The following is a 57671-nucleotide window of genomic DNA, read 5'->3' as shown; positions in this document are numbered from 1 at the left end:
GTTCTTATCATAGGCGGCATCATCGCATTGCTGGTAATCCAGCCTGTTGGCGCAGCCCTGACAAAAGTAATTTTCGCAGTTCTGAGCTTCGCATATGAAAAGCTGGGCATTGTGGGAGGATACATCTTATCCGCAGGCTTTCTTCCTCTGGTAGCAGTAGGACTGCATCAGGCATTGACCCCGATTCACTCTTTATTAAATGATCCTGCCGGCGCAACAAAGGGCATTAACTACCTTCTTCCCATCCTTATGATGGCAGGCGGCGGCCAGGTTGGTGCAGGCATTGCATTATATGTAAAAACAAAGAATGTGAAGCTGAAAAGATATATCCGCGACTCCATTCCTGTAGGAATTCTTGGAATCGGAGAACCTATGATGTATGCAGTAACCCTGCCTCTTGGCCGGTCCTTTATCACTGCCTGCATCGGTGCAGGATTCGGAGGTGCCATTGCAGCCCTTATGCGTCTTGGTACCGTATCCCAGGGAGTTTCCGGCTTATTCGGTCTTCTGATCGTTCAGCCCGGACAGCAGATGGGCTACATAATTTCCATGCTGGTGGCTTATGCCGGCGGCTTCGTGGTAACGTATTTCTTCGGAGTGGATGAAGACCGAATCAATGAGGTGTATGGAAAATAAATGAATACTGGAATCTCACTATACTTTTCAAATGGAACGGATAAGAACCGTCAGTTAATTAAAAAAGCAGTGGAATGCGGAGTGAAGTATGCCTTTACTTCACTCCACATTCCTGAAGAAACCGGTGTGGATTACTCTGGGGATATTCAGAAACTGCTGGGAGCCTGTAAGGAAGGCGGACTAAACCTGATGGTGGATGTGGGGCCGGAAACCTTTAAAAAGCTGGGAACAGAACATTTGGAGGACTTAAAAGAGCTTGGAATTACCCATGTCCGCCTGGATTACGGCTTTGATGCAAAAGAAACAGTATCCATTTCCCAAAACTTTTATGTGGTGTTCAACGCTTCTACCATTACAGAAGAAGAGATTTTGGTATGGAAACGGTATGGAGCCGACTTTACCAGATTTGCCGCATGCCACAACTTTTATCCAAAACAGTTCACGGGCCTTTCCCTTAAGCAGACAAAAGAGGTGAACCAAAGGCTGAAATATTTAGGCTTTACCACCATGGCTTTTGTTCCGGGGAATTCAGAACTGAGAGGCCCCTTATTTGAAGGTCTTCCCACTGTGGAAGAACACCGGAACCGAAAAGAAGATGTGCTTTTTAATATGCTGGAACTCTATTATGAAGGGCTCTGTGATGTGGTCTTAACCGGCGATGTGAATGTGAAAGACAAAGACTGGGCGGATATCAAGTGTCTGAGTCATGATTATGTAGAACTTCCATCGGATGTCCTCCCCCCCTATGAATTTGTGAGAGACATCATCCATCATGACAGGCCGGATTCCAGCCAGTATGTTTTCCGTTCCCAGGAGTCAAGGCAGTATAAACAGAACATCAGGCCGGAGGGAGAAAATCAGGCTCAGATCAGAAAACAGGGAAGCATCTGCATTTCCAATGAACATTATTTAAGGTATATGGGAGAACTTGAAATTTCCAGAACAGACCTTCCCGGGGAATCCAGGGTTAACATCATAGGTCAGGTTCATGATACCCATATAAAATATCTTCCTTATATTCAAAAAGGGCTGGGAGTAAAGCTGGTATAATCTTTGCCGCTGGCAGAGCTCTTTCCGGATAACCGTAAAAAATAGAGACTTAGGATATTGGGAAATTTTAAAACAAAAATCAGGGAGGAAATCCGGTTTATTGGATTTCCTCCCTTTCACATTCTTTTAACAGTACTCTCTCCGCCCTCCGGCATCAAGAATTCCCTCTTCCTCCCGGTATTTTGCAACCGTGCGCCGGGAAACAGAAATCCCCTGCTCCAAAAGCTTTTCGCTGAGAAGGCGGTCACTGTATGGCTTTTGCTTATCTTCCTGACTGATAATCCCCTGAAGAACCCGCTTGATATGGCTATTGGTCAAGGTCTCCTCCTGCTTTACCGCATTTCTGGGAAAAAAGAAGCTCATGGGATAGACTCCCCAGGAACACTGGAGGTATTTCTTGCTCACTGCCCGGCTGACTGTTGATTCATGAACTCCCATGGCCTCTGCCACCTCGGACATCTTTAAGGGCGACAAATAATTGGGCCCTCTGGAAAAAAAGCCTTCCTGATATTCCAGAATCCATTTTGACACCTGCATCATGGTTTTAGCCCGCTGGGCAATGCACTGTTTAATCCACTGAGCCTGACGGATCTTTTCATCCAGATATTCTTTTACTTCTTCCGACTCAGCATGGTGATTCATCTGACTGTAATATTGGTTAATCTCAATTCCCCCGTATGATGATTCATTCATCAAAATTTCAAAATGGTCTTTAAATTTTACAATGGTAACATCAGGAATGATATACCGCATCTGCTGACGGCTTCCAAAGGAGGTGCCTGGCTTGGGATTCAGCGATTTGATAATCTGGCAGTATCCTGCCGCCTCCGCAGAAGACAGCCTCAGCTTTCTCGTTATGGAAGGAATCTTATTTTTTGCCACCATTTCCAGGCACTCATCAATGAAACGGGAAAGGACCGGGGACAGCATTTGGCGGCTTTTTAACTGTAATTTCAGGCATTCCTCCAGACTGCGGGCACATACCCCCGCAGGCTCTAAGATCTGCAGCTTTTCCAGCAGCCTTTCCACCAAAGATTCTTCTGTCCTGAAATAAACGGAAATATCATAAACCGACTCCGTTAAATATCCTCTCTCATCCAGACTCTCCAGCATGAATGTAATGATTTTCTTTTCAAAAGAAGAGAAATCCTCCAGAACCAACTGGGACCACAAATAATTCTGAAGGGTTTCTCCTTCATCAACCGTATAATTCCATTTGTCTTTAAAAGAATCCTCATCTCCGCTCTGCCTGTGATAGAGGTAATGGTTTTCTTCCCCAGTTTCCGGCTCCGCCACATCAATAACCGGATTTTCCAAAGCCAGTTCATTGATGTACCGGTCAAGCTCCTGAGCAGTCATCTGGAGGATCTTTGCAGACTGTATCATCTGAGGTGATAAGGTTTGCGCTTGTTTTGTCTGCAAATCCAACTCCATGGGTTCCATTCCTCCCTTTCAACATATCATTCCTGTTTTTGTCCCTATCTAAATTTCCAGACCCTTTGTATACAATTTATATGCTTCTGCCTGTGATAAATCCACATCAGCAAGAGTAACCGGATCACCCTGTTTCACATCCCGGAGTAAAACCATGCCATTGAGCAGATAAAACGGCGCCAGATTTTCAACTGTCCCTCTCTCAATCAATTGAGGGACCAGACCCTCGATGGCATGGTGGTGTCCGTGAACAGAAAGAACCGTTCCTTTGGGCAGATCCTTTTCCGCCGCACCTGCCATAACCGTTACCTGACGGCATTCCGGATGGGTGCCGATTTCCATAAAATCTCCCAATAAAATGGATACCGGAGTTTCAAGGCCCATGTAGTGATAAGGATAATAAATACAAGCATATTTGCCATTTTTACTCATCACATGGCCCTTGCCTCTTAAAATATCCCACATTTTTTCATTTTCACATCTGACCACAATAAATTCGCCTCCGCAGAAGCTGGCCTCGTCCGTACCTCTCAGATTGTAGAACACATCCACGACTCCCGTCTTTTTCAGGATGCCTCCCTCTTCCTCCGGAATAAAAATATCCGCAAGCTCACTGATTTTAGCAATTGGATAATTTAAAAACGGGGCTGCGGGCACCAGTCCGGTGATGTTTGATACCAGATTCATCTCGCAAAGGTCTGCAGAAATGACTCCCGTATACTTTTCCAGCATCTTTCTCCGCTCTTCTAAGGTTTCCCTTCTCTCATACTTCCAGTGCTTCAAAAGCTCAGGCAGACTTTCACTTGCCCCGCTTCCATCGGTATAAGTGAACTCTCCTGTTTCCCTGTCCCATACAAAATCGTATTCACTGGATTTTCCGGCAGCCACTACCTCCAGGCCCAAAAGCTTTGCCCAGGAATAAAGATCTAATAAGTTACGGGGCTGGTCACCGTTTACCAGGGCATAAACCGCATTGTTTTCGACAGCCGCCTGGTTGAACACCGGGCCGCACACGCTGTCAGTCTCTTTGGAGACCATGTAAACATTAATGCCTTTTCCAAGGGCTAAAAGGGCCGCATCAGAGCTTACCGCAGTATTTCCGGTGCATTCCACAAGAGCCGTAATTCCGCATTCCATAACAAGGCGGTAATCGCTGACAATAAGAATGTCATCTTCCCCTGCGCCCTCAATCTGTTCCCTGTTTTCACAGAAAACAATCCTTCCTTCATCATATCCTATTTCCTTTAATACTTCCAGACATTCTTCCGGATGTCTGGAGCAGATAACCCGCAGCTCCATGAGCCTGACCTTGGGAATCTGAGCCAGAAGTGTATAGCCGTACCCTCTGGTGGCTCCGATGATTCCTACCTTTGATTTCTTACCTGTACTGTCATTTAATAAATTTGTATAATCCATGCTATGCATTTCTCCTTTACTGGTATTCGTTATGTACCTCAGTTTTTCAAAATAATGGCAAATGGAAATTAAGGACGGAATACAATCTTGATTGCAGCGTCATCTTTATCAGCCAGATCAAAGCCTTCCTTAATGTCTGCCAGCTTAAATTCGTTGGTAATCAACGGTCTGATCTTTACAGAGCCCTGGATAATAGGCCGGAGTGTGTCAGGAACCCAGACATAGCGCTGCTGCCATGTGTGGTGAACGAGACAGGTATTTACAAATTCCAGGCCGTCATCATGCCATCGGCTGATGTTTAAGGTTACGGGAGTTGTTACCCAGCTATAGAATACGAACTTTCCGTTGTGGCGGATCAGTGCGCTGGCCGTGTTAAAGGATTCTGCCGTACCGGCTGCCTCCACCACTACATCGGCTCCCCGTCCCCCTGTCATAGCCATTACCTTGGCAACCGGGTCCTCTTCCCTGGAATTGATCACAACATCGGCTCCCAGAGACTTTGCCAGATTCAGCTTCCCCTCTAACACATCCACTACAACCACCTGATAAGCCCCTTTCAGCTTGGAACATTGGGCTATAATCTGGCCCGCATAGCCTCCGCCCATAACCACCACCACATCGCCAAGCTGTACTCCCGTATTCAGACCGGAATACATGGCACATGCGGTCGGTTCTCCAAGGGCAGCAATATCCATATCCAGACCTTCAGGAACAGGTTGAAGCTGAAATGCCTTTGACTTAAAATAATCGGCAAAGTTATTATTCCAGCCAAATGCGATCACCTTATCACCGGGCCGGTAATCACTGACACGGCTTCCTACGGCAACCACAGTGCCTCCGCTTTCGTGTCCCAGGAGGAATGGAAATTCCGGTTTCTGGCGGAATTCTGCAGTCTGAGGCGGCATAAAGCCCCTGTAAAAGCTTTTATCAGACCCGCAAATGCCCATCAAATGGTTTTTGACAATAATGTCATCCTCTCCGCATTCTAATTCACGTTCAATTAATTCAATATCATAAGCTTTATTTAAGCGCGCTGCTCTTGTAACAAACTTTTCCATTTGTTTCTTTCCTTTCTGTCATTCCAGCTTGTTTTTATTTACCCATATCAGATTACATGCAGAGCCACCAGAATACAGGTGCACACCGCACCGATAAATCCGGCTACTGTCGAAGCACCTCCTACGGCGCGGATACCCTGGTTTACATCCATATTGGACATGGAAACCGTTACCCAGAAGCCGGAAGAATTAGCATGCTTAAACATCAGAGCTCCCGTACCGCAGGCCAGAAAGGCTGCCACAGGAGAGATTCCCAGAGTCACTAACATAGGCTCTACCAATGCGGCTGCCGTCATAACACCCAGGGCATTGGAACCGGTAACCATATGGATAATGGCTGCAATCATAATCGGAATCAAAATGGCCGGGAAGGAAGACCGTACCACGGCCTCTGCAATTTTCTCAGCAACGCCTGCATTCTTTACAAAAACCGCCAAAGCACCGCCCATACCGGTTACAATGATGGGCATGGCTGCTGCCGTAATTCCTTCGTTCACCCAGTCATTTAACACCTTTTTACTCTTCCATTCCTTACCGGCTAAAAGCAGGGAAAGAAGGCAGCCGGTAAATAATGCGGCCAGAGGGCTTCCGATAAATGCAAAGAGATTTGCAGCCGGTGTACCCGGAATAACGACCGACGCAACGGTGTTAGCCAGGATTAAAAACAGAGGAAACAGGATGGGAAGCAGGGATTTGGAAAGGGAGGGAAGCTTCATATCGTCAGTTTCCCTGGCCGATACTAAAAATTCTTCCTTGGGGGCAACAGGAGTCTTCAAAGTCATGCAATAGAAGGTTGCTCCGATTACGCTTGGAACGGCAACTATGGCTCCCCACAAAATTGCCTGACCTAAGGGTACATTCAGCAAAGCCGCTGCGGATACCGGTCCGGGAGTAGGAGGAACTAAAGAAGCAGTTACCAAAGCGCCCACATAAAGAGCCGTACCATAGCTCATCATGGATTTCTTGGTCTGGACTGCCAGAAGGGATACGATAGGAATTAACAAAATTACTACCGTATCAGCCCAAATCGGAATACCTAAAATGGCGGAGCTGAGGGCAATGGCCCAGATTATGTTTTTTTCACCCACCAGGCCAATGGCCCATTTGGTAATGCGGATTGCCGCACCGGTCTTTTCCAGCACCGTCCCCATGGTGCAGCCTAAGAAAATGACAATAGCCACACTTTTAATGGTTCCGGAAAAGCCTCCGTTGATGGTGTCTTCAATTTCCTTCCACGGAGTTCCCAAAGCCACTGCCAGGATTAAAGCAGAGATCAGGATGCCAAATGCTGCGTTGACTTTGCACTTGGAAATAAGTACAATCATCAGCACAATCACAAAGGCAAAAACAGTAAGTACATAGGATGTTGACATAGATGAACCCTCCATTCATAATTTTCTGACAGACATTTCCTTCTGCCAATTTTTGATACTGTATTAAAAAGCAATGTTCATGCCAACCTGATAACTATTTCTTGAAATAAAACAAAATATTTATAAACATTGTATAAAGTGTGGTATATTAGAGAATTTAAAATTTGTATGAAAGGAAGAATATGGTTGCAAATCAAAAAAGTGATGCAACAAATGCAGCACATTGCATCACTTTCACTTTACGAAATGGTCAGATTTGATATTTTTGCATCTTACGCCACAAGGTGGTGCGGTCCATGCCAAGAAGCCGGGCGGCGCGGGTTTTGTTGCCTTTGCATTGCTCCAGAGCAAAGCGCAGCTTTTCAGGTTCATCAAGTATGTCTTCACCCTGATGGAAGGCACTGGTTTGGGAAAAGGAGGAAATTTCAAGATCCTGTGGATAAAGAGCCTCCTGTAAGTTTTTTTTGGTGATAAAGTCCCCGCCTTTTAAGACACTGGCCCGTTCCGCTATATTTTTCAGCTCCCGGATATTTCCGGTAAAGGGATACTGGCGAAGAAGGGGAAAGGCATTGGGGTCCAGCTTTGGAACTTTGGTTCCGGTTTCCTGGCTCTGTACTTCCAAAAGATGAAGAAAGAGAACCTCCACATCATTTTCACGGCTGCGAAGGGGAGGGAGGAACAGGCGGAGCACATCCAGGCGGTACATCAAATCCCTGCGGAATTTCCCCTGTTCAGAAAGCTTCAGTATGCTCTTATTGGTTGCAGAAATAATGCGCACATTGACATCAATCACCTTATTATCTCCCAGCCGGCGAACCTGCCTCTCCTGCAAAACCCTCAGAAGCTTGCTCTGAGTGGACAAGGAAATTTCACCGATTTCATCCAGAAATAAAGTGCCCCCGTGAGCCTGCTCAAAAAGCCCCATTTTTCCGCCCTTGCTGGTTCCGGTAAAAGCACCTTCCACATAGCCGAACAGTTCGCTTTCCAGAAGGTTTTCCGGAAGTGCGGCACAGTTAATCGCTACAAACGGGCCGTTTTTCCGGCTGCTGCCGTTGTGGATGCTCTGGGCAAACAGTTCCTTGCCTGTACCTGTTTCACCTACAATAATTACATTGGAATCAGACTCAGCATAACGCCTGGCTGTCTCAATGGTCTGGTCTATGATGGCACTTTCGTGGATAATGTCCTGAAACGTATATTTAGCCTGATGTCCCCCTTCACTCAGCTTCCGCCGTATCCGGCTTTCCAGATCCTGAATCATGGTGATATCAGAAAGATTGATTACAACCCCGGAAATCTCCTTATTGGCAATGACCGGAGTGCAGCTTACGGACACCGTGGTTTTGGTTCCCGGAATGGTGAGGATTTTTCCTGTCTCCTGCTGCCCGCTGGCAATTACAGAGCAGAAAATTTTATAAAGATAAGGAAGAGCCTGCTTTAAGGGCTGGTTCATCAGGCTGGCATCTCCGTTCATCTGGCGGATGACCCGGTTGCGGACCTGAATAACGCCTCCCGCATCCACATACAGCAGACCATCCTTGGAGGAATAAATAATGGTCTTATACATCTGGGAATTAATCCGCTCATGGCGAATCCGATCCACCGTATTAATGGCTTCATCAATAGCCCGCAGAATGGTATCCTCTCCGGTTCTGATGATGACCGAAGGCAGGCCGTTGCGGCGGGCTAGAATATTGGCGGAATACCCGCCGATCAAAGCATCACATCCTGCATCCATGGCCTTTTTTAAGGTTTTTGGCAGCCCTTCATGATGGACAGGGGCATAAACCTCCGCGCTGATATGAAAAAGGCGGCAGATACTTTTCACTTCATACATCTGTCCGCTGAATCCAAAAACCGCAATTTTTTTCGGATGGTAAAGCTCGCAGCATTCAGAAATCGCCCGTACCATATCATATCCTGAGATGGACAGCCTTATGGTAGGAATCTGTGTATATTTAGATAAGGTCTTCCGGGCAGTATAGCCTCTGGCAATGATGGCATCGTACTCATCTGCCGGAACATCCGGTGTTTCCTCCACCGTCATCACCTGAATATGGGCATTGAGACGCTTTCTTTCCGTATGATTGGAAAGAACGTGCTCAACTTTTTCTTTTAGTTCAGGATAGGGAACAATAAATAAAAGGCGAATCATAAGCCACCTCCATATGGATTAGAAAAGCAATAAGTGCTGCAACAGGTGTTGCATTGTTTATTGTACCGTATTGCCGCACCCAGGGTCAAGAAAAGAAAATGATCATTTACAATTCATAAAATATCAATGGATGTCCATAGAAATTTAAAAATAATAAAAAGTGAATCTGATGGCAGGATGGCATAAAACTTGCTGTAATATAGATTAAACAAATTAAAAAGCAAAAGAAGGGAATGATGATTATGGCAGTATTGGGATGCATTGCCGATGATTTTACAGGTGCCAGTGATGCGGCTTCCTTTATTGTAAAAGGCGGAATGAGCGTTCAGTTTTATAACGGAATCCCCGGGAACCAAAGCCCCGGTTCTGAGCCGGATAAAGCCCAGGCAATTGTTATTGCATTAAAATCCAGAACCCAGGAAACCGGCAAAGCCGTAGAGGACAGCCTGAAAGCGGCCCGGTTTTTACTCTCTCAGGGAGTAAAACAGATTTACTTCAAGTATTGTTCCACATTTGATTCCACTCCTCAAGGTAATATAGGCCCAGTGGCAGATGCCCTCATGGACCTTTTAAAAGCTCCTTACACGCTTTTATGCCCTGCTCTTCCGATCAACGGGAGGACCGTAGAAAATGGGAATCTTATGGTAAACGGTGTTTTTCTCCATGAAAGCCATATGAAAAACCACCCTCTTACCCCTATGTGGGAATCCAGAATCCAGAAACTGATGGAACCCCAGAGCCGCTATCCATGCTATGATCTCCTGCCGGAAGAATTAGAGGACTTCTCACCGGAAAGCTCTTCTGCAAAGCCATTTTATCTTATTCCGGACTATAAAACCCAGGATGACGGCGAAAAAATTGCCGCTGTATTCGGGCACCTCCCTCTTTTAACCGGAGGAAGCGGACTTTTAGAGCCACTGGCACGAATATGGACAGGAAAGCTTTCTGAAAAAGGAAGTATCCCGGAAAGCGGAACAAAAGGCAAGGCCCTTCTTTTGGCAGGAAGCTGCTCCAAGGCCACCCTGGATCAGATTGCCTGGTATCAGGACCAGGGAAATCCATGCTATAAACTTGATCCCAGGGCCATGATGGAAGGCCGTCAGACAGAGGAGGAGGCCTGGAGTTTTGCAGAAGAACACGGCAGCCATATAAACGGTGTTCTCATATACAGCTCCGATACTCCTGAAAAGGTGAAGGAAATCCAGAGCCTTGGAAAGGAAAGAACCGCCGCCATGCTGGAAGGTGCCGCCGCCGCACTGGCAGTCCGTGCCGTAAATTCCGGATATACCAGGATTATTTCCGCCGGAGGAGAAACTTCAGGAGCCGTTACAAAAGCACTTGGATTCTCTTCCTATTGGATTGGGGAAAGTGTGGCTCCCGGAGTGCCGGTTATGGTTCCTGCGGAGCGTCCGGATATCCGTCTGATACTAAAAAGCGGGAACTTTGGGCAGGAAGATTTTTTTCAGCGGGCCTTGGACATAACATTAAAACAGGATTAAAAAGTGGAAATCACTTGAGATTTGGAGGAAAATATGGACTTAATTCTAGAAGAAAAATTAAAAACAGCCTTATGGGCGGCTCACAGCTTGTTTGACCGGGGGAAAACTTCCGGCTCTTCCGCCAACATAAGCTTTCGCCATCATGATCATATTTATATCAGCGCCGGCGGCTCCTGTTTTGGAACCATGGAGAAGGAGGACTTTGCAGTGTTGAATCTGGATGGGACCTCTGTATCCGAAAAAAAGCCCAGCAAGGAGTGGCCTCTTCATCTGGCTCTTTACGAAAAGTCACCGGAGACAGGGGCGGTCCTCCATACCCACAGTACATATTCTATCCTTTGGAGCTTTGTCCCCTCTGATTCCGAACAGGACTGCATCCCGGACCACACTCCCTACTTGAAAATGAAGCTTGGTTCCGTCGGCCTGATCCCTTATGAAAAGCCCGGCTCAGAAGCACTTTTTTCTGCATTCCGGGAGCGGGTCAAGGAAAGCGACGGCTTTCTGCTGAAAAACCACGGCCCCATCGTGCCGGGCAAGACCATGATGGATGCCTTCTGCAGCCTGGAAGAACTGGAGGAATCCGCCCGCATTGCCTGGGAACTGTATCGGGCTGAGTTGGAATAGAGTTCAATAAAAACCTTAGGACTGAGCGGGCATACGGTTTTAAAATCACCTTGCCTTTTAAACTCATCGGTTCATCGTAATTATTTAATACAAGAAATTGATACTCCTCATTTACTTCATATTCCATATATCACATGTTGCTGGAACAGGATGATTTAAGGAAGCTGGCTTCCGTCCTCATGGCAATGGATTTGGATTTATCCGTAAAAGACGTTATGATGGAATATATCACCATATCACAGTAATTTATAAACTTATTGGGGAGCCGTGGCCGGTCAGATTAACAAAAATTTAATCTGCCTGTCCATGACTCCCCAAAATTATCTTTTTCATCGAATCTAATTTGCCACCCACTCCGTTTTGATGCACCAAAGACCGGCCTGCATATCTTCAAATTCCACCGGGCCTCCATTCTTGACCTTCTGGTCAAAGCGAAACAGGTTGTTCCAGCTGGCAGTCAGCTCTCTCTTTAGCTGAGGATAAAAGGGAGTCTCACAGACCTCCCCTTCATACGTTATCCCGTATTTTTCAAGCTTTTCCGAATATGCATCTTCCTCTTCCTTTGTCTTTCCCACGTATCTCAAATTCAGCACCTTATTCCAATCAGACATCCGGAAAAACACGGCCTCTTCAACCGGAACCCGAAGTTTCATCACCTGATACCCCGGATGCTGCTCCGTATACTGTTTATTGACAAATGTCCATATACCGGATTCCGCCTGTTCCGGCCTTTCCACTATGGAGGACGCCTGTCGGACATACCAGTGATAAGCGTTTAAAAACACATCCTTTACATCTCCGTACTTATCTTCAATGTATTTCATTTTTGCATAATGGCAATGGCCTTTTCTGATGAAGTCTGCGATTTTCTCCGGCTGAACCGTATAAAGCTCTATGTATCGATCTTTACAATCCATTCCTGTTTCACCTCCCAGATAATTCCCACCTTGGCAGGGCTCAGTTCAATGCCCTCATCATACAGCCTATCCCAGCTTTTTATGATCTTACTTTTCACACTGGGATAAAAGGGAGACATGTATGCGGTGCTGTCATCAATGCCGTATCTCTTTAGAAGCTCCTCATGCTCTCTTTCATCCTCCTGATCCTTTGGAATATACATATAATTAACGATACGGCCCCACTTATCCAGGTCCATAACAAACATTTTATCTGCATCCACCAGAATTTCAAGAAGCACGTTTCCTTCACTGTTTTGTATTTTGGATTCCTCTGTAACAGATACCCATATGGGATATCTGGCATCCTCCGGTATTTCCATAAACCTGGAAGCAGAATGATACAGCCAGTTGTAAGTATCCAGATATATTCCGGAATGCTCTTCCATTTTATTGATGATGTACTCTTTTTTTACAAGGTATCTTCCACTTTGCTCCAGGTCCTGCAGTATGTTTTTATGCTGTTTTGTCCATATCTTTACCTTCTCAGCCACTTTAATTCCTCCTTCTGATCCGTTGATCTTTAAGAGTCCGGCCCTCACTTCCTGTTAAAGCTTTGTAACCACCTTTAAATAGGAATCCATATGGGCCTGAAATGCAGCCAGCACCTGATCAAGCTGTCCAGTGCGGCAGGCATCTATGATCCTTTTATGTTCCTCATACTTTTCCATAATTGTTCCTAATGTGGAAATATCCCTGTTCATTCCTATAAGAAGCTGGAAAAACTGATCTTCTAAAATCTGGGCTCTGCGGAAACTGCCTGACTTTTTCCAGAAAAACTCATGAAAAGCCAGATCGCTCGCATTGAAAATAAAAACCTTCTCCTTGTTTTCAGTAGTCTGCTCCCTGTCCGGTTTTATCATTTCATTATTTAATGCTTCCAGGTAATTAATATCCTCTTCCTTCAGCAGCTTTTTTTCAAAAATAATTGTGAGCACCTGCATTTCAAGGGGAATTCTGATAGAAAAGACTTCCCAAATATCCTCATAACTCATTTCAAGAATCTGACTTCCCTTTTTAGGTAAAAATGACAGAATTCCACGCATATGAAGTTCCCTTAAAGCCTCTCTGATGGGAGCTCTGCTTATCTGCAGTTCTTCCGACATCTCCGCCTCAACTAACCTGTCCCCGCTTTTTAACTCCCCAGTGAGAATTTTATTTTTCACATAGGAGACTACGATCTCGCTTAAATTTGCTTTTGAATATGTGATCATATGATTAAATTTATCGTATGAATTATCTAACATCGGCTTACCTCTCAATATATTCTGTACCTCTAACAGAACATTATACTATAGATAGATGGCAAGTCAAATTAAGATTTAACATTTTGATAACATTTTTTTGCATATCCAACAAAAAGTTCCTGTGCCGGTGTCAATATCATATCTTTTTTCTGAACATAGAAGATATCCCTGTTCAGCTGCTCCGATTCAATTTCCACTATATTAATCCGGTTCATGTTCTCGTACACCTTTGCTGCGACTCTGGATACAAATGAAATGCCAAGCCCCTGAGAAACAGCCTCCATAATTCCCTGGGTGCTGCTGAAATAAGCAATGACTCTCAGATCTTTTTCCAGAATCCCGTTTTTGCTGAGAAATCCTTTTAAAGCCTCCCTGGTGCCTGATCCCTGTTCTCTCATGATAAAGCTTTTATCTGTAATAAACCGGGAAGCCTCCTCAGCACTCTGCTTTCCTGTGTACTCCATATCTTTCGGCAATATTAAAACCAGCTGATCCTTGCACAGAGATGATAATTTGTAACGGTAGCTTTCAGTCTCAGTTCCCACAAAGCCTATATCATACTGATATTGGATCAGTTCTTCAAAAACTCCTCCGCTGTCTTTCTGGTACAAACGGAATATAATGTTTGGATACTCTTTATTAAAATCAGCAATCAATTGGGGCAGCATATATTGAGAAGGAACACTGGAGGCCAGAATATTGATTTCGCCTGCACATTCCTTTGAGTAGTTTCCCATTTCACACAACGATTGATCGCGCAGAGCAAGCATCTTCTGCGCATACCCATAAAAGTTTATTCCGGCTTTGGTGGGAAAAACTTTTTTCGTAGAACGGATAAACAGTTGGGTGCCAATTTCTTTTTCAAGTGCATTGATCTGGCTGCTTAATGCAGGCTGCGTTAAGAACAAGGCTTCTGAAGCTTTTGAAAAGCTCTGCAGCTTTGAAATCTGTACAAATGCTTCTAACTGTTTAAATTCCATAGGATTCCTTACTTTCTTAAAAATATAACCCGACAGCGCCTGCTGTCTAATAATAAACAGAATACAGGCGCCTCAGGTATGTAACATGAAACAGTTTTTATTTCTTTTTAGGCTTTTCCTTCGTCAGTTCCTTGACCAGGCATACACAGCATAAAAGCATGATAATAGCCAGCGGGAATGCTGCCACGATGGAACAGGTCTGGAGGGCTCCAAGTCCTCCTGTCATCAGCAGTACCAGTGCCAGCAATGCCTGGATCACACCCCAGAAAATCTTTTTGCTGTTGCCCGGATTCATATCTCCCTCAGAAGAAAACATGGCTAAAACAAAGATTCCTGAGTTTGCTGAAGTAATGAAGAATGTTCCCAAAAGGCAAATCGCTATAATGGAGAAAATACTGCCCAGAGGGTACTGCTGGAATACCACAAACAAAGCGGTTTCAGTTGCTTCAATTGCCTTCGAAATAATACCTGTATCCAGATTCAGTCCAAGGCTTCCGAAAACGGAAAACCATATAAAGGATACCAGGGAAGGTGCCAGGATTACCCCGAAAACAAATTCCCGAATGGTTCTTCCTTTGGAGATTCTGGCAATAAACGTTCCTACAAACGGACCCCATGCAATCCACCAGGCCCAGTAGAAAATGGTCCATGAGCCCAGCCAGGACTTATCCCCAAAGGGATTTATGGCAAAGCTGTCCTTTACAAAATCATTCACATAACTGCCAATGGAGCTTGTAAAAACATTTAAAGTAAGAAGCTTGGGACCAATGATAAATGAACCAAGTAAAATGGCGATAGCCAGCACAAGGTTAATATCAGAAAGCAGCTTGATTCCCTTGTCAATTCCGCTTACAGCCGTCCACGTATAGATAACCATTAAAACAATAATAATGACGATCTGAACCAACCGTGTGGTGGGAATCTGAAAGAGGAAATTCAGACCGGAATTAATCTGCAGGGTTCCCTGCCCCAAAGAAGTTGCAATTCCTGCTACTGTTGCAAATACTGCGCAAATATCAATTAATTTTCCAACAGGCCCTTTGATTCCCTTTTCACCAAGAATAGGAAGAAAGATACTGCTGATCAGACCGGGAGCATTCTTTCGGAACTGGAAGTATCCCAGTGCCATTCCGATAATAGCATATGCCGCCCAGGGATGAAACCCCCAATGCATAAAAGATTTTTTCATTGCAAAGTTTGCTGCCTCTTCCGTTGCCCCAAACGTCACAAAGTGGTTAAGCGGTTCTGCAACTCCCCAGAAAACCAACCCAATTCCCATTCCTGCGCCAAAGAGCATTGCAAACCATGACCGGTTACTGAACTCCGGAACAGAATCATCCGGCCCCAGTTTGATGTTTCCATATTTGCTGAACGCAATCGCCAAAGAAAAAGCAACAAAGATAAACATGGAAATCAGATAAAACCAGCCAAAGTAATCAACAAGGAAGTTATTTGCCGCTGTTGTAGCCTTTGCAAATGGCTGAGGTGCTACTAACCCAAATACAACTATTGCCATAGTAAAAAGAAACGATATGTAAAAAACCTGGTTTTTTTTCATTTATTCCTCTCCTCTTAAAAGATAGTGATTTGCTGTTTTTTTAACAATCCGGTTCTTATGGAGCAGGGGATCCTTTATCCGGATTCCCTGCCGCATAAAAACTTTCATTTCAGAATAACATATCAATCTTTGCCCGGCATCAACATGATAGCACAGCACAGGGGAAGGATTTGTCTGTACGTCTTCTGCCTGCCGTAGATTTACTATTATACGAAATTAAATCTTAACTTTAAAGAGTTGAGGTTCTTTTATATCAGTTATCAAAGCATCCAGAGCCACTCCTACTCTGTGATAACGAAGTTTAAACTGCTCTTCCTTCGGTGTGGACGGGTCCCCAAGGGGATATGGAATAGATATGGTTGGAACCAGTCTGTTCACTCCAACGGTTTTTGCCACTGGAATTAAGTTTGCCATCTGAACGATGGTGATTCCTTCTCTTTCAATTTCTCTTGTCATTGTTGCACCGCAACGTGTACAGGTCCCTCATGTGGAGGTCAGAATTGCAGCTCTGATCCCGTCCTTCTTTAATTCTCTTGCAATTTCTTTTCCCATTCTTGCAGCTTCGGCCTGAGTTGTACCTGTGCCTACAGTTGAGTAAAAGTATTTATATACTCCGCCGATCTTGCCCTCTCTCTGATACCGTCTCATGGCATCGAGAGGAACGATAACGTCAGAGTCACTATTGGCTGCCGCCGGGTCGAATCCGGCATGAATGGTCATATATTCACCCTTTACCAGGTCATCGGTCTGGGAGATATCATATTTGCCCCATTTGGTAGCTGATGCGGACTGAATGCGGTCCGGGTTGCCCACGGGAACGATTCCGCCGGAGGTGATGAGAGCGACTTCCATGTGGCTCAGTTCTTCCGGAGTGAGAGCCGGAGCAATATCCACTCTGTCTGATTTCGGAATGGGAAGCTCTGTCTCGTATGGCTCTCCGCTTATTTTCTTAAGAAGCATATCAATGACACGGTCTGTTGCGTTTACAGGCGGGTCAAGCCAGATCTGGTCTCTGATTCCTCTTCCATAGTAACCTTCCTCTACAGCAGGAAGCAGTTTCTCTCCCTTTAACAGCTTAAGAGCAAACTTTGCCATGGCTGCTACGTCTTTTTTCATGGAAGCGGCACTGGCTCCGCCCTTGAATACGTACATTTCCTTCCGGAACATTTCCACTCCAGGGTTTTCATCGTTCATGGAGGTGAGAACCGGCACGCCGAATTTCTTTTGCACTGCCTTGCAGATGTGTCCGCAGGCTGCTCCGTAACGTCCTGCACGGAAAGCAGGTCCTGCAAAAAATACATCAATCTCTTTTCCATCCATCAGGGAAAGAATGGATTCTATTGCTTCCTCTGTGTTGGAACCCATAAAGTTATCACCGCAGATAATGGTGTGGGTGATCTGAACATCATCGCCCAATGCCTGCTGCAAAGCCATAGCAGGACCTACAAGACCTTCTCTGATTTCCGGTTTGAAATCAGCCAGTTCTTCTCCGCCGATCTGGCCGAAAAACTGATTTAAGTATAAAATACCTTTCATATCGTCCCTCCTTCTAGAATTCTACCATCCTCTTGGTTGACCAGCCTACTACCTGATCTCCGCAGAACATGGCGTTGTTTTCCATAATAATTGAACCGTCTTCTTTTACAGACCCCCCAAGGATTTCATCATTGGACCAGCCGCCTGACATTCCGTCTCTTGCAAGTGCCTCCAGCTCTCCCAATACGGTATCCATTTTGGGAAGCCGGATCAGTGTGGATACGTTTCCGCAGGAAACAATGGCATCCTCTTTTTCATCCAGGGAAACCAGAGGCTGGCTTGCACCGTCTCTTCCCGTACACTCATTGGTGAGTCCTACGGTCTTAACGCCTGCATTTTCCAGAGCAACCAGGCATGCAGTAAAGTCTGCATCAGGATTGCCGTAACCCTCTTCCGCAACAATGGCGGAATCAGCGCCCAGGTTCTTTGCCATCTGTGCCACAAACAAAGCAGCTCTTTCCTTCTGTTCCAGAGCTACGTTTAAGTTGGACATGATAATCCCCAGGAAGTTAAGGGTCTTTCCATGCTCTTTATAAAGCCTTCTGATCATAGGGAAGTTCTGGAAATCATAGGTGGACCATTTGGAAGAACAGGGCATAAAGGATCCGCTGATCATGGCTCCGTCCAGCACCTCATTGGGGTGCATGAAGGTGGGAAGCATCCTGTTTGTATCCCAGCCATAATTCAAATCATTATAGCCGCCTTCTTCCATCTGGGACTGGGGCTGAAGCACCAGAACAACACTTGGAAGGTCATTGACTTCTTTGCTTCTTTTGGTAACCGGATCCAGTTCAAAGGTTTCCACCTCATCAGGTGTCAAATCCTTTGTGATCGTGCCTAAGTATTCAGCAAGACGCATGCCTGCCCATCTTAAAGCCCTGTTTTTCTTCTGCTGTTCCTTCTGCTCGAATACTTCATCCGTATCTGCAACCAGAACCAGATTTTTCAATTGGGAATAATAGGTGTATTTTGCACCTTCCCCGCCCATATCGATCAGTCCATCCTGGAAACCGCCGTAGTGCCTGCCAACTACCAGAACGCTCATATCCTTTAATGCATGGGTGGTTCCATTTCCGGCCTGCATCAGATCGCCGGTCACTCCCGGAAATACCGGGCCTCCGCCTACCCGGTAACGGGGCTCAATGGCTTCCTTTACAGGAACAAGCCTGACTGAATCCCCAGGTGATACAATATAAAGTTCTGCTTCTGTGATATGTTCATCTTCTTTCACCACAGCCAGAGCTTCTTCCTTATTGACAGTCAGAAGTCCGTCTTTTAAAGAAGTCTCGTCGCCAAAGCAAATATCTTTTACATAAAAATTGCCTAATTCCAGCTTCATTCCATATCTCCTTTCAAAATTAATTCTCAATGGCCAGGCCGTCTTAACCCCGCCCTGCCATATTTAAAAATTCCGCTGCTTCCGAAAGATCCTGATCGCTCATGGTTCTCACATCAAGCAACACTTTGTCTTTCCATATTCTTGCAATAATGGGAACCCTGTTTTTTCTCATCATGGATTCCAGTCCATCGGCTGATACATGTTCCATGGTGACACCCACCCCATAAGAGGAAAGGTCTACGCCCGGCATGGTTCCACCGCCGATCTGCCCCACCGTTTCCACCACCTCATACTGTACTCCAGGCTGCTCTGTCAGCATGCGGTAAAAACGGTCTGCTTTTTCTTTTAAGTTTTCCAGAGGCTCTGTGATCATCTTCAGAGTGGGAATCCGCTCTGCCGCTGTCTCCGGTGACAGATACTGTCTCAAGGTATATTCCAGGGCAGTTAAGGTCAGCTTATCAATTCTCAAGGCACGGAGCAGATGATTTTTCTTCATCTGTTTTATGTACTCGGCACTGCCTACGATAATGCCGGCCTGAGGCCCTCCAAGGAGCTTGTCGCCGCTGAAGCATACCAGATCCGCCCCCTGTTCCAGACAGCTTCTGACTGTAGGCTCATCGCCGATTCCATAAGCCTTTAAGTCCACCATCAGTCCGGATCCCAGGTCATAGATCAGGGGTAAGCCGTGCTTTTCTCCCACTGCCTTCATCTGATCCAGAGAAACCTCTTCCGTAAAACCGATGATCTTATAATTGCTGGTGTGAACCTTTAACAATGCTCCCGTATGTTCGGTGATATGTTCTTCATAATCCCTTTTATGGGTCTTATTGGTGGTTCCCACCTCTACCAGCGTACATCCGCTGGCCTTCATGATCTCAGGCACCCGGAAGGCTCCGCCGATTTCCACCAGCTCTCCTCTTGAAACAATGACCTCTTTTCCCTGGGCCAGAGTGCTTAGCACCAGGTACACGGCTGCCGCATTATTATTGACCACCAGGGCCGCCTCAGAACCGGTCAGAAAGGTGAGAAGCTGCTCCACATGTTCATATCTGGAGCCTCTTTCCCCTGTTTCCAGCTGATACTCCAGATTGGAATAAGAACTGCTGATTTCCTCCATAGTTTCTGATACCATCTGAGGGAGCCTGGCTCTGCCCAGATTGGTATGCAGCACGATTCCGGTGGCATTAATTACTTTTCTTAAATGCGGCTGATTCTGTTTTTCAACCTCAGCCTTGATCCGTTTAATCAAATCATCCTGGGAGAACTGATACGGTCCGCCAGATAAAATTCTTTGTCTTTCTGATTCAATTTCCTTTTGGCAGGCCAGCTTTATCAAAACTGCCGGAACATCGTCCATTCCTTCCAAAGCAATGCTTCGCATCATCTCATCTACCTTGGGAAGCTGCCTCATCAAACTGTTCTTATCTGTCATATGTCCAATCCTCACAAAATGTTTTCAGCCTCTAACCGATAAATTTCTTCTGGGTAAGAATTTCCCTGGCCTTTTCCAGATTATGTTCTCCGATCAGCACTACCGGCCCGGTACAGCCCATTCCGCTTTCTGCGTAAATGCCGGCTACCCATAAGCAGGAAACCGCTGCCTCTAAGTCCATGATCTCGATTCCAAGAATCTCCTCTGTCACCACCTCTTTAGGCGGTGCCTTTACTTCCTCTGCTGCTTCAGAGCCCTTGCTCTGTCTGCATTCACTTAAAATCTGTTCCAGTCCCGCCTTCTTTGCCTCTGCAAACTCATGGGCCATGACCTTCTGATAACCGCCCTCCAGCAGCTCCCTTGCAAATTCTATGGCTCCCGTAATCAGAGGTGCACCCGATGCTCTTGAAACAATAAGCACCAGCTTTTCAAACCCTTCTCCAATTCCCGGCCCATATCCAAAACCAAGAGATTCGTAACTTCCTCCGGAGGTATAAGCGGAAAATACTTTTGTCAGCACATTTCCGGTCAAAGAGTCCATGACCATCACATCAGCCGATGCAGTCAGTAAATCATTGCCTCTCATGACAATGCCGCCGTCCGCTCTCTGGGAAGAAGCAAACCGGATGTCATAGCCGTTCTTCTTCAGCTTTTGCAGCGCAATCTCCGCCTGTCTGGCTCCATCCACGTTAAGGATGCCCACTGTAGGGTCTTCCACTCCGCTGGCCTTTGCAGCAATGATTCCATATATTGCATTCTTCACCATGCTCTCCACCCGGTTTACCGATGAGGTTCCTGTAGTAGATGCAATATACATCTGCTTACCGGTTGCAGGCGTGATCACACGGCCAACCGTAGATACTCCGATAGGAAAAGGATAATGCATGGTCACTGCCCCATAAGCTTCTTTCTCACAGAGCATTTCATCCATCTTTTTATGTCCCTCTTCCTCTGAGGCGACGGGAATAACCTCCAGATTCTCCGCTTCCGGCCTGCTGCTTCCTATTACCTTTACAGAGATTCCTTTTTTTGCCGCTGCAAGAGCTGCCTGATAAACAGTCTCCTCCCCATGCTCGCTTCCCAGGGCTGTAATTGCTATTGGCATCTTTTTGCCGGATCTGCCTGTTTCAAGCATGTGTGCCATATCCAAAAAGGTCTCTGCGATGATACGTTTCGTCTTATCCTCTGACATATGATCACCCCTCGTCATCCTGAAGATGCTTTGCAAAATCCTTTAAAGATGCGGCAATCAGCTTTCTGATCCTTTCCTCAGATACAGTTTCTTCCTGTCCTGCACCGCTATTCTGCTGGAGAACAAAGGATACTCCATCAAATAAGTTGGTCATTCTTCCAAGGAATAAGCTGCCCTTTCCTATGAACATGGCTCTGCTGATCTTTTTCTCCATCAGTTCCTGTCTGGCAAATCCAAGATAAGGAACTCCCGAAGGAATATGTCCCTGAGTCGGTGCCCAGCCCACCATACCGTGCTTTGATACAAAATCCGCCAATTGGGATTTCTCTATCTCTTTTCGCATGGCAGCAAGAGCGCCTATCATCTTATAATTTGCTTCAGGCACATTTCCGGCCCCGGCCGGTTTTGTAATATCCGGATTCTGCATTTCCACCGAATACTTATCAATATCTGTCAGCTTTAACCCGGCTCTTTCCAGGGCTGCGGCTGTCAGGGAAGAAATAACATTCTGAGGAGAGGAACCGGTTCCCACCGTATGCCTTCCCACAATGTCTGTGTTAATCTCAGGGCTGACACCATCGTTGGCGCTGACCAGCACGGCAAAGCCGGCCACACAGTCTTCCAATATGGGTATGCCCTTGTTCACATGGTCTTTTCCGTTCATGCCAAGCTTTGCAGTAGAACCTCCTGCAGCAACAATCACATGCTTGAAGGTGCCTGCCTTTACCAAAGCTGCCGCATGGATCAGGGCATGGGCCGGTCCGGCACAGAATCCCCTTATATCAGAGCCTGTGGCATTGGTAAGCCCTGCGATTTCAGCCGCTGCTTTTGCGAAGTTTCCTCCGCCTCTCTGGTTCATATCACCGCACGCCTCTTCCGAACACTCCACCACATATTCAATTTCTTCCTTATTGATGCCATTCTTATGGATCAAATGCAATAAGGATAAAACGCAGGAAGCTTTTGAAACAAGATTTTCAAAGATGACGTGAGCGGAAAGGGATGGATCGATATCATGGGCTGCTTTGATGCATCCGACAACATTTCCCTCATAATACAAAGGCTCCGCATGTTCTTCTGAAACCAAGCGGTTTACCTCTGATGATTCAAGGCCTTTTTCAAAGACCTTTAAAAACGTTGGATCAATAAGACTGTGAACTTCCAGCTTTTTCTTTACCGAATCAGCAAAGGGAACCTCCAGCTTCACAAGGTCAAATACATCACAGATTGCAATCAGGCCTATAAATTCATCCTCAGGCATGATTTCTCCAAATCTGCCCTCTCTCTGATTGTAATCGGATTTCTGCTGATACCATGGCTGTTCATAACCGGCCAGCTCATCGGGTGTCACGTTTCCTATGTAAGTCTGATTGGGCAGATATGCCTTACAATCTTCATAGGAACGCAGACTCTTATCCAGATTCTTTAAATACTCGGAATTCGGATCAATGGCCCGCTGAGTCGTCTGTGTCGTACCATTATGAATTACCATATCCGGTGTATGAGCAAGTGTGTAGCTTGCTCCTTTTAAGACACTGTACATATTTTGCCTCCTGACACATTCATTTGACTCTCAAATCCAAGGTCGAAAATCAGCATATAATAAATCAATTCCTGCAAAATGTAGTGCCAATGTACCATTTTTATTCAAACGGAAAAACTGGTTTGCCATTTTACAGGAATTGATTTTTAAAGGGTTGAATTTTAATACTTACAATGCTCATCCCTTATTGCTGACATTTCTTTTCGGATATCATCAACATCCAACACCATTTCCATCATACTGATCTGCTCGTCGTAGACATCACTGTCCACCTCATCCTTTATTTCCGGCTCACAAGCATGGAATACTTTTAGTCCCAACTGGACTCCTGCCAATGGTCCTGCATAAGTGGGATCTCCTGCAGTAACAGTTTCAGCAGCAAGGCCTGCGGCCTCACCCTCTGCGGCTCCTAAAATAACAATAATGTTTTCAGGTCCGTACTGTTCTGCCAGAGCTTTTACCCTCTTCTGATTCTCCAGGTCCATAGCACCCGCAGCCGTTCAGACAAAGCATTCTGTTGAGGAGAATACTACATCTGCGCCGGCTGTCTTGATACACTCTTCGATTGCCGGGCCTGGGATGCCGTCTCTGTCACCGATGATGATTGCTTTTTTGTCTTTAAGCATCTAAACTTCCTCCTTTATTCATATATTTATAACGTGTATCAGGAAGCAAAGGAATCTGCTTCTATTTTCACGCTATATTCGCGGTAATCTGATCAAGCATACCGTTTGATCATTTCTTCAATCTTTTCCGGAGTTGCCTCGTCTTTTACAAGCTCCTCCACCTTTTCCCCGTTTTTGTAAATCGCCATAACAGGAAGACCGAGAATTTTCTGGGAAATGGCAAGCCTTCTGGCTTTTGTGGTATTTAACTTTGTGAATTTGATTTTGCTGCTGTACTCTTCCGCAAATTTTTCAACATAGGGAAGCAAAGCCTTACAGGGCTCGCACCCGTCTCCAAAAAAATCTACAAATACGACTCCCTCTGATTCCAGCACTTCCGGTCCAAACGTATCTTTGTCCACAATTAACATTCCGATTCCCTCCATTATTCTTCTATATATTTTTCAGCCATAACAGCTGCAATGGCTCCGTCTGCACATGCAGTGACAACCTGCCTTAATTCCTTGACCCTGATATCTCCGGCTGCAAAAACTCCCGGAACATTTGTTTCCATATTTTCATTTGTCTTAATGTAACCGTACTCCATATCCAAAATGCCCTCAAAGCATTTTGACTGAGGCAGATATCCGATAAATCCAAAGATTCCGAAGGTTCCGTCATCCTCATCAGCTTCGATTTCCCTTACCTCTCCGGTCTTTACGTTTTCTACAGACATGCTCTGAACCAGCCCGTCTCCGCTTATTTCCTTCACAACAGAATCCCACATAAAATCAATCTTCGGATTTTTAAAGGCCTTTTCCTGAATGGACTTTGCTGCTCTCAGCTCATCCCTTCTGTGGATAATGGTCACCTTCCGGCCAAATTTCGTTAGGTAAAGGGCTTCTTCCACTGCCGTGTCACCACCGCCCACTACGTAAATATCAAAATCCTCAAAGAAATTTCCGTCACAGGTAGCACAGTAAGACACACCTTTTCCGATCAGCTCCCGCTCTCCTGGACAGCCAATAGGCTTTGGAAAAGCTCCTGTGGCAATAATAACTGATTTTGCGTGGTATTCTTCTTTCTTTCCCTTTAATACCTTTATATCTCCGGAAAAATCCACGGACTCAATGCAGTCAGCCGCCCGTTCAATGCCGAATTTCTCCACTTGCTGGGTCATTCGCTGCACCAGGCTGCTGCCTGATTCCTCAGGAAGGCATCCCGGATAGTTTTCAATATCAGAAGTGATGACAATCTGTCCCCCATCTTTTTCCTTTTCAATCAGAAGCGCATTTAACCTGGCTCTTCCTGCATAAAGACCGGCGGATAAACCGGCAGGTCCTCCTCCCACGATTACAACATCATAAACTTTCACAGTGTACCTCCATTATATTTTTTAATATTTAATACTCTGTCTTCTCCCTGGCGTGAGGTGAATTTCTCCTGGTCAAATTTCTCCAGAAGCATTAAAGCAAACTTCCGGCTGGTGTCGATAGCATCCCTGAAATCAGGAAGCTTTAACACGCCCTTTTCCCCAAAAAGCCTTTCTGCTGTTTCCCTGGCTTTTAAGTACTGGTCTCCGGTGAGAACATATTGTCCCGGAAGCATAAGCAAATCGTCCTGCAGCAGAAATTCAAGAACCTGTTCTTTTTCCTTTTCATTCTCTGTAAGCTCTTTGGACGTCAGAAGGGTATACCCGCCTGACCTAATGGTCGTCATCAGCTCAGCCTTTATCTTCTTTTGTCTCTCTGAGAGTATGGGTTCAAAATCCCGGCAGGAAACCAGGCTTTGCTCCAGCTTTACCATGTCATTGGCTGCCAGATATTTCAGCAGTATTTCTGATTGCTTCTTATTTGGCAGATCCAGCTTTTCCAGAAGTTCTGCCTTTGGCATTCCTCTGCGCAGCATGTTCTTTTTGTGGTAATCCCTTAAAATCTCTTCTGCCGTATACCTGTAATGCATCAGGTATTCCGCATGTATGTACTGCTTTTCTATGGATAAAATAACCCCATTTTCCTCCAGCTCTTTCAGTCCGCCTTCTTCCACATCCTTATTTAAAAAGGCCGCTACCTGTTGAAATGTGGAAAATGGATTGTTTTTAATAAATTCTTCCATGATTTCCTCATCAGATGCAGAATCCTTCATCTGAAGGGAACGAATCCGCTCATCAGAATTAGTTTTATATCTTGCGGGCTTTGGATCTATGATCACCCCGCCTCCGATGGTCGTAACCGGGGAAATGGTTCTCAGTACAAAACGGTCCCCTTTTAAAACAGAGATCTCATGATCCAGAAGAATCTGAGCATAGCCTTCATCTCCTGCCTTTGCCTTCTTATGGCTGATGGGTACAAACCGGGCCACTTCCTCCGATGCTCCCACATACAGCTTCAGCTTATAAAACCTGCCTATTTCAAACTTCGTTTCCTGAACAATGGAAAACTTAACATCAATCATGTTTGTTACATATACGCTTTCCTTTGCTGCAACGGTGTTTCCTCTTCTTAAGTCATCCACTGCCACATTGGATAAGTTGATTGCAGTTCTCTGGCCTGCATATGCAGAATCCACATCCCGGTCATGAACCTGGAGATTACGGACCTTTACCGGAATTCCCCGGGGATAAACCATCAGTTCATCCTCTGTTTTCACCATGCCTTCCATCAATGTTCCGGTCACTACAGTTCCGTATCCTTTTACGGAAAAAACTCTGTCTATATTCATCCGGGGCTTTTTTGTAAAGCTGCGCTTCCTGATATCAGAAGTCAGATTTTCCAGTTCCCCTGTCAGCTCCTCAAATCCCTTTTTGCTGAGAGAATCCACCTCGACGATCTTTGTCCCCTCTAAAAAGCTTCCTTTTATAGAGGAACGGATGTCATCAATCACCAGCTCTTTGAAATCCTCGTCTACCATATCGATTTTGGTGAGCACGATCAGATATTTCTGTATTCCCAGATAGCTTAAAATGTCCATGTGCTCTCTGGTCTGAGGCATAATGCCTTCATTGGCCGCAATAATAATAAGAGCGGCATCAATTCCTGTGGCTCCTGCCAGCATATTTTTGATAAACCGCTCATGCCCCGGCACATCTACAATGCCCAGGATACGTCCGCTGGGAAGCTGAAAGCTGGTAAAGCCAAGATTAATTGAGATTCCTCTTTTCTTTTCTTCAGCCAGCGTGTCCGTATCATGACCGGTAAGAGCTTTTACCAATGCTGTCTTTCCATGATCAATATGTCCTGCTGTACCTACGATTATGCTTTCCATTTTCCTCACCCAGATTCAATATTATGATATTTTTTTAACAATGGGGATACAATTTATGTAAATGTGAATTGTTTTTGGCGGAAGCATATGGGAATCGAACCCACCCACGACGATTAGCCGCAACACGGTTTTGAAGACCGGTAGGCACACCAGTTACCTGTCTGCTTCCATTATGTATGAGACAAAAAACTACATATTGTAGATTGTAGACAATCTACTTTATATATTATACCACTTTTTTCCACTGTTACAATAAAGCCTTTTTTATATTTTGATCATGCTTTATTCCCTTTTTTTATAAAACCAAACTGTTTTTTAGGTAATGTGCATAAAACATAAGATTTCCAAATTATTTTTTAGAGTATTATCCCACATTAAAAAAACACAAGCATTCTATCACTTGTGTTTTTGCATATTGGATAATTCGACTTTTTTATCTGATCCTTCTTTGACTGTTCCTATCTTATATCCCTGTACCCCTGCATTCTCAAGCCTTCTTAATAAGATATCTGCCTCTTCCTCCGGCAAAGCGATGCATAAACCGCCTGAGGTCTGAGCATCAGAAGCAATATCAATCATTGCCTGACTCACATCCGGCATGATCCGGACAAAGGGTCTGATATAGTCAAAATTCCGGTAAGCTCCGGCAGGCACCAGTCCGGAAAGGGCCATTTCCTCAGCCAGAGGAAAAAGGGGGAGCTGATCCGCAAAGACAGATATGGTAACGTCACTGCCGGAAGCCATTTCATAGAGATGCCCCAAAAGTCCAAAGCCTGTGATATCCGTACATGCGTGAACAGACAGGCCCTTCATGGCTTTTGCCGCCTCCTTATTTAAGGAAGCCATTGCATCAAACATGTCCCTGCAATCCCCAGGCTCTATAAACTCCGCCTTTAAAGCAGTTAATACAATTCCGGAACCCAAAGGCTTTGTCAGAACCAGCACATCTCCGGGCAAGGCTCCTACATTTTTCAGCACCTGGTCCGGGTGTATAAACCCTGTAACGCTTAAACCGTATTTAGGTACCTCATCCTCAATGGTATGTCCTCCGGATATGATACACCCTGCCTCTATGGCCTGTTCGGAACCTCCCCTCAGGATTTCCCTTACCACCTCATTACCCAGGCAGGGGTTGACACAAAGCAGGTTTAAAGCCAGCTTCGGTTCACCTCCCATGGCATAAACATCGGAAAAAGCATTGGCTGCTGCAATTTTACCAAATAAATAAGGATCATCCACCATTGGCGGAAAAAAATCTGCTGTCTGTATAATGGCCATATCCTGGCTGATCTGATATACACAGGCATCATCTGCCGTATCAAAACCCACAAGCAAAGCTGGGTCCCATTGCTTCGGCAGACCATCAATAATACTGGAAAGGGCCCCCGGCCCTAATTTTGACGCTCAGCCTCCGCCTGAAACAAATTTCGTAAGCAGTCCTTTCTGCTCCATTTAAAACACCGCCCCTCTGAATATCCATACAACATCGGATATCCCATTGTCAATTTGTAAATTTTCCAATATAATATATAATTTCGGAGCAAAATGCAAGTCAATTTTTAAGCTGAGCTCTCCTTGCTTTCCTTTCAAAGCCATAATCTTCTATTATCAGTCCCTGTTTTTATGTTCATTCTGCATTGACAAACTCCCCTTCAAAACTTATACTTTCCTTAATTTCCTTAAGAGAATAAATCGGAGGTTTGGAATGAAAATAGATCTTTCCTTATTTTTCTTTGTAGAAGCAATCGGAACCATTGCCTTTGCCTCTTCCGGGGCCATGGTTGCCATAAAAAAACAGCTTGATCTTCTGGGGGTTGTGGTCTTAGGTGTCACAACTGCCGTTGGCGGCGGAATGCTGAGGGACATCATCATCGGAAATGTGCCTCCCGCACTTTTCAGAGACCCTGTCTATGTAATACTGGCCTTCACAACCGTCCTGCTTTTATTTTCCTTTGTAAGGGTAAACCGGAAGTTCATAAACAGAAGCTCCATAGAAACCTATGAAAAGGTCATGAACATCTTTGACGCCATAGGCCTTGGAGCCTTTACCGTGGTAGGAATTGATACAGCAGTTCTTTCCGGCTACGGGGACTATGATTTTCTCGTCATCTTTTTAGGGGTCATCACAGGAGTGGGCGGCGGAATCTTAAGGGACATTATGGCCGGACAGACTCCCTATGTGCTGAGAAAGCACATCTATGCCTGCGCCTCCATTGCCGGAGCCCTTCTCTATGCAGGGCTGATGGACATAATAAATGGGAATTTAGCCATGCTGACAGGGGCCTGCACAGTAATTCTCATCCGCCTTTTAGCCACCCATTTCTGCTGGAACCTGCCTACCGCAACCGGACATTAAGCCATAAAAGGAGAAGTCTTATGAAACGAATTCTGCAATACACCCTTGGAATCATTTTTTCAATCTGTCTTATGACTGTGCTTTTATTTACTTCCATTGAAGCCGCCGTTTACTGGGTTCCCGGATTTTTTGAAAAGGAATACGCCAAATACAATGTAACTCAGGATGTTTCCATGACAATGGATGACTTATTGGAAGTCACCGATGAGATGATGGCATACCTTAGAGGTGACAGGGAAGATCTTCATGTGGAAACTACCATGGGCGGGGTGAGACGGGAATTTTTTAATGAACGGGAAATCGCTCATATGGAGGATGTGAAGGAGCTGTTCTTAGGCGGAATTGCCATACGGAGAGGCTGCCTCATAGCCATGGCTCTATGCCTGGCCGGGCTCTTTCTTTTAAAAGCCCCTGTCAGAAAAGTCCTTCCCCGGGCCGTATTGACCGGAACAGGCCTGTTCTTTGCCGCTTCCGCTGCTGTGGCAGGGATTATTTCCACTGACTTTACCAGATACTTTATTCTGTTTCACCACATGTTTTTCAACAATGATTTATGGATTTTAGACCCGGCAACGGACATGCTGATTAACATTGTACCGGAAGGCTTTTTCCGGGATACGGTATTTCTCATTGGGGCGATCTACTTTTTCTGTGTTCTTCTCATCCTGGTTCTCTGTCTGTTTTTTATACGTAAATACAGGAAAAATCGCAAATAATCTTTACTTGTAAGAGTAAATAACCTATACTGTAAGTTGGACAATTATCGGAAACCGAATCTATTTTATGGAGAGATTATTCAATATGACTCAATTTACAAAAAGGATTTTTTTATATTTCCTGTGCTTCATCTTCTCTGTATCCTCCTTTACGTCTGTCTGGGCAGCTCCTGAGTGGCCCTCCGGCGCCTCCGCCCAGGCCGAAGGAGCCATACTGATGGATGCGGATACAGGAACTGTGCTCTGGGGCCAGAACATTCACCAGCAGTATTTTCCGGCCAGTATTACAAAGATTCTGACAGCGCTGATTGTAATTGAAAACTGTGATCTGGATGAAATCGTGACTTTTTCCCACAATGCTGTATATAATGTGGAAGCCAACAGCAGCAGCGCCGGAATCGATGTGGGGGACAAGCTGACCGTGAAGGACTGTCTCTATGCCCTTCTGCTTAAGTCTGCCAACGAATCGGCCAATGCCCTGGCAGAGCATGTTGCAGGAACCACAGAAGATTTTGCAGATATGATGAACGCCCGGGCAAAGGAGCTTGGCTGTACCAACTCCCATTTCGCCAATCCAAGCGGTCTGAATAACCCGGAGCATTATACCTCTGCCTACGATATGGCTCTTATTTCCAGAGCCGCCTTCAGCAACCCTATTTTTGAAGAAATTGACTCTACAACCTATTATAAGCTTCCCCCTAATTCCAACAATCCAGAAGGATTTTCCATCTCTCCCGGCCATAGAATGATGAAAAAAAATGATTCTTTTTATTACCCGGGTGTCATTGGAGGAAAGACAGGATACACTACCCTGGCAGGCAATACCTTGGTGACCTGTGCAGAAAAAAACGACTTAAAACTGATCACTGTCATTTTAAAAGGCTCCACTCCCCAATACTGGGCAGATACCAAAGGGCTTTTGAACTTTGGCTTTGAAAATTTTGTTTCTTTAAGAGCTGCGGAATATGAAAAAACCTACAACGCCGTTACCTCTGACTTAAATTTCAGCAGTTTGTCCATGAACAAGCCCGAAGCCCTGATTCTAGACCCTGAAAGTCGGATCATCCTGCCTAAAACAGCAGTCTTTTCCGATGCCGTGCCGGAGCTGAGTTATGATATCTCATCAGGAGACCCGGAGGGCGCCATTGCAAAGATCAACTACCGATATAATGACCGGGTGGTGGGCTGTACCTTCTTAGAGGTGAATCAGGCTCTGCTTCAGACGAGCGTGGAAGAACCGGCACCCCAAACCCCTTTGTCCTTTGAGGAACCGGCAAGCCCTTCCGCATCAGACGACTACCGGGAAAGAGCTTTGCGCCCCTTTGAAATCCCGCTGGCTGCCTGGCTGGTTTTAGGAAGTGTGGCCCTGGTCGCAGCATTGGGCGGTATCATATCCTTTCTGATCTACCGCAGGCACAGGGAGGAGCAGGAACTTTTAATCCGCAGGGAGCAGCGCATGAGGCGGCTCCAGGATTCCGGTATTTCTGCCGATGATTTCAATTCCATTATGGAACGAAGGCGCAGATCCTCTTCTACCAAACGCAGAGGCCGCAAAGGCGGTAAAATCAAGTTCTGAAAAACAAAGGGAATTTTATGAAAAGCTACTGGAAAACCTCAAGAAAAGAATTGCTGCGTAATATCCTGATTACGCTTATCTGCCTGCTGTTTGCAACCGTCATGTCTTATATGATGCTGCTGTTAGGAGGCTTTACCAACAATGTAGGAATTGTCTACGTAATGGCGGTGGTTCTCATCTCCCGCTATTCCAACGGCTATATACCGGGAGTTATTGCCTCCTTTATCAGCGTGCTCTGTGTAAACTTTGCATTTACCTACCCTTTCATGGCCTTTAACTTCACCCTGGAAGGGTATCCCATTACCTTTATTGCCATGCTGGCAATTTCCATCATCACAAGCACCGCCACCACCCATTTAAAGGAAAAAAGCCACATTTTAAGTGAGCAGGAAAAGCTTCTGATGGAGGCAGAAAAAGAGACCATGAGAGCCAACCTATTAAGGGCTGTTTCCCATGATCTGCGCACTCCTTTAACCGGCATCATCGGCGCCAGCAGCACTTACCTGGAGAACTCCCGGGGATTATCAGATGAAGAAAAGACAAACCTGGTGGCAAACATACAGGAAGATGCAAACTGGCTTTTAAATATGGTGGAAAATCTGCTCAGCGTCACCAGAATCCGCAATACAGGGGCCCAGGTGTCCAAATGCTCGGAGCCCCTGGAGGAAGTGGTAGCAGAGGCTCTCCAGCGCTTCCACAAGCGGCTTCCTCAGTCCGCCGTCCAGGTAAGCGTACCGGAGGAATTCATCATGGTTCCCATGGATGCCACCTTGATCGAGCAGGTCATTATCAATCTTCTGGAAAATGCCGCCTATCACTCCAATTCCTCCAAACCCATCAATCTGTCTGTTGACGTGCATGATGGATACGCCTGGTTTCATGTGCGTGATTACGGCGTAGGAATTGTTCCGGAGCGGCTGGATACCCTGTTTGACGGCTACAGTATGTCGCAAAACAGCAGCGGGGATTCCCGGAAAGGCATGGGCATCGGCCTGTCCATCTGTAAGACCATTGTTACGGCTCACGACGGAAGTATTTCAGCTGCCAATGAAGATGAGGGGGCAGTTTTTACGTTTACATTACCACTGGAGGAAAAGAGTTATGAGTAAAATTACAGCCGTAATCGTAGAAGATGAAAAGAACATATGCAATTTTATTGAAAGTGCATTGGAAAGACATGATTATAAGGTGATGACAGCCTGTACCGGACGGGATGGCCTGGCCCTCATCAATTCTATCTGCCCGGATGTGATCCTTCTGGATTTAGGCCTTCCTGACCTGGATGGTATTGATATTATAAAAGGAGTGAGAAGCTGGACCTCCACTCCCATCATCGTCATTTCAGCCAGAACCCAGGAGCAGGAAAAGGTGGCTGCCCTCGATTACGGTGCTGACGATTATATTACAAAACCCTTTGGAACCAGTGAGCTTTTAGCGAGAATCCGTACCGCCCTGCGCCACGGAAAGCCTATCACCAGCACTGCCGGGGGTTCTCTGGTGCAGATCCCCTACAAAAGCGAAGGCTTATGCATTGATTTTAGCAAGCGACTGGTCACATTAAACGATGAAAAGATCCACCTGACCCAGATTGAATACAAGCTGGTATGCCTTCTGGCAGAAAGCTCGGGAAAGGTTCTCACCTATGACCACATCATCAACCACATATGGGGGCCTTATGCCGACAACAACAACCAGACCCTCAGGGTCAACATGGCCCACATACGCAGAAAAATAGAAGCCAATCCCGCAGAACCAAAATATATTTTTACAGAAATCGGGGTAGGCTACCGGATGAGGGAAAGTGAAGTCTAAGAAAGGGGGAGTTCCCCCTTCTTTTTTTTATTCCGGATCCTGGTTTTTTCCACCCGTTTTTTTCTGGCCTCTTCCTTTTTCTCGTAAATTCCTTTGATATCTTCTTCTCCTATGAGCCTCATGGTCTTTACCACATAGACCTTTCCATCCTCACTCCGCCTCATGCGGATCTTTCCCTTCACATTTCCATGAACAGGACAGCAGCCCAGGGCTGTATAAAACTTCTGGTTTGCAGAAAACCATTTGATTTTCTTTCTCAGCATCCGTCCGCATTTACAGCAGATTATATCTGTTACGGTTTTATCCTCAATGGCCTCCTGCTTTGACTCAAAGGGCCTTGAGATGTATTTGGAATAATCGGGAAAGATCAAATACACCTCATCCTCTTTCTTCTCAGGCAGGCGGTAATAATCGGTAGACCAGTATGGCTTCACCTTCTCAAAATCCATTTCCTGCATAATGCGCCCTGTATAGTGGGCATCATCAAGGGCCCGGTGAAATGGTCTTGATTCCATCAGATTTCGCTCTGTCACGGCAATGTCAAGGGACTGGCGTTCCTTTCCGTCACTATAAAGAAGGCTGTAAAGCTTCTGGATATCATAGTACAAAAAAGGCTTGGGAAATGGAATCTGGATTCCATAAAAGGCCATATTCCTCTGCAGCTCCGTCAAATCCATGGAACCCCAGGTACAGAACAGGCCATCCTGCCCGCACCATAAGAGAAACTCCCTGATGGCATCCTTAAAATCCACACCCTCATCCACGAGAGTTCTCTCATCCATATGGGTCACTTCCAGTATCTTTTCATGAAGCCGGGTATAAACCCTGGGCCTGATGAGCCGTCTGAACTCCCCAATTTCCTCCATGGCCTCATTGAGCTTAACAGCTCCGATCTCTATGATCTCAAAGGGGAAATGCTCGATTGTCTCTTCTGTTCCTCCGGCGCTCTGGTTCCATTCCAGGTCCAGTACAATATAATTTTTCATCAATTTAAATCCTTCATTCTATCAGACTTTCCAGCTTCTTTCTCACACTCTCCCTGCGCCTTTCAGTTTCTTCCCGGTCCACCTTCCAGCCTTCCGGTTCCCACTTAAGGACATCCCCCTCTCTGGCTCCCATGGGAAGCTCTGCGGCCCTCAGCTTTATCATACCTCTGTCTTCAGTCTCACAGACAGCAATTTCCGGTCCAATCCGGTCAATGATATAGTTCATAAACAATTCCCCCTCCTTATTTTTTATCAGCTTAAGGATTGCATATCTGGCACGGCTCATATCCCATCTTTATCACATCTTCCCTGGTTCCTGTATAAGTCTTTCGGTTTTCCTTTTTCATGGAAGTAGCTGACTTGCAGTCCGGGAAATGGAACTTCTTCGTGTTGGTATTGAATACATAATCCTGGCTTTCCGCCTCACTTGGGGCTGAATCTCCTGTCTCCTGCCCGGGAAAGGTGACGCTTTTTCCGTCACTGGCCGCTACAATGGTTCCCAGTTCATCCGTCCGGAAGCTTTTGATATTCCGCTCCTTCAGCATGGCCCGGATTTCCTTATGAGGATGGCCGTAATCATTATTCTTCCCGCAGGAAATGACTCCGTAATCCGGGTCCACCAGATCCATAAACTTGCTGGAGGAGGAAGTGCTGCTTCCATGGTGGGAAATCTTCAGCACATCTGCCTTTAAAGTCAGGCCGCTGCTTACAATATCCCCTTCCGCTTCTTTTTCGGCATCCCCACAAAAGACGAATCCTGTTTCCCCGTAAGTCAGCCGGATTCCAACAGACCAGTTATTTAAATTATCCCCATAATCCCGAACCGGAGCTATGATCTGGAAAGAAGAATCTCCCAGCTCATAAGTATCTCCCACCTTGGGAAGGGTAATTTTTAAGTTTTGGGCGGCAATCTCATCCAAAAGTTTTTCATAAGTTCTGATCGTATGCTCCTTTTCAGGCATGATCACCCGTCCAATGTCAAAAGCCCTTAAAACCTCTGCCATCCCTCCGATGTGGTCGGAATGAGGATGGGTGCCGATCACATAATCCAGCTTTTTAACCCCTTGCTTTTTCAAGTAGGAAACCACCACTTCTCCCTGATCCCGCTCCCCGGCATCTATAAGCATAAAATGCCCGTCCTGCTCAATCAGAGTGCTGTCTCCCTGTCCCACATCAATGAAATGAACCTTTAAATTTCCCCCGGCTTCCCCTCCCCTTGATGGAGTAGAAACCTGGATTTCAACACCGCAGCCTGCCAGCAACAGGGCCAGAAAAACAACCGCCCCTGCCAGCAGGCGCTTATAAAATTTTCCCGCCATTTTTACCGCTCTTTTCTGCTTTTATCATCTTAAGGAAGCCTGGCTCCGTCAGGCCCTACTGCTGCCCCATCAGGAGTCTGTGTATTTGCAAGCATGTGTCCTCCCGTGGTATCGCAGTAATACTGCTTTCCGTTCCAGTCAATCCAGCCTGTAGCCATATAACCTGATTCGTTGAAATAATACCACTGGCCGTTAATATTCTGCCAGTTGCTCACCGTATAGCTTCCGTCTCCATTCTTATACCACCAGCCTATATGATCCTGCTTCCAGCCCATGTCGGAAGCTGTGCTGCGGTTTTTAGCTGCTTGCGCCTCATCAACGGATTTGGGAGCAGATTCCGTCCAGTCTCCCTTGTTCTCTGCCTTTACCTTATTAATAGGGCGCACCCGGACAGTGTAGGTTCCAGGTCTTGTCAGGGAAGTGCCAAAATCCATGGTTGTCAGTCCCGTGGTCTTAACCGTTCCCACGGTTTTTCCATCCCGGTACAACTTCACCTCATAAGTCCCGGCCCCTATGGCCTCGCTCCAGCCGGCCTCTGTAGAAGAAATCCACTCCACTTTCTCCACGTTCTGAATGGATTCGCCGGCTCTTGGAAGATCTATGGTCAGAATCAAATTGGAATCTTCCGTTTTCCGGCCCACAAGGGTTCCGCCCTGGATTTTGATGCCGGAGCTGGCTACAGAAAAAGCATAGTCATTTTCCGGGTACAGGGTCACTTCTATTCTGGGTATATCCTGTTCAGACCACTGAAACCCCTTGTTGGTAAATTCATACCCGCCCACTGTAATATTGTTGTTTTTTACTATAATTTCCACTTGCTGCTCAAAAACAGAGCCTCCCGGTATTACTTCTGCCTCCACGGTTAAATTTACCGTTGTGATCCTCTTTTTCGCTGCTGCCATGGCAGTGGTTGTGCAGGCGCCTGCAGCAAGTACCACAGCAATCATCAGTGACAATACCTTTTTACCGCTCATGATTGATTCCTCCCCTCTGAATTTTCATAAATTTATTATAACCCATTTCCAGCCATTTGTGAATGTTTATTACTTTTCAAGGTGAGAAAATATATTGCGTATTCTTATGATCAGAGAATTTTTTCCGATATATTATATATTGCTTATGGCCGCTGATCTCACAAGATTCCAGACGCCATAAATCACCCGAAAGGAAAACATAATGATGAAACAGAAGGAACGCTCTCCATTTGTTAAGAACTTATCCATTAGCAAAAAGCTGATTCTCAGCTTTGGACTCATGCTGCTGATCCTCCTTGTAGTCTCCAGCTTGTCAGCCCTCAACGCAAAGAATATCGGATTTCAAGTGGAGCGCTATTACCGCTATACCGTTCCAAACACCGGCAGTACCTGGACCATGAAATCCAGCCTCATTTCCACCCAGAGATACTTACTCCAGGCAATCCTTGACAGCGACGCCCAGGATATCCAGGACAATTTAACACAAGCACAGACAGAATCCGAAAATATTATAAGTGCACTGGATGCCTTTGCAGGAAACCAGTCCTCAAATGCCAGGGATAATGATATTGCCCAGTTGCGGGACCTGCTGTCCCAGGCAAAGAACAGCCGGGAAGAAATCGGAAGCCTGCTGGCAAATGCCTCAAAAGACAGTGTAAAAAAAGCCTACGACTTATATAACACGCAGTACAGGCCAATCGCGGAACAGGCAGAAAGCATTCTTACCAGCTTTTCCGGCATACAGAACAACTTTGCAGCAGCCCAGAAACAGGAGGCCCAGGCCCTTATGGCCAGATCATGGTTGATACTGCTTCTGTCCGCACTGATTTCCGCACTGCTGACCTTCCTCATTGCCAGAATCATCTGCAAGTCCATTCTGGCACCTGTAAGTGAAATCGACCAGGTTTACAGGGAAATGGCAAAAGGAAACTTAAGTATCCCGGTCACCTATGAAAGTAAGGATGAAATGGGTATCTTAGCGGAGAACATCAGAAAGACCAATGCCTCCATCAACACCTACATTCAAGATATGATCCAGAAACTCAATCTCATAGCAGACGGAGATTTAAGCTTTTCCATGGATTTGGATTATATCGGAGACTTTGCAACCATTAAGACGGCTCTTACAAAGACTACCGCTTCCTTAAGCCATACTCTCTCCATGATCGAAAATGCTGCCGAGCAGGTAAACACGGGAACAGAACAGGTTTCCTCCGGTGCACAGGCGCTGGCTGCCGGGTCCACGGAACAGGCATCTTCTGTAGAAGAATTGTCCGCTTCCATTACCACTATTTCCGTACAGGCTGCGGAAAATTCAGAAAATGCCAAAAAGGCCGCTCAGTATGTGGAAGAGACCAGCCTGAATGTGAAAAACGGCGGCGACCACATGCATCAGCTTACCAGTGCCATGGACAACATCGGCTCTGCCTCCAACCAGATTACCAACATCACCAAGGTCATCGAAGACATCGCCTTCCAGACCAATATCCTCTCTCTCAATGCGGCTATCGAAGCAGCCAGAGCCGGTACTGCAGGAAAAGGCTTTTCCGTAGTAGCCGATGAGGTACGAAACCTGGCGGCCAAGTCAGCAGAAGCGGCCAAGAAAACCGCAGACTTAATCCAGCATTCTGTAAATGCAGTCCATGACGGCACACAAATCACCCGGAAAACCGCTGAGATTCTGGAGGAAATCAGCCAGACCACAGATTTAATCCACGATATCGTCGATAAAATCAACTTCTCCACTTCAGATCAGGCCTCCTCTATCGAGCAGATCCGTTTAGGACTGGAGCAGGTATCAGCCGTTGTTCAGACCAACGCTGCCACTGCCGAGGAAAACTCGGCTGCCAGCGAAGAGATGAGCGCCCAGGCCAACATGCTGCGTGATGAGGTCGGAAAGTTCCGGCTGAATGCAGGCTCAGAGAAGAAACATTTCCAAAGCATTCCGGAAATTTCTTCCTACCCAGAAGAAGCGGAAGACGTTTTCTTTTCCACGAAATACTGATCCAGGAAACCGGAGGCTTCCTGAAAGCGAGGGTGCCCTCCAACAGCAATTTCCTGGCTGTTGAAGGGCATCCTTTTTCTATATATTGGGGGGAACTATTAAAACAACACACGAATTGGAGGGGTTTATCATGAAATCAATGAAAACAAAACTGATACTGGTTTTTACCGCAATTATACTGGTTCTTGCTGGCACACTGGGCTATATATCCGTCAGCTTAATGACCCGGAAACTGATGGATGGCGCTCACGATGACCTGATTCAGATTGCAAAGGAAGAGGCAAAGTACATTCACGCAAGAACTCTGGTAGAAAAGCGATACGTGGATTCTCTGGCACAGCTTCCTATGCTTTCAGACGACAAGGTTTCTCTGGATGAAAAGATCCGTTTTTACGAAAATGAAGCCAAGCGGACCGGATATCTGGCCTTCGCTTTTGCGGATAAAAATGGGGACAGCACTGTTTTTAATTCACAAAGAGAGACCACCAATATCGCCAGCCGGGCCTATTTTCAGGAGGCCCTGAACGGGGAGCCTGCGGTTTCAGACGTTTTAATCAGCAGCGTTACGGGAACTCCCGTAGTCTTATATGCAGCTCCGGTCTATAAGAACGGTCAGATCATCGGTGTGCTTTACGGCAGAAAAGACGGCCAGACCATGAGTGACATCGTAAGTGAGGTCAGCTATAAAAAAACCGGCTTTGCCTATGCCGTCAACACGGAAGGAACAGCCGTAGGCGACAAGAACCGGGACCTGGTTACCAGCCAGACCAACTATTTAAAGTCAGCAGAAACAGACCCGGGCATGAAGGAAATGGCTAAGTTCATGGAAGACAAAATGCTTACCCAAACTGTGGGAAGCGGAGAATACCGGTATGAGGGAAAGGATTACATCACAGCCTTTTCTCCTGTGAAAGACACCTCCTGGATTATGGCGGTCAGTGTGGAAGCGGAAGAAATATCAGAAGAAGTCCAGGGCATGAGAAACCTTCTCATTGGAGCCTGTATCATTGCTGTTTTGTCGGGCACAGTTATTATTTACATTGTGAGCCACAGGATGACAAAGCCCATCAAAGCCGTAACCTCAGCCGCAAAGGAAATTGCAGACGGCAGCTTCGATGTTCAGCTTTCTGTCGCTTCCAAAGATGAGGTAGGGCAACTTTCCCAGGCCTTTAACCTCACCATTGACAGGCTGGTGGATTACCAGGGATACATCGACGAAATATCGGATGCCTTAAACCTCGTTTCCAACGGCAATCTTCTGGTGGATTTAAAAAAGAATTACATAGGCCAGTTTAAAAAGCTCAAGGACAATATGACCGCCCTGGTGCAAAGCTTAAATTCCACCCTGCAACAGATCAGCCAGGCAGCCGACCAGGTATCTGACGGCTCCGACCAGGTTGCAAACAGCGCCCAGGCTCTTTCCCAGGGTGCCACCCAACAGGCCAGCTCTGTGGAAGAACTGTCGGCCTCCATTGCAGAAATAGCAGGCCAGATCAAACAGAATGCGGACAATGCGGAGCTGGTCAGCCAAAAAGCTGCATCAGCAGGACAGGAACTGAAAAACAGCGATGAACAGATGAGGGAAATGATCAGAGCCATGGAACGGATCACCCAGAAGTCCTCTGAAATCTCTAAAATCATCAAGGCAATCGATGACATCGCCTTCCAGACCAACATCCTGGCCTTAAACGCAGCCGTGGAAGCCGCAAGAGCAGGAGAATCCGGAAAAGGCTTTGCCGTTGTGGCAGACGAAGTCCGCAATCTGGCAGGCAAATCCGCAGAAGCAGCGAAAAATACAACCGTACTGATTGAAGAAACCCTGGCGGCTGTGGGAAAAGGCTCTGATATTGCAGGAAAGACAGCCAAAGCCCTGTCTGAAAGCGCAGGTACCACAAGCGAAGTGGTATTCTTAATTGATAAAATTGCAAAGGCCACCGGCGATCAGGCTATTGCCATTGAACAGGTTAACCAGGGCGTGGATCAGATTTCCGCCGTGGTTCAGAACAACGCTGCCACCGCCGAAGAAAGCGCCGCTGCCAGCGAAGAGCTTTCCGGCCAATCAAACCTGTTAAAGGAGCTGATCTCCAACTTCAAACTGAAAGAAGAAACCATGTCAGGTTCTGGCCCTGTTTTAAGTTCCCCAGAGCCTTATGAGATGCCTTTGAAATCCCCTGTCAGAGAGGAATGGGGAGATAAATATTAAGTCTCAAAGATAATATAAGTCAGGGATGAACCGCTTTACATTTTTATAATAAGCCGATATACTATCAAGGATAAGATGCACTCTAAATAAAGTGAAGACGGAAGGTATCGCCATGAGCCCAAAAAAGCACCGTATTTTGGAATTCTTCCTGTTAATATTAATTTTTTCCTCTGTCTTAAGTACACCGGCGCCGGCCTCAGGGGCTGGCAGGGATTCCCAGACGGCCCATATTTCATTAACTCCTGAGGAACAGCAGTATATAAAGGAGCATTCCGTTGTTGACATTGCCTTCATGCAGGGCTTTGCTCCGGTCATATACATGGAAAACGGAGAAGCAAAAGGAATTATGAGGAAGATACTGGATCAGGTCTCTCTCCAGACAGGCTTTGAGTTCCGCTACGAGGAAACCAAGGGCATTACCCGTATGGAAGGAACAGCAGACGGTCAGAATGCTGATCTGTTCGGAGGTATGACCATTCAGTATCTCCCTGAAGAATTTGAAAATAACCCTCGTTCCAAAGCCTTTTTAACCTCACAGACAGCAGTTTTCATGCACAATCGGATGGACGCCTCCAATTTATCCAATTATACCTTTGCAGCTGTAACAGACGGCCTGCTGCCGGAGGGAATCGATGAAAGCAAGGTGAAATTCTTCCCGGGCCGGGAAGCCACCATGAATGCAATAGAAAAAGGAGAAGCCGACTACTGTTATGGAAATGAATTTTCCATCGCCTACTATACAATTAAAAACGGATATAAGAATACAATCACCATTCCCCAAAAAATGGAGTCCAGAGAGTACTTCTTCCTTTATCTGAACACAGATGAACGGCTCATTTCCATTATCAACAAAGCTCTGGACAATATTTCAGAGTCAGAGCTTCAAAGCATTATTCTGCAAAGTGCTTCGGAAATTGACCGCAACATTTCCCTGCCTCTGGTAGTCAATACTTATGGAAAAGAAATTATACTGATTCTCTTCGCATCAATCCTTCTTTTTCTCCTGTTTTTACTGATTACCTACCGTTCCTACAGCCTGTATAAAGGGCAGGTCCGGCAGTACCATATCCTGTCAGACCTTTCCGGCGAATACATCTATAAATATGATGTGAAAAAGGACATGTTATCCTTATCAGGAGAATTGAGCAGACTTTTGGGGGTTCCTCCAAGAATAGAAAGCTTCCGGAAAAACGGGCGGGGAAAAGACTCTCAGCTTTACTTAGACGATCTTCTCCTTACAGATAAAGGCGGATATGAGATCGCTCTGCTTTTAGAAGACGGAGAAACAGGAATGTTCCGGGTTGTAAACTTTGTGATGCATGACAGAAAGCGCAGGGCTCAATTCATCATTGGAAAGATGATCAATATCCGGGAAGAAAAGGAAAAAATCAAAGCCCTTCGGATGAAAGCACAGACCGATGGCCTTACAGGACTTTATAACCCTGACACAACCCGCACACTGATCAAGGAAGCCTGCTCCATGTTTCACGATTCCAGCGCACTGTTTGTCATTGATGTGGACAACTTTAAAAATATCAACGACACCTACGGCCACCCTGCAGGAGACAAGGTCCTGGGAGAAATTGCAAGATCACTGAAACACTCTTTTCGCAATGCGGATATTGTGGGCAGAATAGGAGGCGATGAATTCTGCATATTTATGGTGGGAGACATTACCGAAGAACTCATCAGCTATAAGTGCAGCCAGATTGCCCGAGCTTATACCGCGCCCCACTTAAACAGCACTATTTCCGCCACCATCAGCATAGGAGTTGCATTTAACCCCCGCTTCAAGACCACCTTTGGGGATCTGTATAAGAGCGCTGATGAAGCATTGTATCATGTGAAACGCAGCGGAAGGAACAATTATCACATCATGGTTATGCAGGATAATAACTAAAAACAGCAAAATATTTTATTCACTTTTTGATGGGACTTTTGCATTTTGCAACAGTCCCATTATAATATTTTTTTCTTTTTTCACTTTATGATATCTGTTTTTCTAAAAACCCTTTTTTATCTTCCAAAACTCCCTATTTCCGGTTTAAATTGAGAAATACTCTCATTTAATCCTTTATAACCTCTTGCATTTTTTCACTTTTAGGCATATAATATAATTAAATTTAGGCATGCCTAAAACTATACTCAGGAGGAAGAAAGTTATGGATACATATACAAAACGATTGTTTTCCTGCAAAATACCTATTTTAACAGTGACCGCCATTGCCCTTCTGACAGGCTGGCTGGCAAAACTCTTCACAGTATAAAACAGCTATCAATGTGTAACACAATGAAGCAATGTTCATAAGTTAGTTTAAGGAAACTTTTAATACACCCGAATATCAGGAGGTTAATATCACATGACACCAAATAAAGAAGACTACTTAAAAGCCATCTACAAGCTTGGAGGTATGGAAATACTGGTCAACAATAAGCAGATTGCAGAAGAACTGCAAATCGCCCCTGCCTCTGTTACGGAAATGCTTGGAAAGCTGAAACGGGAAGATCTCATCCATTATGAACCTTATAAAGGCTCCTGTCTGACCCAGAAGGGAGTGGAGGTTGCCATCTCCCTGGTACGGGGCCACCGCCTTTGGGAAGTGTTTTTAATGCGTCATCTGGGCTATTCCTGGAGCGAGGCCCACGAAGATGCAGAGCTTTTAGAGCACATCACTCCTTCCCGGCTGGCTTCAAGGCTTGATAAGTTTCTGAATTACCCGGCTTACTGTCCCCATGGCAGCGCCATTCCCCAGCCTGACGGGCAAATCAGCCATGCTGCACTGCAGCCGCTGATTTTACTTCCCGTCAATACAGTTTCACACATTCGCCGTGTAGCAGAAGAAAAGGAACTTCTGGACTATCTCCAGGCATCCGGCATTTCCATCGGAAGCCAGGTACGGATTATAGAAGCAGGCACCTACGAGGGCCCCCTGACTCTCGACCTTGACGGCAAACAGGTGCAAATCAGTTACAAGGCCGCAGCCCAGATTTATGTAGATGAGATACAGCGGCCATAACAAGTCAAGTAATCTTATAGGAGGTTTTTTATGAAAAACAAAATAAAAGCAATTTTCGGTGCAGCTTTGAGTGCGGCCCTGCTGCTTTCAGCATGCTCCTCTCCTGCAGCCAATACCAATTCCCCGGATGATAAGCTGAACATCGTGGCTACAACCACCATGCTTGCCGATTTATCCAAAGCAATCGGCGGGCAGCGCGTCACCGTAAACGGTTTGATGGGCCCCGGCATTGATCCCCATCTCTATCAGGCCAGTGCCGGCGATGTTTCTCTGATTCAAAAAGCCGATGCTGTGGTCTATAACGGCCTGCATCTGGAGGGTAAGATGGGCGAAATCTTTGAACACCTGACAGGGCAGAGTCCTGCAGTGATCTGTATTGAAAACGGACTGGAAAAGTCCAGCCTCCTTACGGCCGAAGAAGACGGCTCCGCATACGATCCCCATATCTGGTTTGATGTTTCCCTTTGGAAGGCTGCCGCCAAAACCGTGGCAGAGGGCTTATCCCAGGCAGATCCTGACGGAAAAGCGGACTATGAAAAGAACCTGGCCGCCTATTTAAACGAACTGGAGGAAGCAGACCAATACATCCGCGGCCGTGCCGCCGAACTGGCTGAAGAACAGCGCGTCCTCATTACCGCCCATGATGCATTTCAATACTTTGGCAGGGCATACGGCTTTGAGGTACACGGTCTTCAGGGCATCAGCACCGATGCGGAAGCAGGCACAGCCGATGTGAGCAGCCTTGCAGATTTCATTGCAGAACGCCGGATTAAAGCCATATTTGTGGAATCTTCTGTCCCGCCCAAGACCATTGAAGCCTTACAGGCTGCAGTAAAATCCAGGAACTTTGATGTATCCATAGGAGGAGAGCTTTTCTCCGATTCTCTGGGTGATGAAAAGTCGGGAGCAGATACCTATATCCTTACAGTGAAAGCAAATATTGACACCATTGTAGACGCCTTAAAGGAAGGAGGCGGACAGTAATGGAAACAGCTCAAAAATATGCAGTAGAAATACAGGATCTCACCGTTGCCTATGACACCAAGCCCGTTCTTTGGGATATTGATTTAAAGATTCCAAAGGGCACCCTTATGGCAGTGGTGGGCCCCAACGGGGCCGGAAAAACAACATTAATCAAAGCCTTGCTGGGTCTCCTGAAACCAGTTACCGGCGCAGTCCATTTCATGGATGGAAATGACCGCCTAAAGACATTGAAGCAGCGAATCGGCTATGTACCTCAAAGCGGCAGCGTGGACTGGGATTTTCCGGCCACTGTCCAGGATGTGGTGCTCATGGGCTGTTACGGCAAGCTGGGCTGGATTCGCCGCCCCCGGAAAAAGGATATGGAGCTTGCAGGACAAATGCTGGCAAAGGTGGGCATGGCAGAATATGCTTCCCGTCAGATCAGCCAGCTTTCAGGCGGCCAGCAGCAAAGAGTATTTCTCGCCCGGGCCCTGGCTCAGGAGGCCGATGTTTACTTTATGGATGAACCGTTTAAAGGTGTAGATGCACAGACAGAACGGGCAATCGTAGCTCTGTTAAAGGAATTAAAGGACCAGGGCAAAACCGTTGTGGTGGTCCATCACGATCTTCAGACAGTTCCCGACTACTTTGACTGGGTAACTTTAATCAATCTGCGTGTGGTTGCCAGCGGGCCGGTGGAGGATGTGTTCCACGAAGAAAACTTAAAAAAGACCTACCACAGCTCCGGCGCCCTTTTAAGGAGTGTGGGGTAGCATGGATGGAATTTTTATCTTATTTCAGGATTACACCTTTCAGACGGTTGCTCTGGGTTCCGCACTTTTAGGAATGATCAGCGGGGTTTTAGGCAGCTTTGCAGTGCTTCGCAAGCAGAGCCTGCTGGGAGATGGAGTATCCCACTCCGCCCTGCCCGGGGTTGTCATAGCATTTATTCTCCTGGGCAGCAAGAACAGTGAAATTCTTCTCCTTGGGGCCCTTATTTCCGGCCTTTTGTCAACATTGTTCATCGTCACCATTGTAAGGCACAGCCGCATTAAATTTGACAGCGCCCTGGCGCTGGTCATGTCCGTATTTTTTGGATTTGGTCTGGTGCTTCTCACTTATGTGCAGAAGCTTCCAAACTCCAATCAGGCCGGGCTGAAACGCTTTATCTTCGGTCAGGCGTCTACCCTGCTGCAAAGAGACATTATCCTTATGGGAATCTGCGGAACCCTTTTACTGGCCCTTGTTCTTTTGTTCTGGAAAGAATTTAAGCTGTTCACCTTTGACAGCGACTTCGCCCACAGCCTTGGGTTCTCTTCCAAAAGACTAAATCTCTTGCTGTCATTTATGATTGTTCTGGCCATCATCATCGGCCTCCAGACAGTGGGCGTTATTCTCATGAGTGCCATGCTGGCAACCCCTGCTGTGGCAGCTCGTCAGTGGACCAATAAGCTTTGGGTGATGGTGACCCTTTCCGCTTTTTTAGGAGCCATATCAGGTGCGGCTGGAACGGCCGCCAGCTCCCTTGTTCCCAAACTGCCTACAGGTCCGGCAATCGTTGTATGCATCAGTGCCATTTTAATCATCAGTGTGTTGTTTGCCCCGGGAAGGGGTATTCTGCACCGGTTATACCGCCGCAGAAAAAACAGAATTTTGTATAAACTGGAAGGAGGGATGCCCGATGACCCCGCAAATTGAAATCCAAATCATTGCCGTAATCGTTGCAGCCGCCTGTGCCCTTCCGGGAACCTTTCTGGTCCTGCGCAGAATGTCCATGATGTCCGACTCCATTACCCATACCATTCTCCTGGGCATTGTGCTGGCCTTCTTTGTCACCCATGACCTTTCCTCTCCTCTGCTGATTGTGGGGGCCGCCCTGATGGGGGTGGTGACTGTCTGGCTGACGGAAATGCTCAGCCGTACACGGCTGCTGGCCGAGGATGCTGCCATCGGAGTGGTGTTTCCCCTGCTGTTTTCCATTGCCATTATTCTGATCACCCGCTATGCAGGGTCCGTTCATCTGGATACGGATTCCGTGCTCCTGGGTGAACTGGCCTTCGCTCCCTTTGACCGGATGATCCTGTGGGGAACAGACATGGGAGCAAAAGCCATTTATACAACAGGAATCCTGCTGATTATCAACCTGGCGGGCATTGTTTTCTTATTTAAGGAATTGAAAATTGCTGCCTTTGATCCCATGCTGGCTGCAGTACTGGGCTTTTCTCCTGCTCTGGTCCATTATGGGCTGATGACCCTGGTATCTCTTACCGCAGTAGGCGCATTTCAGGCAGTGGGATCCGTACTTGTAGTGGCCTTTATGATCGGCCCCCCTGTAACCGCCTATCTGCTGACCGATGATCTTAAGCACATGCTGATTTTAAGCGGCGTGACAGGGGCGGTCAACGGCATTCTGGGATATCAGGCCGCAGCATTTTTTGATGTTTCCATTGCGGGCTCCATGGCTGTGGTAACGGGAATGGTGTTTCTGGGTGTATTCATTTTCGCCCCCAAAAGGGGATTGATCCGCTCTCTCTTAAAACGCAGAAATCAAAAGATTGAATTTGCCAAAGCGGTGATGTTCCTTCACCTGCTCAATCATGAAAACAGTCCGGAAGAACCATCGGAGGCAGGTGTTGACTCAGTTCACACCCATCTTCACTGGACCTGCAAATTTACCGGTAGAATCATTAAATCGCTAACACGCGACGGATATGTTGAAATTCTCGGCGGCCTGGTAAAGTTAACATCCCTTGGCCGTACTGATGGTATTGACCATTACAATGAACTTTTTTCTAAATGAGGATCTTAAGATCGTATTTTACAGGACTTTCTAAAAATAGACTTTCTGGGAAATAATACAAAAAAATGCGTCTTGACCGAGCTTTAAAAGCTGGTCAAGACGCATTTTCGTATTATTAACAGAATGACTTTGTATAATTTTACCTGTTCCCCTTCAGCGTAAACTGGCCTGCCAGATTACTCAGCATCTTTGCCTGGGCAGACAGCTCCTCACTTGCAGCCGCACTCTCCTGGGCAGTGGCGGAGTTGGACTGTATGACAGAAGAGATTTGGTCAACATTCACGGTAATACGTGAAATAGAAATGCTCTGCTCTTGGGAAGCGGTTTGAATCTCCCTGATTCCAAGGGCGATCTCCCGTGCATCCTTTAATACATCACTCATTGTCTGTGCCATAGAATCCGTTAATTCCTTGCCGGACTCCACCGAACGGACGGAAACATCGATGAGCTCTGATGTGCTGCTTGCTGCCAGCGCACTTTTAGCTGCCAGATTGCGGACCTCATCAGCAACCACCGCAAAGCCCTTTCCTGCTTCTCCGGCTCTGGCTGCCTCAACAGCCGCATTCAGCGCCAAAATATTGGTTTGGAACGCAATGTCTTCAATGGTTTTATTAATTTTAATAATTTCCTCAGAATTGCTGCGGATGTCTGCCATGGCCTTAAGCAAAAGCTCCATTTTCCTCTCGCTCTCATCAAGGCTGGCGCCCATCTCCTGTGCTTTGCCGTTAAAAATTCTGGCATTTTCTGTAGTATAGTCTATCTTTTCTTCGATTTCCCCTACTGCCTGGGAAAGCTGCTCAATGGCTGCACTCTGCTCAGCGGCTCCCTCAGCCAGCAGCTGTGAGCTTGACGCAACGTGATCGGAACCTGCAGATACCTGCTCAGACGTTATATTAAGCTGCATAAGAGTTTCGGAAATCTGTGTGGAAAACTTCTCCATGGAAAGTCCAATCTTGGTAAAGTCTCCGATATACTGCTGGAGCGGCAGGTCGAAGTTCCCCTGTTCCATCTGCTCCATAGCGCTTCCGATGCGGGAAACATACTCAGAAAGGGTTTGAATGGATGTTCTCATACTGTTGGCAAGCATTCCCAGCTCATTGGAAGAAGAGTATGCAATTTCAGTCTGAAGATCTCCCTGGGAAAGGTCCTCCATCCCCTTTTCCAGCACCTTGATGGGCAGAAGCACCTTCCGGCGGATGATTACGAAAATAAAAGCAATGAAAGCCAGGTTCACAACCAGGGTAATCACGGTCACCACCTTAAGCTTAATGATCCCTTGGGCGGAATACTTCTCAGCCTGGGAAACGGCGATGTTGCTTTTATTAAACAGTTCTTCACTGTTTTCCAGTAATTTCTGGTCCGGGTCCTCAGCCAGCAAAGGCAGTACCTGCTCCTTCCAGTATGTACGGATTTCCTGCATCTGGGCCACCAGCTTTTCATCTTTCGGCACCGGAAGTCCAAGCTCCTGGCTGCCGGAAATGAGCCCATCCATTGCCGCTTCTACTTTTGCGGCAGCATCGTCCACAGGCTGTCCCAGCAAATGAAGCTTCATAACACGCTGGCTGGCCCCTCTCACAACTCCGCAGTAATTCACAATCTTACCGTTGCTCTGGTTCTGGTCAAGAAGTGAAAACATCAGACCTGTGCTTATCACACTTAACAGTGCAAGGCAAACCATAGCGCTATAAATAATTTTTTTAATACTCAAATCTACACCTCCTTTAAGGATTTATAATAATTTTTCATTTCCAGATTTTTCATGAATAACATAATAATAGTAATAGTAACAATTCCTGACATATTTCGACATAAATTATTTTACAATTAAAGATATCAGAAGTCAATCAAAATACATAAAGCCTTCCAAAATATTTTAAATACAGAAACAGGCTTGTCTGTCCAAGAAAAAAAATCAGGAGTTAAATCTGAAAAATAAGATTTAACTCCTGATTTCATTCATTCTGTTTCTTTCAATTCCCGAAAATATATTTAATCAACAGTCCGTATACAAAAGCTCTACATCAATTTCACATCCGGCCTCCCACTTGCCCCTGCCAATGGGAGCGATAAACAATCCGTTCCACCGGTCCGCAGCCTGGGCAAAGCGGACCTCCATGGGCATAGGAGCGGCAGTAAAGCCCTTTTCCCCGTCCTCTTTCAGAACCATTCTCACGTACATCTCATGAGGCTCCGGTTTTTGAATGGACTGTTCCAATAGGGCCCTCACCGTCCGCCTTTTGGGCAGAGGCAGGCCGTACCAGTGATAAACCAATGCCCTGACGCACCAATCCAGAGCACAGAAAGCGGCATAGGGAGGGCCCGGCAGATTGATGACAGGCTTTCCATCTACTACTGCCACTGCCACCGGTATACCGGGAATGCATCGAACTCCATGCTGGAAATAACCGGCCCGTTTTTCCAGCAGAGTTGAGGTATAGTCCTCCGTTCCCATGGAGCTTCCTCCGTTTAAAAGCACAATATCAGCCGTTTCCAGCGCCTTATTAAGAGCTGTTTCCAACCAGGCTTTTTGGTCCGCCACAATGGGCATACACTCTGCTTCAGATCCCCATCTCCGGCAAAAAGCAGAAATCATCAGACTGTTGCTTTCCATGTTCTGTCCCCTGGCCGGTGTCTGTCCCGGAGGGATCAGCTCGCTTCCGGTAGGAATATAGGCGATCCTAGGCTGTCTGATCACCTCCACCTCTTCAATTCCTGCTGCAGCCAGAAGCCCCAGCCGGAATGGTGTAATCACATCTCCCTTTTTTAACACCTGTTCTTCCTTTTTAAGGGTTGCCCCCTGCTGCCTGACCAGCTGACCCTTTGTTACCGGCTCTTCCGGTTCTATGGCCAGGATTTTTCCGTTTTCATCAAAGGTGAACTCTTCTATCCAAAGCACCGTGTCAAAGGCATCATCAAAATCGTCTCCCATATCAGCCGGCGCATAGTCTATATTTTCCTTCCAGTTTGAAAAATCAGGCATTCCCTTTTCAAAGTCGGCAAAACGGACGGCCACCCCATCTCCCGCTGCCGCCCGGCAGACAGGAAGGGTGTTGCGGGAATATATATCCCCTGCACTGACTCTGCCCTCAGCCTGGTTTAAAGGCAGCAATTCCGTATCCGGTGCAAGATTCCACCGTTCAAATAATGCGTTCATGGTCTCCGCCCGTGTGGCGTATTGATCCCGCTGAAGATAGTGTCCAGGCTTTTGTGAAAGTCTTGCCATGATATCACCGTCCAATCATTTCATCTATTTGCTCATCATTTACATCATATAAGAAGAACTCGCTGTAGAAATACTTGATTTCCTTTTCCAGTTCCTCTCTTGGCATCAGTTCCGGATATAAGTGATGCATGGTCCAGAAAACAGTCAAAGGCTGCTCTACGGTACGGTTGCCCCATACATGGGCAACTGTGGGAATCACATGAAAAGCGTCATTTTTTACAGCAGTGATGCCGCTGTAGTTGCTGTTGGCCTTTATCTCATCAATAAGCCCTGCATTAGAGACAATCATCACATCAGGATTCCACTTAAGTAAGTCTTCCATGGTGTATTCCAGGCTGTTATCGCTGCGGCCGTCATTGGTAACGCTCATGCCGCCTGCCTGTGTGATCCACCATTCAGCGATGACGTGAGGCTGGGAAAAGGTCACCGGATTTCCGTACAGTACGGTCACCTTGTCTTCATCTTTCAAATCCTTGGTCAATTCCTGGGCCTGTGCCATTTTCTCATCAAAGTAAGCGATATACTTTTCAGCCATATCCTTTTTGTTCAACACCTCTCCCATCAAAGATACGGCAGTCTTTACGTCTTCCACATCCTTCCACTCCAGATAAATGCATGGAATGTTGTTGTTCTGAAGCAGTTCAGCAGTGTCCTTGGTCATGGTAAAGCACACATCGGGAGCGGCCTGAATGATATTTTCAATAAGAACTTCCCGGTTGTCGCTTTCAAAAAGAGGTCCGTCTGCGATCTGAGGTGCAAACTCATACTGCATCTTCCAGCTGTCATTCTTGGTAAAGCTTGCAGGCATCTCGTTGTAGAGTTTGTCTCCTGAGCCCATCAATTCTACAAATGCATTGAGCACGCCTACGGAGCCAAGGGTTCCGATCCTGTTAATTTCTCCGGACAGTTCCACCTTCCGTCCCGCCATGTCAGTCACTGTGCGGGTGCCGGTTTCTGAAGAGGCTTCGCTGGAAGCAGCTTCTGTCTGAGCCGGGGCTTCTGAGACAGCGGCAGTGGTTGCCGCAGTGGTTGGGGCTGGGGAAGCCTGTCCTCCGCAGCCTGACAGCATCGCCATTGTCAGGGCGAGGGGCATCAATTTGATAAATGTCTTTTTCATGTTCTTTCCTCCAATATACACTTTTTAATTTATGCTGCTATTCCTCAATAATGGGAATGCATACTTTGGCATGTTTTCCGGCTGAAATCACGGAAGTTTGAAATACTGCAGCCTGTGTTTCATACAGCCGCGAAAGGTTTTCTCCGGTAATCACCTCATCCGGAGAACCGCAGCGGAACACAGTCCCATCTCTCATCAAAGCCACCTGATTGGCCGTGAGAAATGCATGGTCAGGGAAATGAGAAGTCATTAAGACCGTAAATTCCTGATTGGAAAGTTCCCGGATCATCTGAAGGGCCCTTACCTGATTGGAAAAATCCAGGCTGGCAGTGGGCTCATCAAGGACCAGAAGCTGTGCCTGCTGGGCCAGCGCCCTGGCCATAAGGACCATCTGCTTTTCGCCTCCCGACAAATACTGGAACAGCTGATGAGCCAGATGGGAGATGTGCATCCTTTCCATGGCTCCCCAAGCCAGGTCCCGGTCTTTTTTTCCGGGAGGACTGCCTGCCTTCAGATGGGCAATGCGGCCCATAAGCACCACTTCCTGAACTTCATAGGGGAAGGTAAGGGCCGAGGCCTGAGGGACATAGGCCATGAGTCTGGCCCGTTTGCGTACGGATAAAGGTGCCATGTCTTCCCCATTCCAGAAAAAATTGCCCCCGCCCGGTTTTGTCAGCCCAAGAAGGCACCGTAAAAGGGTGGTTTTTCCAGTTCCGTTCGGGCCCAGAAGGCAGAGGACGTCTCCCTGCTTCAGTTCAAAGGACACATCCTGAAGCACCGGCTTGCCGGTTTTATACTGAAAACGAATATTCTGCGCCTTTAACATCACATCCACCCCTTTCGCACGCGGGAAAGCAGTATCACAAAGATAGGAGTGCCCACCAGGGCCGTAAGAACGCCCAGAGGAAGTTCCACCCCCGGAACTCCCCGCACGATGTTGTCAATGATAAGCAAAAACAGCGCTCCCACTCCAAATGACGTGGAAATGAGTTTGGGATAGTTGGCTCCCACCAGCATACGGGAAATATGAGGGACCACCATGCCCACCCAGCCAATGATGCCGCAGATGCTGACTGAGGTAACTGTCATAAGGGTGGAGGAAATCACCACCACCACTTTTACCACCATCACATTGACTCCAAGAGTGGTGGCTTCATCTTCACCGGCTGATAACGCATTGATCTGGTAACGGAATAAAAACAGCAGAAGAAGAGACAGAAGCAAGGCGGGAAGCATGATCATCACATCCCGGTTAGAGCCGCGGCCAAGGCTTCCCATAAGCCAGAAGGTTATGGAAGGCAGGGCATTTTCCGTATCTGCCAGAGTTTTTACAATGGACAGCAGGGCCTGAAACAGGCTGGATACGACCACACCTCCCAAAACCATAACCGTCACCTCTTGCCGGGCAAAGACATAGCCGATAAGGCTGGCAGCCAGCACTGCTGCAAGGCCGAACACCAGAGCAGAAAGCTGTATCTGCCACCACATAGCATTGTGGATCATAGCCAAAGCCGCACCAAAACCGGCTCCTGCAGAGACCCCCAAAATATCGGGAGATACCATTGGATTTTTAAACAGGGTCTGATAGGATGCTCCTGACACGGATAATGCACCACCTACCAGCATGGCAAGAAGGATTCGGGGCAATCGTACATTTAAGACTACGGTTTCCAGAGTCTCTTCCCAGTAAGGTGTTACCAGCCCCAGCCGGGACAGTAAAATATCAATAACAATCTTAGGGGAAAGAGCATACCGCCCCACCCAGAAGGAGAGAACAGCAAAGATCAGAAGCACTCCATATAAAATTCCCATTTTCATACCGAAGAAGGACCCGTTGTTTTTACCTGCCAGATCGATCTTATGTTTACTCATTTTTAATAATCAGCCTTTCCGCACTTTTTCCAAAGAAATGATACCCCGAACCGCCCTCGCTGATTATGTCCAGCACTTCGTCGGGCTTTGTGACGAGAACTCCTCCCATAACCGTCACCTTTCTCTTAAAAAAAGCGTCCGGAAGCATGCTGGCCGTAGGGCCGGTGACGATGACCTGGGCACCGGGCTTTACCATTTCCAGCAGCTCCGGTAGTGTATCATTGAGCACAGTAACCCCTGTGATGACCAAAAGATCCGCATCCGGAATATACTTCCAGGCATCCTCAGGCGGGGCGTAATGCTCCAGTTCCTTTCCTTTTAAAGTCCGGTTGTCCATCTCCAGCACCTTAAAGTCGGCATCAGCGGCAATAAGCTTCTTCAAAATAGGAACCAATGCCCCTACTACCACACTTTTACCGCCTTGGGGAATCCTTACATGATCAAAAGCATCTTCTCCTGTCTGTATCTGATATCCCTTTGCCTCACCCCTTTGCCAACAGGTGGCAGATAGGGCATTTAAAGTGGCAATAGCCAGGGTCTTCCGAAGAATGTTATGATGTTCTAAATCAGCCAGATAGTCCGCCGCACTGCGCCCCTTCAGCCTGCCGGATAAGGGCATGGCTTTCGCCGAGCTGGGGCAGCATACTGCCTGGGGCATGTCCTTTACCGGCGTAAAGCACAGACCCCCCTGGCCGTCACTTAACTTTACCCCGGAAAAAATAGGCCGAACACGGCCCGTTCAATGGTTATGGTGTCAAGATCAGCCCCAAGGACCTCCCGCACCCGGACAGCAGTTTCCTGCAATAGAATATTTCCCATAAATTTACTGCACTCCTTACTCCCGATGTAATTTTAAAAATATATCGATAAATGAATTATAATGTCATCCTTGTGAAATGTCAACAAAAGGACAGAAAACATCTTCATAAAAATCCGTCTATATTATTGTTTTGACTTGGCATTGGGTTTATAATCTCTCATATATGTGCATGAATAGCGAGGACAGGCCCGCTTCCGGTCTGTATACTTATATCAGGAAAGGATGAGGCATATGGAATGGATTGAACGGCTTAACGCCGCAATAGAGTATATTGAGGAACACATCACGGAGGAACCGTCCTTTGAGCAGATAGCAAAAACAGCCTGCTGCTCGGTGTATCATTTTCAGAGAATGTTCGCTTACATGGCGGATACGCCGCTCTCTGAATACATCCGGCGCAGGCGTATGTCCCTTGCGGCGGCAGATTTACAAAGCGGCGAAAAAGTTATTGATGTGGCCCTCAAATACGGCTATGCATCTCCGACTGCCTTCAACCGGGCGTTTCAGAGCATCCATGGCATTGCACCGTCCCTTGCTCGGGAATCGGGCATCACCCTCAAAGCCTTTCCGGCAATCAGCTTTAAAATAACGATTAAAGGAGTGGAAGAAATGGATTACAGAATCGAGAAAAAAGAGGAGTTCCGCATTGTGGGCATTTCCATGCCAATGCACAGGGAGTTGGAAAAGAACTTTGAAGCCGTACCCCAGATGTGGGGCAAGGCTGCGATGGACGGAACCCTCTCCAGACTTGCCGCACTGATGGAGGGCCCGCCTATGGGGATGCTCGGTGTGAGCAATAGCTGTGACCCCGCAGGGCCGTGGAAATATTTCATCGCAGTGGCAAGCAGTAAGGAAATTGACAGTACCCTGGAGGAATTCCTGGTTCCCGCCGCAACATGGGCCGTCTTTTGCGGCAACGGTACAAACACCAGCATACAGGAGCTGGAAAAACGCATCCTTACAGAATGGCTGCCATCCTCTGGCTACGAATACGGCAACGCCCCTGATGTGGAAGTTTACTTAAACGCCGATCCGCAGAATGCAAAATATGAGGTATGGCTGCCGGTTATAAAAAAGCAGACTTAAAACATGTTCTCATAAAGTTCAGGCCACCCCGTCAGGCAGATGCCTCCCGGAAACAGATTGCACAGCAGGGAGGGGGAAACCGATACAGGTTTCCCCCTCCCTTTTCCAGGTCGTATTCTATTTTATATTAAATATCCTGCTGCGTCACGTTTCTGCTGCTTTAGCTGTCAGATTCCGGCGGATATTCCTTTTTCCCATTTCCATAATCCGCAAATCTACCTTCATGCTTATCATGAACAGGTGCATCACTGTCCCAGGGCCAGCCACCGAATCCGGTTGCCCGGTAATCTGAATAAGCCTGCATAACCTCCTCCTGGGTATTCATAACAAAAGGCCCATAGGCGGTCACAGGCTCATTGATCCGTTCTCCCTCCAGCAGTAAAAACTTGCTTTCGCCTTTTATGCTGTTGATCTCAATTTCCTCATCAGCCTTTAAATCAAAGTAATATCTCTCTTCCAGGGTCTGCCCCTCAACTTCAACGGAGTCCCCTTCATAATGATACAAGGTTCTGCTCATGGTAGACGTTCCTTTTGGGATGGTCAGCTTTGCCTTTCCTTCCATCTTTATAAGCCATATTCCCACATGATTTTCTTCAGCCGCAGCCCAGGATTGTGGCGTTGGGTCAAGAGCCTTCGTCCCATTATATTCCCCTGCAATCACCTTGATCTCAAGGCTTCCATTCTCCTGGCTTTCCCTGACCACCGGAATTTCCTCAGCCCACAGCATCTTATAATGAGGCGGCACAAACTTACTCTTTTTAGGAAGGTTCAACCAGACCTGGAACAATTCCAGGGTGTTTTCTTTGTCCTCATGAATCAGCGGGAACATTTCACTATGCTGGATTCCCTTTCCCGCCGTCATCCACTGGACATCCCCTTCTCCGTACCGCCCAAAAGCACCCTGGCTGTCCGAGTGGTCCGCAACTCCCTGGGTAACTATAGTCACAGTTTCAAAGCCTCTGTGAGGGTGAACAGGAAATCCGGGAATAATATCTCCATAGTACATACGCCACGGTGCTTTGAGATCAAAGTCGTTGCCGGCTTCTCTGCCCGGAATATAAGATACCGGCGCCATCTCTTCATTTCCCTTTGGAAAAAAGTCCTTGTGATGCATGGTGATAATAAAGGGATTTTGGGTTTTTAGCTGAAAATCACACCTATGCTTCTCCAATATTTTCATGAAAACACTCCTTTCGTTTAAAGATTAAATTTAAACTTATTTTGCATAAATCCTATAAAGTGAACAGAAAACGATTAACTCTAAAAATAATTATAGCAGAGTGCAGAAAATAATAAAAGAGAAATAACAAGGAGCAGACCTGCTTTTAGATTAACAAGTCTGCTCCTTTTATTTTTATACTTCCACACCAAAATGTTCAAAAAGAATCTGCTCGGCCTTTGCACACCAAAGTCCCCGGTTCTCCCGGCATACCTCATCCAGCTTCTTAAACAGAGGATTTGTTTTTCCCAATTCTCCAAAATCCTCAATGGCTGTCAAAGGCATATCAAACTGGGTATAAGTCAGCTTCTTACCTCCCGGAATATTGGGAAGGTTCAAGGTCGCCTCTGCAATGCTGTCAATGCCGCCTACATGGGTTACCATAACTGCCGGTTCGATCTTTCCCTTTGCCGCCAGCTCATTTGCTTCGATCAAATCGTCATTATTTCCTCCCGTTGTTCCCATAATATGGGCGCTGATATAATGGACGTTATAAAGATTGATCTCAGATTTAAACTGATTATCTGTGGGGCCGGCAAAAAAGTTTAAGCATCCGTCAAATGCCAGAAGCTGATCGCCCATTTCCGCCACCTGGCGGTTGGGGATATAAACAAACACATCGTCATAGCCCTTTCCTCCCGTGATGGCCCGAAGCTCTGCCACCGGATCAGCCATTTTCCCGGTATTGACGTATTGAAGCTCAACTCCGT

49 protein-coding genes, 1 tRNA gene and 1 pseudogene (2 of these 51 cut by a window edge) are annotated in these 57671 nt (G+C 46.6%); 18 read left to right on the top strand and 33 right to left on the bottom strand.

Features of this window, described 5'->3' with window-relative positions; all coding sequences use genetic code 11:
• Together V7M78_RS04415 and V7M78_RS04410 are read left to right on the top strand one after the other, a co-directional pair.
• Positions 1–636: the final stretch of a PTS transporter subunit EIIC gene (locus V7M78_RS04415; RefSeq protein WP_333646818.1), read on the top strand. Its footprint begins 795 nt before the window's first position; only the last 636 of its 1431 coding nucleotides appear in the window; the start codon falls outside the window, past its left edge; its stop codon occupies positions 634–636.
• A complete protein-coding gene (locus V7M78_RS04410; protein ID WP_333646816.1) occupies positions 637–1686 on the top strand; it encodes a MupG family TIM beta-alpha barrel fold protein in 1050 nt (349 codons plus the stop codon).
• Positions 1687–1812: 126 nt separating this feature from the next.
• On the opposite strand, the gene rpoN is transcribed toward V7M78_RS04410, so the two are convergent.
• The 5 genes from rpoN to V7M78_RS04385 all read right to left on the bottom strand — a co-directional run bounded on the left by rpoN (position 1813) and on the right by V7M78_RS04385 (position 9122).
• A complete protein-coding gene (gene rpoN / locus V7M78_RS04405; RefSeq protein WP_333646814.1) occupies positions 1813–3120 on the bottom strand; it encodes an RNA polymerase factor sigma-54 in 1308 nt (435 codons plus the stop codon).
• A gap of 48 nt (positions 3121–3168) precedes the next feature.
• Positions 3169–4536 carry a homoserine dehydrogenase gene (locus tag V7M78_RS04400; RefSeq protein WP_333646812.1) on the bottom strand — a complete coding sequence of 456 codons (1368 nt, stop codon included), beginning with the start codon at positions 4534–4536 and terminating at the stop codon, positions 3169–3171.
• A 68-nt stretch (positions 4537–4604) separates the two neighbouring features.
• Positions 4605–5594, bottom strand: coding sequence for a zinc-dependent alcohol dehydrogenase (locus tag V7M78_RS04395; protein WP_333646810.1), 990 nt, complete (start codon positions 5592–5594; stop codon positions 4605–4607).
• 47 nt (positions 5595–5641) lie between these two features.
• Positions 5642–6967 carry a GntP family permease gene (locus V7M78_RS04390; RefSeq protein ID WP_333646808.1) on the bottom strand — a complete coding sequence of 442 codons (1326 nt, stop codon included), beginning with the start codon at positions 6965–6967 and terminating at the stop codon, positions 5642–5644.
• A 250-nt stretch (positions 6968–7217) separates the two neighbouring features.
• Positions 7218–9122 (bottom strand): sigma 54-interacting transcriptional regulator, encoded by a 1905-nt coding sequence (locus V7M78_RS04385; RefSeq protein ID WP_333646806.1) that lies wholly within the window; start codon positions 9120–9122, stop codon positions 7218–7220.
• Between the two features lie 242 nt (positions 9123–9364).
• Between V7M78_RS04385 and otnK the strand changes: the two genes are divergently transcribed.
• Together otnK and V7M78_RS04375 are read left to right on the top strand one after the other, a co-directional pair.
• On the top strand, positions 9365–10621 hold the full coding sequence (gene otnK / locus V7M78_RS04380; RefSeq protein WP_333646804.1) for a 3-oxo-tetronate kinase: 1257 nt from the start codon (positions 9365–9367) through the stop codon (positions 10619–10621).
• Between the two features lie 33 nt (positions 10622–10654).
• On the top strand, positions 10655–11245 hold the full coding sequence (locus V7M78_RS04375; RefSeq protein ID WP_333646801.1) for a class II aldolase/adducin family protein: 591 nt from the start codon (positions 10655–10657) through the stop codon (positions 11243–11245).
• Positions 11246–11583: 338 nt separating this feature from the next.
• Here the strand turns inward: V7M78_RS04375 and V7M78_RS04370 are convergent, their stop codons facing one another.
• The 16 genes and pseudogenes from V7M78_RS04370 to selD all read right to left on the bottom strand — a co-directional run.
• The gene (locus V7M78_RS04370; RefSeq protein WP_333646800.1) at positions 11584–12162 is read right to left on the bottom strand and encodes a DUF3841 domain-containing protein; all 579 of its coding nucleotides are present in this window, start codon (positions 12160–12162) and stop codon (positions 11584–11586) included.
• Positions 12138–12695: a DUF3841 domain-containing protein gene (locus V7M78_RS04365; RefSeq protein WP_333646799.1), complete on the bottom strand. Its 558-nt coding sequence runs from the start codon at positions 12693–12695 to the stop codon at positions 12138–12140. The genes V7M78_RS04370 and V7M78_RS04365 overlap by 25 nt, the downstream gene beginning before the upstream one ends.
• 54 nt (positions 12696–12749) lie before the next feature.
• Positions 12750–13448 carry a GntR family transcriptional regulator gene (locus tag V7M78_RS04360; protein WP_333646798.1) on the bottom strand — a complete coding sequence of 233 codons (699 nt, stop codon included), beginning with the start codon at positions 13446–13448 and terminating at the stop codon, positions 12750–12752.
• Between the two features lie 68 nt (positions 13449–13516).
• Positions 13517–14428, bottom strand: coding sequence for a selenium metabolism-associated LysR family transcriptional regulator (locus V7M78_RS04355; protein WP_333646797.1), 912 nt, complete (start codon positions 14426–14428; stop codon positions 13517–13519).
• Positions 14429–14525: 97 nt separating this feature from the next.
• Complete coding sequence (locus V7M78_RS04350; protein WP_333646796.1) at positions 14526–15986, bottom strand: glycine betaine uptake BCCT transporter; 1461 nt, start codon at positions 15984–15986, stop codon at positions 14526–14528.
• Between the two features lie 216 nt (positions 15987–16202).
• Complete coding sequence (gene grdH / locus V7M78_RS04345) at positions 16203–17522, bottom strand: betaine reductase selenoprotein B (RefSeq protein WP_333646795.1); 1320 nt, start codon at positions 17520–17522, stop codon at positions 16203–16205.
• Positions 17523–17535: 13 nt separating this feature from the next.
• Positions 17536–18861 (bottom strand): glycine/sarcosine/betaine reductase component B subunit, encoded by a 1326-nt coding sequence (locus V7M78_RS04340; RefSeq protein ID WP_333646794.1) that lies wholly within the window; start codon positions 18859–18861, stop codon positions 17536–17538.
• 43 nt (positions 18862–18904) lie between these two features.
• Positions 18905–20293, bottom strand: coding sequence for an L-seryl-tRNA(Sec) selenium transferase (gene selA, locus V7M78_RS04335; RefSeq protein WP_333646793.1), 1389 nt, complete (start codon positions 20291–20293; stop codon positions 18905–18907).
• A gap of 31 nt (positions 20294–20324) precedes the next feature.
• A complete protein-coding gene (grdD, locus tag V7M78_RS04330) occupies positions 20325–21485 on the bottom strand; it encodes a glycine/sarcosine/betaine reductase complex component C subunit alpha (RefSeq protein ID WP_333646792.1) in 1161 nt (386 codons plus the stop codon).
• 4 nt (positions 21486–21489) lie between these two features.
• A complete protein-coding gene (gene grdC / locus V7M78_RS04325) occupies positions 21490–23028 on the bottom strand; it encodes a glycine/sarcosine/betaine reductase complex component C subunit beta (protein ID WP_333646791.1) in 1539 nt (512 codons plus the stop codon).
• Between the two features lie 161 nt (positions 23029–23189).
• The gene (grdA, locus tag V7M78_RS04320) at positions 23190–23654 is read right to left on the bottom strand and encodes a glycine/sarcosine/betaine reductase complex selenoprotein A (RefSeq protein WP_333646790.1); all 465 of its coding nucleotides are present in this window, start codon (positions 23652–23654) and stop codon (positions 23190–23192) included.
• A gap of 92 nt (positions 23655–23746) precedes the next feature.
• The gene (gene trxA, locus V7M78_RS04315) at positions 23747–24064 is read right to left on the bottom strand and encodes a thioredoxin TrxA (protein ID WP_333646789.1); all 318 of its coding nucleotides are present in this window, start codon (positions 24062–24064) and stop codon (positions 23747–23749) included.
• A gap of 14 nt (positions 24065–24078) precedes the next feature.
• Positions 24079–25008, bottom strand: a complete 930-nt coding sequence (trxB, locus tag V7M78_RS04310; protein WP_333646788.1) for a thioredoxin-disulfide reductase — start codon at positions 25006–25008, stop codon at positions 24079–24081.
• Positions 25005–26897 carry a selenocysteine-specific translation elongation factor gene (selB, locus tag V7M78_RS04305; RefSeq protein WP_333646787.1) on the bottom strand — a complete coding sequence of 631 codons (1893 nt, stop codon included), beginning with the start codon at positions 26895–26897 and terminating at the stop codon, positions 25005–25007. The genes trxB and selB overlap by 4 nt, the downstream gene beginning before the upstream one ends.
• A gap of 75 nt (positions 26898–26972) precedes the next feature.
• Positions 26973–27066: transfer RNA gene (locus V7M78_RS04300), tRNA-Sec, on the bottom strand.
• A gap of 227 nt (positions 27067–27293) precedes the next feature.
• A pseudogene (gene selD / locus V7M78_RS04295) lies at positions 27294–28301 on the bottom strand (selenide, water dikinase SelD); the annotation flags it as partial.
• A gap of 301 nt (positions 28302–28602) precedes the next feature.
• On the opposite strand from selD, the gene V7M78_RS04290 reads away from it, so the two are divergent.
• The 5 genes from V7M78_RS04290 (at position 28603) to V7M78_RS04270 (ending at position 33357) form a co-directional block, all read left to right on the top strand.
• A complete protein-coding gene (locus V7M78_RS04290) occupies positions 28603–29253 on the top strand; it encodes a trimeric intracellular cation channel family protein (protein WP_333646783.1) in 651 nt (216 codons plus the stop codon).
• A gap of 20 nt (positions 29254–29273) precedes the next feature.
• Complete coding sequence (locus tag V7M78_RS04285; RefSeq protein ID WP_333646781.1) at positions 29274–29969, top strand: TIGR01906 family membrane protein; 696 nt, start codon at positions 29274–29276, stop codon at positions 29967–29969.
• Between the two features lie 85 nt (positions 29970–30054).
• Complete coding sequence (locus V7M78_RS04280; protein WP_333646779.1) at positions 30055–31545, top strand: D-alanyl-D-alanine carboxypeptidase family protein; 1491 nt, start codon at positions 30055–30057, stop codon at positions 31543–31545.
• A gap of 17 nt (positions 31546–31562) precedes the next feature.
• On the top strand, positions 31563–32654 hold the full coding sequence (locus V7M78_RS04275) for a sensor histidine kinase (RefSeq protein ID WP_333646777.1): 1092 nt from the start codon (positions 31563–31565) through the stop codon (positions 32652–32654).
• Positions 32647–33357 carry a response regulator gene (locus tag V7M78_RS04270; RefSeq protein WP_333646775.1) on the top strand — a complete coding sequence of 237 codons (711 nt, stop codon included), beginning with the start codon at positions 32647–32649 and terminating at the stop codon, positions 33355–33357. The genes V7M78_RS04275 and V7M78_RS04270 overlap by 8 nt, the downstream gene beginning before the upstream one ends.
• On the opposite strand, the gene V7M78_RS04265 is transcribed toward V7M78_RS04270, so the two are convergent.
• Genes V7M78_RS04265 through V7M78_RS04250 form a run of 4 tightly spaced genes read right to left on the bottom strand, consistent with a single transcriptional unit; the run spans position 33354 to position 36636 of the window.
• Positions 33354–34343: a 3'-5' exonuclease gene (locus V7M78_RS04265; RefSeq protein ID WP_333646773.1), complete on the bottom strand. Its 990-nt coding sequence runs from the start codon at positions 34341–34343 to the stop codon at positions 33354–33356. The two genes, V7M78_RS04270 and V7M78_RS04265, sit on opposite strands and share 4 nt — an antisense overlap.
• Before the next feature lie 13 nt (positions 34344–34356).
• Positions 34357–34569, bottom strand: a complete 213-nt coding sequence (locus tag V7M78_RS04260; RefSeq protein ID WP_333646771.1) for a DUF3006 domain-containing protein — start codon at positions 34567–34569, stop codon at positions 34357–34359.
• A 31-nt stretch (positions 34570–34600) separates the two neighbouring features.
• Positions 34601–35662: a ComEC/Rec2 family competence protein gene (locus V7M78_RS04255; RefSeq protein WP_333646769.1), complete on the bottom strand. Its 1062-nt coding sequence runs from the start codon at positions 35660–35662 to the stop codon at positions 34601–34603.
• Between the two features lie 29 nt (positions 35663–35691).
• On the bottom strand, positions 35692–36636 hold the full coding sequence (locus V7M78_RS04250; protein WP_333646766.1) for a cell wall-binding protein: 945 nt from the start codon (positions 36634–36636) through the stop codon (positions 35692–35694).
• Between the two features lie 202 nt (positions 36637–36838).
• On the opposite strand from V7M78_RS04250, the gene V7M78_RS04245 reads away from it, so the two are divergent.
• The 8 genes from V7M78_RS04245 to V7M78_RS04210 all read left to right on the top strand — a co-directional run bounded on the left by V7M78_RS04245 (position 36839) and on the right by V7M78_RS04210 (position 47624).
• Positions 36839–38641 carry a methyl-accepting chemotaxis protein gene (locus V7M78_RS04245; RefSeq protein WP_333646764.1) on the top strand — a complete coding sequence of 601 codons (1803 nt, stop codon included), beginning with the start codon at positions 36839–36841 and terminating at the stop codon, positions 38639–38641.
• A gap of 130 nt (positions 38642–38771) precedes the next feature.
• Positions 38772–40844, top strand: coding sequence for a methyl-accepting chemotaxis protein (locus tag V7M78_RS04240; protein WP_333646762.1), 2073 nt, complete (start codon positions 38772–38774; stop codon positions 40842–40844).
• 112 nt (positions 40845–40956) lie between these two features.
• Entirely contained in the window at positions 40957–42744 is a 1788-nt protein-coding gene (locus tag V7M78_RS04235; RefSeq protein WP_333646761.1) for a transporter substrate-binding domain-containing diguanylate cyclase, read from the top strand.
• A 460-nt stretch (positions 42745–43204) separates the two neighbouring features.
• Entirely contained in the window at positions 43205–43861 is a 657-nt protein-coding gene (locus V7M78_RS04230) for a metal-dependent transcriptional regulator (RefSeq protein WP_333646760.1), read from the top strand.
• Positions 43862–43891: 30 nt separating this feature from the next.
• The gene (locus V7M78_RS04225) at positions 43892–44845 is read left to right on the top strand and encodes a metal ABC transporter solute-binding protein, Zn/Mn family (protein WP_333646758.1); all 954 of its coding nucleotides are present in this window, start codon (positions 43892–43894) and stop codon (positions 44843–44845) included.
• On the top strand, positions 44845–45597 hold the full coding sequence (locus V7M78_RS04220) for a metal ABC transporter ATP-binding protein (protein ID WP_333646756.1): 753 nt from the start codon (positions 44845–44847) through the stop codon (positions 45595–45597). The genes V7M78_RS04225 and V7M78_RS04220 overlap by 1 nt, the downstream gene beginning before the upstream one ends.
• 1 nt (position 45598) lies before the next feature.
• Positions 45599–46522 (top strand): metal ABC transporter permease, encoded by a 924-nt coding sequence (locus tag V7M78_RS04215; protein WP_333646754.1) that lies wholly within the window; start codon positions 45599–45601, stop codon positions 46520–46522.
• Positions 46506–47624 carry a metal ABC transporter permease gene (locus tag V7M78_RS04210; RefSeq protein ID WP_333646752.1) on the top strand — a complete coding sequence of 373 codons (1119 nt, stop codon included), beginning with the start codon at positions 46506–46508 and terminating at the stop codon, positions 47622–47624. Before V7M78_RS04215 ends, V7M78_RS04210 begins: the two co-directional genes overlap by 17 nt.
• Before the next feature lie 139 nt (positions 47625–47763).
• Here the strand turns inward: V7M78_RS04210 and V7M78_RS04205 are convergent, their stop codons facing one another.
• From V7M78_RS04205 to V7M78_RS04180, 6 genes are all read right to left on the bottom strand, one after another.
• The gene (locus tag V7M78_RS04205) at positions 47764–49332 is read right to left on the bottom strand and encodes a methyl-accepting chemotaxis protein (RefSeq protein ID WP_333646750.1); all 1569 of its coding nucleotides are present in this window, start codon (positions 49330–49332) and stop codon (positions 47764–47766) included.
• Between the two features lie 285 nt (positions 49333–49617).
• Positions 49618–50847, bottom strand: coding sequence for a molybdopterin molybdotransferase MoeA (locus tag V7M78_RS04200; protein ID WP_333646748.1), 1230 nt, complete (start codon positions 50845–50847; stop codon positions 49618–49620).
• A 4-nt stretch (positions 50848–50851) separates the two neighbouring features.
• On the bottom strand, positions 50852–51964 hold the full coding sequence (locus V7M78_RS04195) for an ABC transporter substrate-binding protein (RefSeq protein WP_333646746.1): 1113 nt from the start codon (positions 51962–51964) through the stop codon (positions 50852–50854).
• 37 nt (positions 51965–52001) lie between these two features.
• Positions 52002–52790: an ABC transporter ATP-binding protein gene (locus V7M78_RS04190; RefSeq protein ID WP_333646744.1), complete on the bottom strand. Its 789-nt coding sequence runs from the start codon at positions 52788–52790 to the stop codon at positions 52002–52004.
• Entirely contained in the window at positions 52790–53836 is a 1047-nt protein-coding gene (locus V7M78_RS04185) for a FecCD family ABC transporter permease (protein ID WP_333646743.1), read from the bottom strand. The genes V7M78_RS04190 and V7M78_RS04185 overlap by 1 nt, the downstream gene beginning before the upstream one ends.
• On the bottom strand, positions 53829–54494 hold the full coding sequence (locus V7M78_RS04180; RefSeq protein WP_442914623.1) for a Rossmann-like domain-containing protein: 666 nt from the start codon (positions 54492–54494) through the stop codon (positions 53829–53831). Before V7M78_RS04180 ends, V7M78_RS04185 begins: the two co-directional genes overlap by 8 nt.
• Positions 54495–54887: 393 nt before the next feature.
• Here V7M78_RS04180 and V7M78_RS04175 point away from each other — a divergent pair, with 393 nt between their 5' ends.
• Entirely contained in the window at positions 54888–55742 is an 855-nt protein-coding gene (locus tag V7M78_RS04175; protein WP_333646741.1) for an AraC family transcriptional regulator, read from the top strand.
• Between the two features lie 160 nt (positions 55743–55902).
• On the opposite strand, the gene V7M78_RS04170 is transcribed toward V7M78_RS04175, so the two are convergent.
• The gene (locus V7M78_RS04170) at positions 55903–56922 is read right to left on the bottom strand and encodes a pirin family protein (protein WP_333646740.1); all 1020 of its coding nucleotides are present in this window, start codon (positions 56920–56922) and stop codon (positions 55903–55905) included.
• 174 nt (positions 56923–57096) lie between these two features.
• Positions 57097–57671: the 3' end of a zinc-binding dehydrogenase gene (locus V7M78_RS04165; RefSeq protein ID WP_333646739.1), read on the bottom strand. Its footprint extends 691 nt past the window's final position; 575 of the gene's 1266 nt are visible here — the last part of the coding sequence; its start codon lies beyond the right edge, outside the window; the stop codon is at positions 57097–57099.

Origin of the sequence: Lacrimispora sp. (assembly GCF_036758025.1) — a bacterium.
Taxonomy (GTDB): Bacteria; Bacillota; Clostridia; order Lachnospirales; family Lachnospiraceae; genus Lacrimispora.
Note: the sequence above shows the minus strand (reverse complement) of the source record. Positions and strands in the feature narration are given on the sequence as shown.

Coding starts and splice junctions, on each gene's coding strand:
- V7M78_RS04410 (WP_333646816.1), top strand. CDS start 637: ATGAATACTGGAATCTCACTATACTTTTCAAATGGAACGGATAAGAAC.
- rpoN (WP_333646814.1), bottom strand. CDS start 3,120: ATGGAGTTGGATTTGCAGACAAAACAAGCGCAAACCTTATCACCTCAG.
- V7M78_RS04400 (WP_333646812.1), bottom strand. CDS start 4,536: ATGGATTATACAAATTTATTAAATGACAGTACAGGTAAGAAATCAAAG.
- V7M78_RS04395 (WP_333646810.1), bottom strand. CDS start 5,594: ATGGAAAAGTTTGTTACAAGAGCAGCGCGCTTAAATAAAGCTTATGAT.
- V7M78_RS04390 (WP_333646808.1), bottom strand. CDS start 6,967: ATGTCAACATCCTATGTACTTACTGTTTTTGCCTTTGTGATTGTGCTG.
- V7M78_RS04385 (WP_333646806.1), bottom strand. CDS start 9,122: ATGATTCGCCTTTTATTTATTGTTCCCTATCCTGAACTAAAAGAAAAA.
- otnK (WP_333646804.1), top strand. CDS start 9,365: ATGGCAGTATTGGGATGCATTGCCGATGATTTTACAGGTGCCAGTGAT.
- V7M78_RS04375 (WP_333646801.1), top strand. CDS start 10,655: ATGGACTTAATTCTAGAAGAAAAATTAAAAACAGCCTTATGGGCGGCT.
- V7M78_RS04370 (WP_333646800.1), bottom strand. CDS start 12,162: ATGGATTGTAAAGATCGATACATAGAGCTTTATACGGTTCAGCCGGAG.
- V7M78_RS04360 (WP_333646798.1), bottom strand. CDS start 13,448: ATGTTAGATAATTCATACGATAAATTTAATCATATGATCACATATTCA.
- V7M78_RS04355 (WP_333646797.1), bottom strand. CDS start 14,428: ATGGAATTTAAACAGTTAGAAGCATTTGTACAGATTTCAAAGCTGCAG.
- V7M78_RS04350 (WP_333646796.1), bottom strand. CDS start 15,986: ATGAAAAAAAACCAGGTTTTTTACATATCGTTTCTTTTTACTATGGCA.
- V7M78_RS04340 (WP_333646794.1), bottom strand. CDS start 18,861: ATGAAGCTGGAATTAGGCAATTTTTATGTAAAAGATATTTGCTTTGGC.
- selA (WP_333646793.1), bottom strand. CDS start 20,293: ATGACAGATAAGAACAGTTTGATGAGGCAGCTTCCCAAGGTAGATGAG.
- grdD (WP_333646792.1), bottom strand. CDS start 21,485: ATGTCAGAGGATAAGACGAAACGTATCATCGCAGAGACCTTTTTGGAT.
- grdC (WP_333646791.1), bottom strand. CDS start 23,028: ATGTACAGTGTCTTAAAAGGAGCAAGCTACACACTTGCTCATACACCG.
- trxA (WP_333646789.1), bottom strand. CDS start 24,064: ATGTTAATTGTGGACAAAGATACGTTTGGACCGGAAGTGCTGGAATCA.
- selB (WP_333646787.1), bottom strand. CDS start 26,897: ATGGAAAGCATAATCGTAGGTACAGCAGGACATATTGATCATGGAAAG.
- V7M78_RS04290 (WP_333646783.1), top strand. CDS start 28,603: ATGAAAATAGATCTTTCCTTATTTTTCTTTGTAGAAGCAATCGGAACC.
- V7M78_RS04285 (WP_333646781.1), top strand. CDS start 29,274: ATGAAACGAATTCTGCAATACACCCTTGGAATCATTTTTTCAATCTGT.
- V7M78_RS04280 (WP_333646779.1), top strand. CDS start 30,055: ATGACTCAATTTACAAAAAGGATTTTTTTATATTTCCTGTGCTTCATC.
- V7M78_RS04275 (WP_333646777.1), top strand. CDS start 31,563: ATGAAAAGCTACTGGAAAACCTCAAGAAAAGAATTGCTGCGTAATATC.
- V7M78_RS04270 (WP_333646775.1), top strand. CDS start 32,647: ATGAGTAAAATTACAGCCGTAATCGTAGAAGATGAAAAGAACATATGC.
- V7M78_RS04265 (WP_333646773.1), bottom strand. CDS start 34,343: ATGAAAAATTATATTGTACTGGACCTGGAATGGAACCAGAGCGCCGGA.
- V7M78_RS04260 (WP_333646771.1), bottom strand. CDS start 34,569: ATGAACTATATCATTGACCGGATTGGACCGGAAATTGCTGTCTGTGAG.
- V7M78_RS04255 (WP_333646769.1), bottom strand. CDS start 35,662: ATGGCGGGAAAATTTTATAAGCGCCTGCTGGCAGGGGCGGTTGTTTTT.
- V7M78_RS04250 (WP_333646766.1), bottom strand. CDS start 36,636: ATGAGCGGTAAAAAGGTATTGTCACTGATGATTGCTGTGGTACTTGCT.
- V7M78_RS04245 (WP_333646764.1), top strand. CDS start 36,839: ATGATGAAACAGAAGGAACGCTCTCCATTTGTTAAGAACTTATCCATT.
- V7M78_RS04240 (WP_333646762.1), top strand. CDS start 38,772: ATGAAATCAATGAAAACAAAACTGATACTGGTTTTTACCGCAATTATA.
- V7M78_RS04235 (WP_333646761.1), top strand. CDS start 40,957: ATGAGCCCAAAAAAGCACCGTATTTTGGAATTCTTCCTGTTAATATTA.
- V7M78_RS04230 (WP_333646760.1), top strand. CDS start 43,205: ATGACACCAAATAAAGAAGACTACTTAAAAGCCATCTACAAGCTTGGA.
- V7M78_RS04225 (WP_333646758.1), top strand. CDS start 43,892: ATGAAAAACAAAATAAAAGCAATTTTCGGTGCAGCTTTGAGTGCGGCC.
- V7M78_RS04220 (WP_333646756.1), top strand. CDS start 44,845: ATGGAAACAGCTCAAAAATATGCAGTAGAAATACAGGATCTCACCGTT.
- V7M78_RS04215 (WP_333646754.1), top strand. CDS start 45,599: ATGGATGGAATTTTTATCTTATTTCAGGATTACACCTTTCAGACGGTT.
- V7M78_RS04210 (WP_333646752.1), top strand. CDS start 46,506: ATGACCCCGCAAATTGAAATCCAAATCATTGCCGTAATCGTTGCAGCC.
- V7M78_RS04200 (WP_333646748.1), bottom strand. CDS start 50,847: ATGGCAAGACTTTCACAAAAGCCTGGACACTATCTTCAGCGGGATCAA.
- V7M78_RS04195 (WP_333646746.1), bottom strand. CDS start 51,964: ATGAAAAAGACATTTATCAAATTGATGCCCCTCGCCCTGACAATGGCG.
- V7M78_RS04190 (WP_333646744.1), bottom strand. CDS start 52,790: ATGTTAAAGGCGCAGAATATTCGTTTTCAGTATAAAACCGGCAAGCCG.
- V7M78_RS04185 (WP_333646743.1), bottom strand. CDS start 53,836: ATGAGTAAACATAAGATCGATCTGGCAGGTAAAAACAACGGGTCCTTC.
- V7M78_RS04180 (WP_442914623.1), bottom strand. CDS start 54,494: ATGCCCCAGGCAGTATGCTGCCCCAGCTCGGCGAAAGCCATGCCCTTA.
- V7M78_RS04175 (WP_333646741.1), top strand. CDS start 54,888: ATGGAATGGATTGAACGGCTTAACGCCGCAATAGAGTATATTGAGGAA.
- V7M78_RS04170 (WP_333646740.1), bottom strand. CDS start 56,922: ATGAAAATATTGGAGAAGCATAGGTGTGATTTTCAGCTAAAAACCCAA.